The organism is Streptomyces sp. NBC_00873, from assembly GCF_045207415.1.
Classification (GTDB): domain Bacteria; phylum Actinomycetota; class Actinomycetes; order Streptomycetales; family Streptomycetaceae; genus Streptomyces.
Genome location: NZ_CP108803.1, coordinates 974,018 through 1,030,024, shown reverse-complemented (window position 1 = coordinate 1,030,024; position 56,007 = coordinate 974,018). Strand labels below are relative to the sequence as shown.

The window sequence follows — 56,007 nt, the reverse complement described above, 5'->3', positions numbered from 1 at the left end:
GCTCGACGAAGACGACCAAGCCCACCATGACGAATCCGACGGCAACGACGCTGCCGAAGTTGATCCAGCCACCGGCGATCTTGCCGTTCTGTTTGATGGACCACAGTGTGCCGGGCAAAGTGGCTGCGGTCGAGACGAATACCAGGATCGACATGCCGTTGCCTACACCCCGGTCCGTGATCAGCTCGCCGAGCCACATCACGCAGGCTGTCCCTGCGGTGATCGTGAGCACCATGGTGGCGGTGATGAAGATCGACTTGTCCGGCACGATGTCCGAGGCGACTGGACAGCCGCTGAACAGGGCGCCGCTCCGGGCGGTTGCGACCAGGCCTGTGCCCTGCAGTACGGCGAGCGCGACCGTGAGGTAGCGCGTGTACTGGGTGATCTTCGCCTGCCCCGCCGAGCCCTCTCTTTTGAGCGCCTCCAACTTCGGGATGACGACGGTCAGCAATTGAAGAATGATGCTGGCTGTGATGTACGGCAGGATGCCGAGTGCGAACACTGCGATATGTAGCAGTGCCCCGCCGCTGAACAGGTTCAACAGACCGAGTAGACGGCTGTTGCCGGCCTGTGCTGCACTGACGCAGGTCTGGACGTTCCCGTAGTTCACCCCGGGGATCGGGATGTGTGCCCCGAGGCGGAACAGGAGGATCATGCCGAGCGTGAAGAGCAACTTATTGCGCAGTTCGGGTGTCCGGAGAACGCGGACGATCGCGGTGGGCAAGGTGCCTCCTTCGCCTCTGCGCCGGCGAGTCAGAGATGACGGTGTTGAGGGATGGCCGCATCAGTAATTTCCGACCGGGGAACGCCTCGTCGGAGTAGCAGATGGCTGCGTCAGTGCGAAGCGTGTCACGATCACAAACTCGGCACCACTTGAGTCGAACTCGACTTGCGTAAGCCAGTGGCAGCCTCAAAGGCATGGGTTGGCAGCAGGAGGTTGCACATCACATCGCGCAACTCGAGGGTTCCGTCAGGGCAATGATGTGGGTTCCCCGCACCGCGCCGTGATCTGCGCGCCTGCGCCGGACCGGACGATGGGCGGCTGAGACCTCACACGCGTCGTACCAGGAGCGTCTGACGGGCTCCGGCCACGGCGCGATCACCACGTAGCTGATCCCGGCCGATGCGCTCCTTCGTGATGCGCGACGGCACGGTCCGTTGCCCTCAGCGATCGACTGATCCGTCTGCGCCCGGAACTCCTGCGAATGGCTCGCAGGTTTTGGTACGAACGGCTGACACGCTGCGGTTCAGCGGTGAGGCGAGGCAGTCACTCCGGGTGGCGCGATCAAAAACCGTCGACTTCGACTACCGCTTCGGCGAAGTCTTTCGGGGCTTCCTGCGGCACGTTGTGGCCGATGCCCTTCAGGGTCCGGTGGGCGTACAGGCCGGTGAAGTGCCTGCGATAACCAGTGCCATCCCCGGGAGGAGTGAAGGGATCCAATTCACCGTCAAGGGTGATCGTGGGCAGCGAGATGACGGGGCTCTGGGCAAGTTGTTCTTCGAGACGGTCGTATCGGGGGTCGCCCTTGGCCAGGCCAAGTCGCCAGCGATAGTTGTGGATCACGATGGGGACCCAATCCGGATTATCGAAGGCCGCCGCAGTGCGTTCGAACGTTGCGTCATCGAAACGCCATGTCGGGGAGACGTTCTTCCAGATCAGTTTCGCGAAATCATGCGTGTACTTCGCAAGGCCGAGCCGGCCCCTTTCTGTGGCGAAATAGTACTGATACCACCACGCCCACTCGGCCTCTGGCGGCAGCGGCTTCTTGTTGCTCTCGCGGTTGGTGATCAGATAGCCGCTCACCGAGACCAGCGCCTTGCAGCGTTCCGGCCAGAGCACCGCGATGATGTCAGCCGTCCGTGATCCCCAGTCGAAGCCGGCGATGATCGCCTTGCTGATCTTCAGTGCATCCATCAGCGCGATGAGGTCGAGAGCAAACACCGACTGCTGGGCATTCAGGAACGTCTTGCTCGAGAGGAAGCGCGTCGTGCCATGGCCGCGCAGATACGGGACGATCACCCGGTAGCCCCGCGCGGCCAGCAAAGGCGCCACGTCGACATAACTGTGAATGTCGTAGGGCCAGCCGTGCAGGAGGATGACCGCGGGACCCTTGGCGGGACCGGCCTCGGCGTACCCAATGTTCAGGACCCCGGCATTGATCTGCTTCAGTGAGCCGAAGGACGTATTCCCCGGCTTGTGCATGAGGTGCGCCATCGACTCTTGGGTGCTCACGGCACCCTGTTCAGGTGGTCCTGGCGTGGCGACGAGCTCAAAGGCGGCCGCACTGTCGACGGCGCCGCAGGTTTTGCCCGTGACCGGGTGCTCACCGCCGGCGAACTGACCGCCGGCCGCCGGGGCCTGACTCTTGCCGATGTCCGCCAGGTCCGGCTTGCTCAGTTCGATGTCGGCGGCAGCCGCCTTCGTCAATGGCCTGCCGGCCCGCCTCAAGGAGCTCAAGCCGCTCCTGCGACTGGGCTGTTTCCGGAAGTCACCGGTCTGTCCGTCGGCCGTCCGGGGGAGCTCCCCGGGACCGCCGACGGTCTGTGATCCGGTCGCCGAGAAGCCACCGTGCCGTCGGCCTCACAGTGACAGCACACGGGCACGGTCGACGCCGCCGCACGCGATCCAAACCCCTTACCTCGCGCCACACTGCCCAGTGGCGCGAGCAGGGATGTCACATATATTCCGTTTTGTGGACGGTTATGAAACTGGCGGTCCTTCAAGCGCTGGTTGGGAACCGCCGTCTACGGGCGTGCCCTGCTGGGTCGCCCGGCTCACGGAATCCGATCGCGGCAAGAGCGTACGGCTTGCCGCCTGGCTCCTGTCTGAGGGGAACGATGGCTGACGAGACGTTCGCGACCCTGGATGAAGGGTGGAGCGGCGAAGGGTGTCCGGCGAGTGCGTTTGCCCGGCGGTCGTTTCTTCACGGTGCTGCCGCGGGCCTGGCCGGAGCGGCGGGCGCGGTCGCCTTGGGCAGCGGTGCGGCGTACGCCGACACAGTGGCTGTTCCCAAGATGGGACCGACATCTCGTGTGATCCCCTTCCACGGCTATCACCAGGTGGGCATCGCCACTCTGCCCCAGCAGGACGCGATTTTCGCCTCGTTCGACGTGACCGCCTCGAGCCGAGCGAAACTCACCGACCTGTTCCGCACGCTGACCTCGCGAGCCCGTTTCCTCACGGCGGGCGGCAGACCACCGAAGGCGTCCCCGACCGCACCGCCGACGGACAACGGCATCCTGGGACCCACAGTCGTGGCGGATGGTCTCACCCTGACGGTCGGAGTGGGCGCATCCCTCTTCGACCACCGCTACGGACTCAAGCCGCGCAAGCCGGTCCAGCTCGTCACGATGACTCCCTTCCGCCATGACGACCTGGACCCCGCGCTGAGCCAGGGGGACCTGCTGATCCAGATCTGCGCTGATCACCGCGACACGACGGTGCACGCACTGCTCGACATCCTGACCCACACCAAGTCCGCGATGAAGCTGCGCTGGCGCATCGACGGCCAACGTAATCCGGAGCGTCCGGTCGGTGTGCGGCGCGACTGGTTCGGCTTCAAGGACGGCATCTCCAACCCATCCGTCACCGACGACGCCCAGATGAATCAGGTGGTCTGGGTCCAGCCGAAGAGCGCCGAACCGGCCTGGACCGCGGGTGGCACGTACCAGGTGGTGCGTATCGTGCATTTCTTTATCGAGGCATGGCAGAAGGTGCCCGTTGCCCAACAAGAGCGGATCTTCGGCCGCCGCAAGGCGAGCGGCGCCCCCATGTACGCCGTGGGCGAGAACGCTCCGGAACTTTTCGACCCCGTCTACACCAACGACCCGCAGGGCCTGATCACCCCGCTGAACTCTCACATCCGCCTCGCCAATCCCCAGACTCCGCAGACCGCGGCGACCAGCACCATCCTGCGTCGCAGTTACGACTACGACCGGAGCCCCAACCTGCCGGAACTCGACATGGGGCACGCGTTCGTCTGCTTCCAGCAAGAACTCAACACCTACATCGCCATGCAGACCCGGCTGGAAGGCGAAGCACTGGTGCCGTTCATCAGCCCACGGGGCGGGGGCTACTTCTTCGCACTTCCGGGCGTCCAGGACGAGAAGGACTACTACGCCCGCCGGCTCCTGACCTGATCCGATCCCGCTGCCGGGCAGCCGTCGGCGGGATGTCGCCCGGTCCCGGACCGAACCATCGCACTGCGCACAGGAGGCGAGATGTTCTCTGCCCTGCGGACCCGAGCCGGCAGCGGCCGCCGGCGACCCGGCACGACGGTCCGGTCGGCAATCGCCGCGGGCATGGGGATCCTGTTGATCTCCTGTACGCCCAGCCCCTCGGCCAAAAAGGAATCGGCTCCTGCGCCGACTGCGCCGGCTGCCCCTGTTGCCGGCGCCAGTGGCCGCGTGTATGTCACGAACCAGCAGGACAACACACTCTCGGTGATCGACGCCCGAACCTACAAGGTCGTCGCAACCGTGCCGGCCGGCGTGGCGCCGGAAGGCCTCGCGGTCACCAAGGACGGCAAGCACGTGTACATCGCCAACAGCGGCTCTGCCCGGGTCTCGGTCCTCGACACCCGGAACAACAAGATCGTCAGAACCGTGCCGGTCGGGAAGAGCCCCACCGGTGTCGGCCTCAGCCCTGATGGCAGGTCCCTCTATGTCACCAACGGCAGGTCCAACACCGTCTCGGTGATCGACACCCGAACCAGCCGGGTGGCCGCGACCATCCGGGTCGGAAAATCTCCGGTGAACGTGGCGTTCAGTCGTGACGGTGGCAGGGCCTACGTGGCGAACGCCGGGTCGGGCAACCTGTCGGTCATCGACACCCGCACGCGCCGGGTCGCCCGGCAACTCCCCGCGGGGCGCTCCCCGGTGGGCGTGGCCCTCACCCCGGACGGCGAGTCGGCCTACGTCGCCGACGAAGTGGGAAGGAAGGTCCTTGCCATCGCAATCCGTACCGGCAAGGCGACTGCCGTACAGGTAGGCGAGGGCCCCATGGACGTGGCTATTGGGCCCGACGGCCGCTTCGCCTACTCCGCCGATCTCGGCCCGGGCAACGTATCCGTGATCGACACCGGCAACCACCGCGTCTCGGCAACCATCGCCCTGGGCCCTCCCGGCACCGACCCGTTCAACCTGGAAGTCACCAGCGGCGCTGTCTACGTCACGAACCAGGGAGCGGGCACCCTCACGGTCATCGACCCGACATCCCAAAAGGTGGTCGCCACTGTCACCCTCGGCGCCAGCCCCTACGGCGTCGCAGTGAGCTGAGCCGGCGACGCACTGCATCGTCACCATCAAGGTAGGCGTCCTGGGCGTCTGGCGGAAGCTCCTCAGCCGCTCCCCCCAGTTCGACGGAGAGGGACAGCAGTGCTGCCCGAACGACGCCAGGGCTGAGGGCGCCGACGGCCAACCGTGATGCGACAGAGCGGTCCGCCGATCGGTGCCATCACGCGAACCCGGTGAGATCGAAGCAGAGCCCGCCCAGCGCGGGCCCGAGCGGATGCTGCACGGCAACGCGCTGCGGCTGTTCCCGCGCCTGGCGGCGGCCGTCCAGACCGGCCGGACCCGGCAGTGCCCCCACAGAGCGCCTTGTGGGCGAGCCCGGTGGCGCAGGCGGCGATGCCGAGGCGAGGGCGCTGAACGCGATCTGGAGGCCCTGACCCTCGTCGTCGATGAGCCGGCCGGAGCCGACTGAGATCCGGATCACGGAGACATGCCACCGGCCGGGGCCCTATAAGTGACCCTGACCTTGAGGAAGGTCGCTGTTCACGACGGAGGTCGCTGTGGAAGACACGCCCCTGCAAAACCTGGCCGATCCGGACGGTGTCTGCTACGGATGCGGCAGCGCGCATCCGAGCGGCCTGCGCATCAGCAGCCACTGGGACGCGGACGCGGTCCATCTGGTGTGCACGCACCTGCCGGATCCCGGATTCACCGGCTGGCCCGGACTCGTGTACGGCGGGCTGATCGCGATGCTCGTCGACTGCCACTCCAACTGGACGGCCATGGCGTACCACTACCGCGCCGATGGGCGTGAGCCGGGCAGCCTACCGCGCATCGACTGCGTCACGGGGGAGCTCGGCGTGAAGTACCTGAAGCCGACACCGATGGGCGCGCCGCTCACCCTCAGGGCACGCGTCGAAGGCGAGGTGGCCCGTAAGAGCCGGGTGATCTGCGAGGTGTACGCCGCGGACGTGCTGACCGCCGTCGGCGATTCGGTGTTCGTGCGAGTGGACACCGCGCGTCTGGCGGCCGCAGCGCACGGCACGGTGGCGACGTAGCGGCACACCTTCGCCACATGCGGCTGTGTTCGCGGAGTTCCTTGACGTAGAGGCCGGTTCGGCGTGCCGGGTCGACGGCGACGGCGGAGGTGTCGACGCCGCAGGCGGCGAGTTCGGCGGTGAGCCGGGTGCCGAAGCCGTCGGAGCCGACGCGGCTGACCCGGCGGACGCCGTCGACGGTGCGTTCGGCTCCGGCGTTGGGGACGAGCTGCTGCCAGCCGCCGTAGCGGGCGAGCCAGTCGGTCTGGCTGTCGCCGGTGACGGGTGCGCCTGCGAGGTCGCGGCGGCCCCAGGGGGTGCGCCAGAGGATGTCGATGGCGCTGCCGCGCTCGATGATCGAGGTGATGTCGGCGCCCTTGTCGGGGCGTACTTCGACGGAGAGCCGGTCGTTGTGAGCCACAGGGAGGAGGTCATGGGGGTCAGCCTCCGAATCGGTGGGCGGGCAGGCCGCGTACGCCCAGGCCGCGGACGGCCAGCACGGAGCCGGCCGGGCCGGCGAGGTCGGGTCCGAGTCCTTCGCGCGCGGTGGTGACGTAGAGAACGTCGAAGTCGGGGCCGCCGAACGCGCAGGAGGACGGCTGGGCGACGGGCATCGGGACCTCGGTGAGGACGTGGCCCTCGGGGGAGAGGCGCAGGATCCGCCCGCCGCCCCACATGGCGATCCACAGACGGGCGCCCTCGGTGTTGGAGCCGATGGCGTAGGTGTAGCGGCCGAACCGGGTCCGGGCGAGGACGAGCCCGGCGACGACGGCCACAATGGCGGCGATCCACACCGGCAGCGGCAGGCCGAGGATCTGGTTCATGCCGATTGCGGTGACCATCTGTGGGGGCAGGCCGGTGACGTCGGTGCCCTTGGTGATGACCTGGGCCATGCCGAGGGCCATGCCGAGGGTGCCGAGGGTGATGATGAACGAGGGGATCTTCAGCCGGGTCACCAGGACCCCGTTGAGCAGGCCCCAGGCGGCGCCGACCGCGATGCTGACGGCGATGCCGAGCGCGATCGCGGCGGCCGCGTTCGGGTAGCCGTTCTCGGCCGGGCCGCTGACCGCCGGAGAACATCCGCACGGGCGCCTGGTAGTCGGGGACGCGGTCGGCCAGGGTGCGCAGGTACTCCTCCGCCTCGGTGCGCATCCGTTTGTTGTCGAGGACGCCGAGCCTGCCCAGCAGGCCGGCCTTAGGGTGCTCGCGGCCCAGGAACAGGTTGGCAGGGGCGGACAGGTCATCGGCGAGCGCGAGATCCTGGTAGACGGTCTCGATACCGGTGGCCCGTGCGTCCGAGGGGTTGGTGAAGTGGACCCGATCGCCGCGCACACGCAGTTCGCCGGTGTCCGGCGCGAGGGCGCCTGACAGGATCTTGATCAGCGTGGACTTGCCCGCGCCGTTGTCGCCCATCAAGGCCACGACCTCGCCGGGAGCGACGTCGAGCGAGACGTCCGCCAGGGCCGTGACGTGGCCGAAGCGCTTCGAGATCCCGGTGGCTGACAGGACGGAGGGGTTCCGCGTACGGGGCGCGGGGTGAGGGTGTCGTGTTCGACAGATGCATCACCGTGAGTCCTCCTCTCTCGGTTGGCGACTCAGATGCTCTCTGTGGGAGATGCCAGGTCGGCGGTGGTGGCGTGGCTGCTGTCCGGCTGCGGCTCGGATGCTTGCATACAAGTACGGCAGTGTGCAACGATCTTGTCGTGAAAACAGATCGGGATGTTTCCGACCGTCCCCAGGTGCTCGCGTCGGTCGGCCGAGTCCGTAAGCGGCAGCGCGCCTCCGACCGCGTGTACGAGGAGCTCGCCTCTGCCATTCGCGACCTGCGCCTTCCGCCGGGTGCGTCCCTGTCCGAGACCGAGCTCGCCGAGCAGCTGCATGTCAGTCGCACGCCGCTGCGCGAGGCGATCGCCCGCCTGGTCGAGACCGGACTGGTGTCGGTCGTCCCGCAGGTGGGCACCCAGGTGGAGCTGATCCGGCTCTACGACGTCGAACAGGCCCGCTTCGTGCGGGAGAGCCTGGAGACGGCGGCGTTCACGGTGGCCTGCGCGAATCCGGCGCGCGACGTCGCGCCGCTGCGCCACCTGCTCGCCGAGCAGGAGCGCTGCCACCAGCGGGGCGACATCGACGGGTTTTTCGCCGCAGACGAGGCCCTGCACGAGCAGATCTTCGCCCTCAGCGGCTACCTGGGCGCCTGGCAGGTGATGCAGCCGATGAAGATGCATCTCGACCGGCTGCGAAGGCTCAGCCTGCCGGAGCCCGAGACCGTCCGGGCGCTGATCGACGAGCACACGGCGATCGTCGACGCGCTCGAGGCCGGCGACGCCGCCGACGGGCACAAGTGCCTGGTCCTGCATGCCCGCCGGGCCCTGGGGACCCTCCCGGCGCTCCAGGCCCAGTACCCCGAGTACTTCACCGAATGAACCACCCAAGGAGAGCGCCGATATGACTGGCCTGACGGACTATCTCCACGCCCGAGGTCTGCTCACCCCGCCGAAGGTCACCGCTCTCACTGGAGGGGTCTCCGGCGAGACCCTCCTCGTCGAGACTCTGCCGGAGCGGCTCGTGGTGAAGCGGGCGCTCGGCCGGCTCCTCGTCGCGGGCGCCTGGGACGCCAAGCCCGAACGCGCCATGACCGAGGCGGCGGCGATCGAGCTGCTCCACGGCCTGACTCCCGATCGGACCCCCGAGCTGCGCGGCGCTGACCCGGAGCGGAACACGATCGTGATGACTGCCGCCCCCGCCGACTGGCTGCCCTGGAAGACCGTGCTGATGGGCAAGGCCCCCGATCCGACGGCGGGGACGGCGCCGACGGCGGCGGCTCTCGGCACTGTCCTCGGCATCTGGCACGACCGGACCTGGCACGACCCTGCCGTCGCCTCCCGGTTCGACGACTACGAGGCCCTCGACCAGCTCCGCATCACCCCGTTCCACACCGCGGTAGCCGCCGCGCACCCCGCGGTCGCGACTGTTGTCGAGGAGCTGGCGGACGAGCTGCGCAGTCGGCGCGACTGCCTCGTCCACGGAGACTTCTCCCCGAAGAACGTCCTGGTCGGCCCGGACGGGCTGATGGTGCTCGACTTCGAGGTCGCCCACATGGGTGCCGCCGTGTTCGACGTGGCGTTCCTGCAGTGCCACCTCGTGCTCAAGGCGCTGCACGTCGCGGACCGGGCTGCGGAGTTCGCCGAGGCGGCGGCCGGGTTCCTGGACGCCTACCGAGCCGTGGGCGCGGCCACCGGCCGCGGACCGGTGGAGCGGCTCGGCTGGCACACGGCCTGCCTCCTGCTCGCACGCGTCGACGGAGTGTCGCCGGCCGGCTATCTCCACCCCCCGACCGCCGGCCTCGTCCGCCGTATCGCCCTGGACTTCCTGGCGGCCGACGACCCGTCAGTCGAACAACTCTGGCACACGACCATGGAGGCCGCTGCATGATCATCACCGACGTCAACGCGTGGGAGGCCCTCGACTCCCGGGGAAGGCCCACCGTGGCGGCCCGGGTCGTCCTCGCCGACGGAAGCCAGGGACTCGCCCTGGTGCCGTCCGGCGCCTCGGCTGGATCGCACGAAGCCGTCGAACTGCGCGACGGAGGTACGCGGTACGGCGGGCGCGGGGTGAAGAAGGCGGTAGCCAACATCGCGACCGTGCTCGCTCCGAAGGTGATCGGCTCGACGGCTGCGGACGTGGACGGCATCCTCGCCGCCGCTGATTCGTCCCGCTCCTTCAGCACCGTGGGAGCCAACGCCGTCCTGGCGGTCTCGCTGGCCGCCCAGCGTGCCGACGCCGCGGCGCACGGGACCTCCCTGGCCCGCCATCTGGCCGGCGACAGGGGCCCGTTGCTGCTGCCGATGCCGATGATCAACATCCTCTCGGGCGGAGCGCACGCAGGAGCCGTCCTCGATGTCCAGGACTTCCTCGCGGTGCCCCTCGGCGCCACGAGTTTCGCCGAGGCGATCGAATGGGCGGCCGCCGTCCGCGACGCCGCAACCCGCATCGGGCTCGCCCGTGGCCACGCCCAGTCGGTCCTGGTGGCCGACGAGGGCGGGCTGGGACTGCCCCTCGAAGCCAACCGGGCGGCTCTCGGACTGCTCACCGACGCGATCGAAGCCGCCGGACTGACCCCCGGTACGCAGGTCGCGATCGCTGTGGACATCGCCGCCACGCAGTTCTTCCGCGACGGCCGCTACCGCCTGGCCTGCGAGGAACGGGAACTGACTGCCGAAGGGCTCGTCGCTGAGATCGCCGACTGGTGCTCCCGGTACCCGATCGTCTCCATCGAGGACATCCTCGCCGAGGACGACTGGGAGGGCTGGCAGCAGGCCACGGCCGAACTCGGCGACCGTGTCGAGCTGATCGGTGACGATCTGTTCGTCACTTCCGGCGAGCGGCTGAGGCGTGGCATCGAATCCTCGGTCGCCAACTCGGTGCTGGTGAAGGTGAACCAGAACGGATTGGTCAGCGGAGCGCGCGAGGTCGTCGACCTCGCCCGGGCTGCCGGCTACCGCACCGTGGTCTCGGCACGATCCGGCGAGACCGAGGACAGTTGGCTCTCCGACCTCGCCGTCGGCTGGCGGGCGGGACAGATCAAGGTCGGATCCACCCACCGGTCCGAGCGGACCGCCAAGTGGAACCGGCTGCTGGAACTCGAGGCGACCGAGGACACCGTGTTCGCCGGACCGTGGTCGGACGGCCGACCGGCAAAGGAGACAACGAAGTGAGCAGATTCCAAGGGCGGACCGTGGTCGTGACCGGTGCCGGTTCGGGCATCGGATACGAGATGGCACAGCAGTTCCTCGCCGAGGGCGCCGACGTATACGCCGCCGACCTGAACCCCGACAGTGTGCCGTCGGGCACGACGCCGGTGCGGGTCGATGTCACGGACGCGGAGTCGGTGGCGGCGGCCATCGCGCTCGCCGTCGACCGGACCGGTCGGCTCGACGTGCTGTGCAACAACGCCGGTGCGTCGTCCACGGCAGACCCGGTGTCCTGCACCGTCGAGGACTGGGACCGCACTTTCGCCGTCAACGCGCGCGGTGTCTTCCTCGGGACCAAGTTCGCGCTCCCCACCATGCTCGAGCACCGCCACGGAGTGATCGTCAACACGGCCTCCGCCGCCGGATTGGTCGGGCTCAAGGACAGGGCCGCGTACTGCGCGAGCAAGGGCGCCGTCATCGCCTTCACCAAGCAGGTCGCAGTCCAGTACGCCGGCACCGGGATTCGGTGCAACGCCATCTGCCCCGGCACCGTCGACTCCCCGTGGGTCGGCCGCCTGCTGGCCGCGGCGCCCGACCCCGAACAGGCTCGCGCCGCCCTGGTGGCCCGCCAGCCGATGGGACGCTTGGGGCAGCCGAGCGAGATCGCGGCGGCGGCTGTCTACCTCGCTTCCGACGATGCCGCTTTCATCACCGGAACCGAACTCGTGCTTGACGGCGGACTCGTCGCCGGCTGAGACGCCCCTTAACAGAGGAACCACCCATGAGACTCATGCGTATCGGCGCACCCGGCGCCGAGATCCCCGTGGTGCTTGCCCCGGACGGCCGGTATCTCGACCTGCGCGGCATCACCCCCGACATCGACGGCGGCTTCCTCGGCGGCGGCGGCCTGGAGAGGGCGCGTGCCGCGCTGGCCGCTGGGAGCCTCCCGGTGATCGACCTGGCCGGACAGCGTGTCGGTGCACCCGTGGCCCGGCCTGGGGTCGTGCTCTGCATCGGCATGAACTACGCCGCCCACGCCGCCGAAGCCGGAGCGGCGCCACCGGAGTACCCGGTGATGTTCTACAAGGCGCCCAACACCGTCGTGGGGCCGAACGACGAGGTGCTGCTTCCCCCCGGCTCGGTCAAGACCGACTGGGAGGTCGAGCTGGCCGTCGTGATCGGCCGCCGTGCCCGCTACCTCGATTCGCCCGAACAGGCTCTCGACCACGTCGCCGGATATGCGATCTCCAACGACCTGTCCGAGCGGGCCCTGCAGTTGGAGACCAGCGGTGGCCAGTGGTCCAAGGGTAAGAGCTGCGAAACGTTCAATCCGCTGGGCCCCTGGCTGGTGACGGCCGACGGACTGCCGGACCCGCAGGCGCTGCGTCTGCGCGCGTGGGTGAACGGTGAGGCCAGGCAGGACTCCTCCACCGCGGACATGATCTTCGACGTGGCCACGCTGATCCACCTCCTCAGCCAGGTCACCGTCCTGGAGCCCGGTGACGTCATCAACACCGGCACCCCCCAGGGTGTGGGCTTCTCCGGACACTTTCCGTACCTTGGCGACGGCGACACTGTCGAACTCGAGATCGACGGTCTCGGTCGGCAGAGCCAGAAGGTGGTCGGCGCATGACCATCCGGCTCTCCCTCGGCCACATAGACGTCTACGACGACCGCACGGCCACCTTCGCCCACCAACTCGGCCTGGGCAGCGTCCAGTTCCACACCCCGAACCTCCTCCCGGGCGAGAACGGCCACTGGAGCCTGGAGGAACTGCGCGCCCTGCGCGAGCGGTGCGACGCGGACGGGCTGGCCATCGACGGCCTCGAGAACGTCCCGCTCGCGCACTTCTGGAAGATCCAGCGCGGCCTGCCCGGCCGGGACGAGCAGATCGAGAACTATTGCAAGACCATCAGGAACATGGCGGCCGTCGGCATCGACCTGCTCGGCTACAACTGGCTGCCCACCTTCGTCTGGCGCACTGACATGGCCGTCGCCGGCCGCGGCGGCGCCATGGTGACCGCCTTCGACCTTGCCGACATCGGCGCCGGCAACGCGCTGGCCTCCTACCGGCTCTCGCCCACCGCACCGCTGGAGGAGCCGATCTCCGCCGAGCAGATGTGGGCCAGCCACCAATACTTCCTCGACGCTGTCCTGCCGGTCGCCGAAGAGGCCGGTGTGCGCCTCGCCCTGCACCCGGACGACCCGCCCGTCGACGAGCCGCTCGGCGGCGCCGCCCGCATCTTCAACTCCTCTGCCTCCCTGGTTGCCGCCCGGGAGCAGGCGAAGGCCAGCCCGTCCTGGGGCCTGGACTTCTGCCTCGGCACGGTGTCCGAGATGGGCGGCGAGGACGCGGTCAACGAGGTCATCGACACCCTCGGCCCGGTCGGCGCGATCTTCTACGTCCACTTCCGTGACGTCCAGGGCACCGTTCCCGCCTTCCAGGAGTGTTTCCTCGGCGAGGGCAACTACGATCCCGCCCGGGTCATCCGCCGCCTGCACGACGTCGGCTTCGACGGCTTCCTGATCGACGACCACGTCCCCGCCATGGTCGGCGACCCCGACACCTGGATGGACATCTCCTCCGACGCCTACTGCAGCCGCGGCCGCGCCCACGCCATCGGATACCTCCAGGGAGTGCTCAACGCCCTTGCTCTCGACTGACCGCACCGGCGTCGGATGAAAACCGAACGACATTCTCCGGGGCTGCCGGACATGCTCCCATGAATGGGTGGCCGCGGAAATATCCGTAGCCGCGCGCAGCGGGCCCGATACGGGCTCGCTGCGCGCAGGCTCGGCCGAGTGCGCTCTGAACACGCAGGTCAGCAGTCTCATGGCGGGTCTGTACTCGTCGAGAAGAATGACCAAGCGCGTGACCTCAGGGCCGCACTCATTGGCGTTTCCGCATTCGCGTGCAAACGCCTCGGGCGGCGCCGAAAGTCGTTGTCACCCACTCCAGCTGTAGATTGGCACTGGTCTTCAGGGCCCGTGAGTCCGTCGTGGCGGCAGAGCTGCACCGGGACGACATCCCGGTCCTTCTCACGACAGGGAAACGGAGGGCGCCGACGGGGCTCTGCGTCGGGTTGCTGGAGAGTCAGAAAAGTAGCTGCCCCATGGCGGCGCGTGGCCCGACTCCCGGTCGACCGCCTTCGCTCCTGACTGCTGTCCAGGCCGCCCGAGTGATGGTGATCACGGACGCCCTTCGCAGGGTGCTGCGTAGGCTTGTGCCGTTGTCGCGGTGGGGTCCGGGAGAGCGGGCGAAGCCCTCCTGCAGTCGCCTGGCGATGCGTCAGAAAAGTCAGCAAGTGGTCAGCATGAGTCCTGAAAAACCTGGGGGAAGCTGCCTGGACGTGCGACTCGTTGTAGGGTGTCGAAACAGCCCTTGACCTGCAAAAACGCAGGCAGGGAGCCTACTTGTGGGAGTGCCCCGATGTTGCGTACCATGTTCAAGTCGAAGATCCACCGTGCCACCGTGACCCAGGCCGACCTGCAGTACGTCGGTTCCGTCACCGTGGATGCCGCACTCATGGAAGCCGCGGATCTTCTGCCCGGCGAGCTCGTGCACATCGTCGACATCGACAACGGTGCCCGACTGGAGACGTACGTCATCGAGGGCGAACGCGGCTCCGGCGTCATCGGTATCAATGGCGCCGCCGCCCACCTCGTCCACCCCGGCGACCTCGTGATCCTGATCAGCTACGCGCAGGTCGACGACGCCGAGGCCCGCACGCTGACCCCGAGCATCGTCCACGTCGACGCGGACAACCGGATCGTCGCGCTCGGCGCCGATGCCTCCGCGCCCGTGCCGGGCACCGCCACCGAGCGGAGCCCGTACGCCGTGCCCGCCACCAACTGACCGTTCCACCGACAGGGAGTCCCCGTCATGGCTGAGAACACCGCGCTCGAATTCTTCGACGACCGGGAGAACGGCAATCTGATCGGCCTGGTCGACAACGTGGCCGCCGGAGTCATCGCGTACTTCGTAATGGACGGCGCCCCTGCGGCACTCGTCGCTGTGCACACCGTCGTCGAACCGGAGCACAAGGGTAAGGGCTACGCCGGAGCCCTGGTCCAGGAGTTCTACGCCATGGCGGACCGCGAGGGCGTTCCTGTCGTCCCGCTCTGCCCGTACGCGGCGAAGTGGGCCCAGAACCATCCCGACCAGGCCGCCGTGGCCCCGGCCGAGCTGGTGGAGCGGGCGAAGGAACAGCTGAAGACCCACCCGGAGCTGTCCTGATGCCCGGGACACTCGCGCTTCTGCACACCTCCCCGGTCCACGTCCCGGTCTTCGAGGCGCTGCGCGACACTGACCACCCCGGTCTCGCCCTGCGCCACCTGGTGTACGAGGATCTGCTCGCCCGAGCCCGGGATGCGGGGCCCGAAGCGGTGCAGGGGGAGATCCAGGCCCTGCTCGCGGGCGCCGTCGCCGAAGGCGCGAGCGCCGTGCTCTGCACCTGTTCGACGATCGGTGGGGTCGCCGAGTCCGCCGCGGCGACGCTCGGCGTCCCTGTCCTGCGGGTCGACCGGCCGATGGCGGCGGACGCCGTCGGCCGCGGCCGCGTCGTGGTCCTCGCCGCGCTTGCGGACACCCTGGCACCGACCCTGGCGCTGCTGGCCGAAGAGGCGGGTGATCGGGCCACGGACATCCGTACGGTGCTGGTCGAGGGGGCATGGGCGCGGTTCGAAGCCGGCGACCGTGACGGCTATCTGGAGCTGGTGGCCGCTGCCGCCGACCGGGTGACGGACGCCGACGTGATCGTGTTGGCCCAGGCGTCCATGGCCGATGCCGTCACCCGGACGGTCACGCGGATTCCGGTCCTCTCCAGTCCCCGGCCCGGGCTTGCTGCCGCGGCCGCGGCAGCGCACTGAGCCGCCGTACGGGTTCCCGTCCGGTGGCACGGAACCCGTACGTATGCTCTCGGCAGGCGCGGGCAGCTGCTCCGGGAGACGGTGGACAGGAGATCTGCCCGCACTTATGGAGCCCGAGATGACCAACCCGTATCCCGACCCCGTGCAGCCCGCGCCGACGCCCGGACCTCCGCCCGGACCGCCCTCGCCGCTGCCGGGGCCGACACCTGCCCCGCCCGTACCCGGTCCGGTGCCGCCCGGTCCTTCGCCGGACCCGATTCCCCAGCCGCCGTCGCCCAACCCCGAACCGGTGCCGGAGCCGGAGCCCACACCCCACCCCGCCGGATGACGAGTCGGGGCCGGACGGCTACTCCGTGTGCTGGGGGCCGATTCCGAGGAGGGAGTCGGCGTGTCCCGCCCCGCTCTCCTCGGCGATCGACTCCAGCGACTGGGCGTCACGCACCGGCGCGAATCGAACGGCCTCCTCGCCCGAGCTGTCGCTCCCGGCGCCGACCGTGCTGAAACCGTATACGGCGGGCCTCGGCAGACTGTTGTACGACCAGGGGGTCGAGAAGTAGTACGCGCCGGTGTCGTACAGCACCACGAAGTCGCCCTCCCGCAGCTCCGGTAGTTCCCGGGCGTGCGCCACGACGTCCCCGGCGAAACAGCACGGTCCCGCGATGTCCTGGACCAGCGGCGGACCGTCCTTGGGACGCCCCTCGGCGTCGAACGCCCCGACCCGCAGCGGCCACGACTCGGGCATGAAGACGGTACGGGTGGCGACCTGCGCGCCCGCGTGGGTGAGCGCGATACGGCGGGAGCCCGCGTCCTTCGTGTATTCCACCAGCGCCCCGATGAAGCCGTTCTTCGCGAGCAGCGACCGGCCGAACTCCGTGACCAGCCCGTACCGGCCGTCGAAGAGTCCCGGCACCGCCCCGCGCAGCGCCGCCACATAGGCGGAAAAGGTGGGCCGTACGGAGTCGTCCTCGAAGTTGACGGGCAGTCCGCCACCGAGGTCGATGCTGGTGATCTGCCGGGCACCGAGGGTCTCGTTGATCTCCTCGGCGAGTCGGTACGTCTCCGCGACCCCGGTCGCGATCAGCTCCAACGAACAGCCCTGGGAGCCGACATGGGCATGCAGCCGGGTCAGCCAGGAGTGTTCGGCGAACGCCCGGACCACACTCTCGCGCGCGCCGGGATCGTGCAGCGCCACGCCGAACTTGGAGGTCGGCGTCGCGGTGCTCATCGCGCTGATGGAGCCTCCGCCCACCTGGGGGTTGATGCGCAGCCCGATGACGGAGACCGAGCTCCGGGGCCGCAGCGAGGCGATGCGCCGCACCTCGTCGAGGCCGTCGGCATTGAGTGCCACACCGAGCGCGAGCGCCTGACGGATCTCGTCGCGCGTCTTGGCGGGGGAGTCGAGGACGATCAACGAGGGTGCGAATCCGGCGTCGAGGGCGAGCCTCAGCTCACCGGGGCTGGCGACCTCGCATCCCATGCCGCAGTCGGCGAGCAGCCTCAGCACGGGGACGAGGGACGCGGCCTTGGCGGCGAAGGTGTGCAGCACGGTGGCGGGCGTGTCGGTGAACGCGCCATGGAGGGCGGCGACCGAGTCGCGGACCCCGTCGGTGTCGATGAACCCGGCGACGGGCCGGCCCTCGCCGAGCAGCCCGGTGCCGACGGCGTGGCGGACCGCGGCGGCGACACGCGCGGAGGACGAAGGGCCCGGAGCGGGTGTGGTGAGAGGCATACGGTGAGAGTCGGTGATGGGGGCCCCGCAGGTCTCTGTCGAGCAGAACAGGATCGGCGCCGGACCTTGGCCGCAGGGCCAACGACCGTACGAATCAGGGACAAATCTAGCCGCTCAGCCGGACGGCGAGGGTGATGAGCAGCCGGGTGTCGGGGTCGTCGAGATCGACGCCGTACCGCTCCCGGGCGCGGCGCAGCCGGTACCGCAGCGTGTTGGGGTGCAGGACGAGCTGCCGGGCGGCCCGGCCGACGTCGGCCGACGCGTCGAAGTAGGCGGCGAGTGAGCGGATCAGCTCGCCCCCGGTCGCCAGGTCGGACCGTACGAGGTCGTGCACCGGTCCGCTGCCCGCTTCCCAGACCGGCCGTACGGCGTCCAGGACCCGCAGGACGTCCAGGGAGGGACCGACCTCGGCCGCCCCGGCGTGCCGCAGGGGCTCGGGCTCCCCGCCGTGCGCGGCGCGGTTGCGCAGCACCCTTACGACCAGCGTCGCCTCCTCGCAGGAGTCGGCGGCCCGCAGGGCGGTGGGCACGACGGGACCCGCACCGACCCGGACCGGCGCGGAGCCGTGCATCGACACGGCGAGTGCGTCCAACTCACGTGCAAGGCCGAGCACTTCCCTGTCCCGGCCGCGCTCGACAGGCAGCAGCACCAGCAGTCGGTCTCCGTCGCGCAGCACGCGAGCCGAGGGGTGGTACGAGGATGCCTGCAGGGCGAGTACATCCAGGACGCGGTCGGCCGACGCTCCTGCCGCGCCGTCGCGTTCGGCCACCAGGACCGCGCACGGCGCGTCCGGTGGCAGCCCCAACGACCAGGCGTGGGTGCGCCGGTCCCCACGCCCGTACAGCAGACCGCGCAGCGCATGGTTCCTCCGGCGCACGGCCCCGCTCTCGCGCAGCCGGTGCTGCACCAGGTGGGGGGCGGCGAGCTCCGCTCCGCGCCGCAGCGCATCCGCTGCCTGCGCGGAGAGCACGCGCCCGTCCGTGGCCGCCCAGATGGAGCCGAGGACTTCGGAGCCGCTGCGGACCGCGATGATCAGGCGCTCGGGGCTGTCGCCTACGGCGGCCCGGTGGATGACGTCCCGGGAGGTCCACAGGGCACGGAGGATTCCGCTGCGCCGGAGCTCGGCGACGCGCCACTCGGGAACCCTGCCGCCGAGAATCGTGGACCGGCGGACCCCGTCGGCCTCGGGGCGGGTGGCGGAGTGGGCCAGCACCCGGAAGCGGGTGTCCTCGATGGTGATGGAGCCCCCGGTGTTCTCGGCGATGGCCGAGGCGAGGGCTGCGAGCCCGCCGACTGAGGTGTCCGCCGTGATGGCCGTCTCCCCGGTACGGCCCGTCGCGGCGTAGGAGAGCACGGAACGCAGCAGGGACGCGGTGTCGGTCCAGTCGGCCCAGGCCGCACGGGCGAGCAGGGCGATGCCCGACTCCTCGGCGGCGGCCAGTACTTCGGGCGCAGCGGGCACCCCCTCCGTATCGCGGAGCACTACGGCACAGGCGCCGCGCCGGGCGGCCTCACGGACCGGGCCCGCCGCATCGGCGGAGGAGGCCGGCGGGCCGACGGCCAGCACGATGCGCTGGTCGAGCGGCTGCACCGGTCCTTCGTCACCGACGGCCACACCGCGGACGCCGACGTCGTGGTCGGCGGGCGCGAGCAACAGACGGAGTGTGCCGCCGTCGTCGAAGGCCAGGATCTCGCGGAGCGTGACCCCGGATTGCGGCTCCCGCTCCGGCTCGGGCACGTCGCGCCTCGTCATGGGAACCGAGCATACGAGCGACCGGCCGATGGCAGGAGTGCGCCCGGTGTCCGGTCGGCGAGGGGCGCCCGATCCAGGCTCCACGAGGGGCGGTTACCCGGATTCGATCATTGGTCACTCGGCTTCCGGGTCTGGGAAGCACCGGTGGCCAAGGACACGGGTCCGGCCCGGCGGCCGGTCTCGCGCGGACGGATCTGTGCCGGTACGTCGACGGTGTCGAGAAGGTCTCCGCCCGCGGCCGCACCGCCGTCACCCCGGCCTCGCTCGGCGTGCGCGCGGACGGCCGCGGCCACCGGGTGACCGCCGAGGCCGCGGACCGTACGGACGCCATCCGCGACCCCGCGGTCCGCGCCCTGGCCACCGAGACGCTCACCTGGACCGTCGAGGCGGCCGGGCACCGGTAGGCAGCAGCCGTGGCCCCGGCCGTCAGGCGATGATCGGGACCACGGCTTCCGGCGTCAGCATCCGGAACGTGAACGACTGGTGGAAGTAGAGCCGGATGTGCGTCGCGTCGTGGTCCCGATAGCCGATGGACAGATCCTGGCCCAGGCGCAGTTCGAAGTCGCCACCGCGGGTGGACAGCAGCACACCGCCCGCGACGGCGGGCGCCCAGAGGATCTGGTCGTCCAGCAGCCGAGCGAGATGCGTGGCCACCGGATAGCCGTGGTCGGACGTCTCGGTCGCCTCGGTGAACGCGTCGGCGCCGAGCAGCAGCCGGTACGGCCCGTCCACACCGGCCAGCCGCAGCTGGGTCAGCGCCTGGCTCACCGTGGCCGGGTAGTCGCGCGCATCGGCGGGCAGCGGCAGCGGAGCGTGCGAGGAACCGTCGCGCAGGCCGGTGATCCCGGCCGCCGCGTACCCGTCGATGACGGCCATGTCCTCGGCGAACGCACAGGTCCGGGCGGCATCCTTGACGGGCTGCCAGTCACTGTCGTCGGAGCCGCGCTCGACATCGTCCACGGTGGCCCGGGTCACCGTGAACGGCACCCGCCACTCGATCACCGGCACCGAGGTACGGGCCCGGGCGATGACATCCGGCGTCGGCGGGTCGATGTCCCGCAGATGCCCGTCACCGACTGCCGAGAACGACGGTCCCTCCGGATCCGTCACATCGATGACGCGACGGCCCGCCAGATGACGGCTGAAGGTGCGCCGGGCCTCCTCCTCGATCTGGTCCCAGGCGGCTTCCGTGACGGGGGCGAGTTCGCGGTGGAGGTTGTTCATCACTGGGCGCTTTCTTGCAGGCTGCCGATATGCAGCGAACCGTCCCGAGCATCCGCCGGAACCGCGATCTGAGCGACCGGCGCGGACGCCGGCTGCGGCAGGGATTCGGTCCCGGACAGGACGGGGGACGGCGGCGGGGCGTCGAAGAAGTCGGCGCTGGGGGCGTAGAAGAGGGTGCCGGTGACGGCGGTCGAGAAGTCGAGAATGCGGTCGTACGTGCCCGGTGGATTTCCGAGGAACATATTGCGGAGCATCTGTTCGGTCACGTCCGGATCGGCGGCATAACCGATGAAGTACGTGCCGAACTCGCCCTGTTCGAAACTGCCGAACGGCATGTTGGCACGCAGGATCTCGCGCGCGGTGCCGTCAGGCGCGGTGAGGGTGTTCAACGCGACATGGGAGTCAGGGGGTTTGACGTCGTCGGGCAGCTCGACGTCGTCCTGCTTGGTGCGGCCGATGACACGCTCCTGTTCCTCCGTGCTCAGCGTGTTCCAGGACGCCAGGTCGTGGAGATACTTCTGCACAATGACGTAGCTGCCGCCTGCGAAGGCGGGGTCGGCCCCTGAGCCCACCAGCGCCGCCGTCTGCGCATCGGCGCCGATCGGGTTCTCCGTCCCGTCCACGAAACCGAGCAGGTCCCGGTGGTCGAAGTAACGGAACCCCTGCGTCTCGTCGACGACCGTCACCGCCCCGCCGAGCCGGCCGAGCAGTCGGGCGGCCCACTCGTAACACACGTCCATCCGCTCGCCCCGGACGTGGAACAGCAGATCGCCCGGGGTGGCGGGGGCGTGGTGGCGCGCGCCGTGCAGCTCCCGGAACGGATGGAGCGAGGACGGCCGGGGCCCCGCGAACAGCCGGTCCCAGGCGTCCGAGCCGAACCCGGTCACACAGGCCAGTCCGGCATTCGGCACCCGGAAGTCGATGGAACGGGCGAACGCCGCAAGGTCCGGCAGCACCTCGCGTACGGCGCTCTCACCACCGGATTCGATCGTGGCGACCAGGATCAGGGCGGCGGTGGTCAGCGGAGCGACGACGGGCTGGGCGGCGGCCGGGTCCGGGACGGCGTCGGGCATGCGGCGGCTCCGAGTGGGTGGTGGCGACAGCTCGGCTGGGGCATCCCGGTGGTGCGGGACGCCGACGGTACTCGCTGCTACTTACGCATACGTACGGCCCCGCCGCACCCCGCGGTGACCCGACCGGGCGACCGCCGCCCCCGTCAGCCGGTGGAGACCTCCGACCGGTCGCCGCCCCAGAGCGTGTGGAACGAGCCGTCACGGCCGGTACGCCGATAGGTGTGCGCTCCGAAGAAGTCCCGCTGCCCCTGTGTGAGCGCCGCGGGCAGCCGGTCGGCGCGCACCCCGTCGTAGTACGAGAGCGCGGCGGCGAACCCGGGGGTCGGCACCCCTTGGCGCGCCGCCTCGGCGACCACCGTCCGCCAGTCGTCCTGCGCCGCACCGATCTCGGCGGCGAACTGCTGGTCGGAGAGGAGGCTCACCAGCCCGGGGCGCGCGTCGTACGCCGCGCGGATCCGGTCCAGGAATGCGGCCCGGATGATGCATCCGGCCCGCCAGATCGCCGCCACCCCACCGAGATCGATGTTCCAGTCGTACGCCTCGCTGCCCGCCCGGATCTGGTGGAACCCCTGCGTGTAGGAGACGATCTTGGAGGCGTACAGCGCCTGTTCGACCTGGTCGGCGAAGGCTGCCGCCCCTGCCCCGGTGAGGGGGACGGCCGACGGCCCCGGCAACTCCCGTGCGGCCTCGCGGAGATCCGCGTGGCCCGACAGGGAACGGGCGAACACCGCCTCCGCGATACCGGAGACCGGCACCCCCAGATCCAGCGCGATCTGCACCGTCCAGCGGCCCGTCCCCTTCTGCTCGGCGCGGTCCTGCACGATGTCGACGAAGGGCTTCCCCGTCGCTTCGTCCGTATGGGCGAGGACCTCGGCGGTGATCTCGATCAGATACGAGTCGAGGCGGCCGGTGTTCCAACTGCGGAAGGTCTCGGCGATCTGCGCGGGGGAGTAGCCGGCCACCCGGCGCAGCAGGTCGTACGCCTCCGCGATCAGCTGCATGTCCGCGTACTCGATGCCGTTGTGGACCATCTTCACGAAATGCCCGGCGCCGTCGGGGCCGATGTGTGTGGTGCACGGGGTGCCGTCCTTCGCCTTTGCGGCGATCTTTTCCAGCAGCGGCCCCAGGGATTCGTACGACTGGGTGGAGCCGCCGGGCATGATGCTCGGCCCGTTCAGCGCACCCTCCTCGCCGCCCGAGATACCGACACCGACGAAGTGGATCCCGCGCTCCCGTAGCTCCTTCTCGCGGCGGCGGGTGTCCTCGAAGTGGGCGTTGCCGCCGTCGATGATGACGTCGCCCTCCTCGAGCAGCGGGGCGAACTCCTGGATCACGGCGTCGGTCGGATCGCCCGCCTTCACCATGATGACCAGCCGACGCGGCCGCTCCAGCGCCGCCACGAACTCCTCGGGTGTGCGTGCGGCGACGAAGGTGCCCTCGTCGCCGAACTCCTTGACCAGGGCATCGGTCTTTGCGGACGTACGGTTGTGCACCGCGACCGTAAAGCCGTTGCGGGCGAAGTTCCGGGCGAGATTGCCGCCCATCACCGCGAGTCCAGTGACGCCGATCTGCGCAGTGCCGCTCATCTGTGTGCTCCTGCAATCTGTCGAGGATGCCGGGATGACCAGTATGGATACGGGACGCGGGCATGGCCTGTTCACCGCGCCGCGCTCCGTTCACGCCGCCGCAGCAGAACGCCCGTAGGGTCGGGGGAGGCGCCGGCCGGACCGGGCCGGTGGAACAGGGCTCTTCTGCGGGGGACAGGCCTCGCCCGTCCCCCGCCGCTGGACGCGGTGGCCCAGCACCGCTCTGGTTCTGTCGCGGCGGAACCCGGGCGCGGTCTTTCTGGGATCCAGCGTCTTCTGCAGGCATCGACCCCCGCCGATGAACTGCGATCCGAGGTACACCCGTTCCGTGCGTGACAGGTGGGTTCTCGGCTGAACCCTTGTCATCATCCTTTGTCTGCCCATAAGTTGACCGATTGCGACGTGTCCTACAGCCAGTGGGGGAGCCAAGTCATGGCCGCGAACGGACGGCACCGCAAATACCAGCCCAGCCGCATCAACCGTGCCTCGCTGACGGTCACGGCAGGCGGGGCGGGCATCGCGCTCCCGCTCATCAGCGCAGCTTCGGCGGGCGCCGCGTCAACGGATGTCTGGGAGAAGGTCGCCGCCTGCGAGTCCACCAACAACTGGCACATCAACTCGGGCAACGGATACTTCGGCGGGCTGCAGTTCACCCGGTCGACCTGGGCGGCCTACGGCGGCACCGCCTACGCGCCGCGCGCCGATCTGGCCACCAGGGAACAGCAGATAGCCATTGCGGAGAAGGTACTGGAGGCGCAGGGCCCCGGTGCCTGGCCGACCTGCTCCACCCGGGCGGGCCTGACACGGGGCGGCGACGCCCCCGACGTGAAGCCGCAGGCGGAGCGGACCGGCGGTCCCGTCGACACCTCGTCGAAGGGGACTCCCACCCCGAACAAGGCGAAACCGAAGGCCGAGAAGGTACCCGCGCCCGCCACGCCGACCACGGTGCCCGGCAAGCGCGAGTCGTACACCGTTGCGGGTGGCGACTCGCTCTCCGCGATCGCGTCGACCGAGCATGTGAGAGGCGGCTGGCAGCATCTCTACGCGGCCAATCGCAAGGTGGTCGGCGACGACCCGGACCTGATCTTCCCCGGCCAGCGGCTCACCCTGGACGCGACCCGGACCCCGAAGCCCGCTTCGAGGACCGGCCTCAAGCCGGGCGCGTCCACCGGACCAGAGCAGAAGACGAAGCCGCGTCGGCAGGCGGAACCGCAGCACGAACAGGCGGAACCGCGGCACCAGGCGGCGAAACCGCACCGCACGACAGAGCCGAAGACGCACCAGGCCGCAGAGCCCCAGCCCAGGAAGACCGAGCGGGCCGAGAAGCACTCCGGGCTCACCGCGCCGGTGGCGGCGACCCGCATCGGCACTTCGTACCACCAGGCAGGTTCGTGGGCCAGTGGCTATCACACGGGCATCGACTTCCCCGTCCCCACTGGCACCTCGGTCAAGGCGGTGGCCTCCGGAACGGTCGTGTCGGCGGGCTGGGCGGGACCGTACGGCTACCAGATCGTCATCCGGCACAGCGACGGCAAGTACAGCCAGTACGCGCACCTGTCCGCGCTCCATGTGCGCGAGGGCAAGCACATCAGCGGCGGTCAGCGCATCGCCCGCTCGGGCTCCACGGGCAACGTCACCGGACCGCATCTGCATTTCGAGATTCGTACCGGCCCCGGCTACGGCTCCGACATCGACCCCGTGACCTACCTCAGGGCGGGCGGCGTCAGCGTCTGAACGCTGCCGGGCGGCTGCGCGGGGTCATCGGGCTCGGCGGCCGACAGGGCACGTCGCCTTGAACCGGTGCGCGGCCGCGGCGCAGGGCCGACCCCCACCCGCCCCGCCCGACGACTGCCCAGCGTCACCGGAACCGTCACCGGCGGCGGGAGCAACGATGGAATCGAGTCGGCAGCGGCCGAGTTGGACACCGCGGGCGTGACCCGGGCATGCTCCGCCTGCGGCTTATGCCCGGCCGGTGTCCCCGCGAACTCCACCGCACCGGCGGACTCGGCGGCACTCTCCGCGCCCGCCGCGGCAACCCCGGCATCCACCTCCGACACATCCGCGCCGATACCCTGGACCCGCTGCCTCTCGAGCTGCTCCGCGCTCATCCGCTCCGTCGTCAGCATGATCAGCCCGCCCGCGGCCACCACGCCGCACGCCAGCGCCAGCACCGTGCCCGCCGTGCCGTGCCGGAACTCCTCGCCGAACAGCGTGATGCCGACCGCCGCCGCGATCACCGGGTTCACGACGGTCACCGTCGCGAGCGGAGCGGTGAGGCCGGCGCCTCGGTACGCGGCCTGGGACAGCAACAGTCCGGCCCCTGCCAGCGCCGCGATCACCAGGAGCGAGGGCAGTCCCGCGCCCACGGCACCCGACGTCCACTCCATCGCCACCGTCTTCGTGAACACGGAGGCGATACCGAACGCGACACCCGCCGCCCCGGCCAGCACCACGCTCCGTACCACCGGCTTCTGCACGCCCTTCGAGACCACGAGGAGCAGCGCCACCGCACCGAACGTCACGGTCGCGAGCATGAACTGCTCCGGCCCGTCCAGTGTGTGCGATTCGCCGCTGCCGGTGAGCGCGAGCAGACCCGCCAGACCGACCGTCGCCATGATCGCGCCGCGCCAGGCAGTCGACCCGGCCCGGCGGCGTACGAAGAGGGCAGACATCGGCAGGGCGAAGACGATCGTCAGCGCACCGAGCGGCTGCACCAGGCTGAGCGGGCCGTACGCCAGTGCCAGCACGTGCAGCACCGCACCCACACCGTTCAACGCCACCGCCACCCACCACACGCGGTTGCGCAGCGGGGTGAGCGAGCGGCCGTCTCCGGCCGTGGCGACGCGCTCCTGGACGATTGCCCCGGCCGCGTACGCGACCGCGGAGACCAGTGACAGCAGCACCGACAGTGCGAGGAAACTCATGTGCACCACGATGGCCCTTCAAAGCCGCCGAGTCGTCGTCCTTGAGACTGCGATCCGACGTACTGCTTTGGTAGTACGGCAGTGGTCCGCGTGTCCTCCTCCCGACGGTAGTCCTCCTCCCGACGGGCCTCAGGACGATCATCCCGCAGCGATACGGTGAACGGCGAGCCGCGGTACCCGGGATGCCCGCGATGTCACCAGGAGTGATCGATGGAACCCGCGCAGGAACAGCGCACGGAGCAGTCGCACGCGGCCTCAATGGGCGGCTTCTTCGCCCTGCGCGGCACACCGGTGCCCGGTGGCGCTCACCGCCCGCTGGCGCGGCTGTACGCGGGGGAGACGGCATCGCTCACAGCCCGTATCGACGCGGTCGCCGCCGCGCTCCGTACCCCGGAGCGCAGAGTGGCCGCGTCCGTCGCTCACCTGGGCCTGGCCGCCCGTCTCTGGTCGACCGCCCTGGGGCCGGCGGCCATCGGGGGCCGCTTCCCCGATCTGTCCCCCGGCACGCTCCATTGGGACCCGCGGCGCCCCGCCCCCGACGACCTGTGGCACGAGCCGGTCGCCACGCTGCCCGGCACCGCGGACCGGATCCGCGAGGTCGTCCAGTTCGGCCATCTCGTACCCCTGGCGGAGGCGATCCGACAGGACGGACACCTCGCTCCGCGGCTGCTCTGGGGCAACGCGGGATCGGCCCTGGCCGGAGCGCTCCGCGAACTGATCGCCTGGGCACGGACGCAGCACCGCCCGGACGTCGCACAACGGGCCCGCGCCCTGGTCGCCGAACTCTTCGACCACCCGGATCTGCGCACCGCCGGCTCCCCGCACACCGCCGCCTTCCGTAGACGCAGCTGCTGTCTCTACTACCGGTGCCCGGGCGGGGGCCTCTGCGGGGACTGCGTCCTCGACCAGAAACCGGGACCCTCTGCGCCGACGCCGACGAGCTGACCGTTGCCGTGACCAACGGCATGGGCGAGGGCATCCAGGCATCCCTGCTCACCTCGACCTGGCCACCGGCCGGGTCAGGGGCTCTCCCCGCAACAGGACCTGAAGGCTGTCCACCGGGCCGTGGCCGGGCTGCGACCGGGTCAGCTGCTGAGCTCGAACTCGGCCCGGATCCGCTTGCCCACCGGCACCCGCTCGGCGGTCAGACGGTCGCACAGGGCGACGACGATCTCCATGCCGTGACCGCCGAGGCGGCTCGGGTCGGGGGAGAAGAGGACGGGAAGCGCCGTGCTGCTGTCGTAGACCGTGACGCTGATCCGCTGCGCGGTGCCCTCAAGCTCCAGCAGGTAGGGGCCGTGGGTGTACCGGTCGGCGTTGGTGACCAACTCACTCACGGCCAGCATCAGGTCGTTACGCGTGTGCTCGCCCAGCACCGCCAGCCATTCCGTGGTGAGCCTGATCAGAAAGCGGTCGGCCAGTGCGCGTGCCTGTGCGATGCATCCCGGCTCACCACCGAACACTTCGGCGATGTGCAGTGCCTCGGTGGGCCAGTGACCCGGATGCGGGTCGTCCGGCCGGGAGAGGGCGTGTTGGTTCATCAGCTCCAGCCAGGGCGCAGCAGGGGAGGTCGGTGACCTTTTCTTCGCGATTCATCTACCCGTGTCATGAGATCCCACTCCTGGGAATGACGAGGGTGGTCAGGAGCGGCCCGGCAGTCGTACGACCGTCACGAAGAACTCGTCGATCTGGCGCACGGCCGCGATGAACTGATTCATCGACCGGCTTGCTGACATAGGCATTGGCACGCAGTTTGCAGCTGCGCTGGATGCCCTCCTCGGCGGAGGACGTGGTGAGCACGACCACCGGAATGAGCGCCGGCTCCGGGGCGTTCTTGATCTTCTCGAGAACCCGGCGGCCGTCCTACCGGGGCAGGCTCAGGCTGAGCAGGGCCTGCATCCGCTTGGCCCCGTCGACCGCGAAGTCGATGTCCTGCTTGCCCCGCGTCCAGCTCCTCGCCGTACCGTTTCTCCAGGAGCCGGCAGAACGACGCCACCTTGCGCAGCGGCTCCTGGAGGTCGTGCGAGACGACGTAGGCGAACTGCTCAAGTTGGCCGGAACCGCTTCCGGCTCCAGGTGCGAGCGGGCGGCGTCGACGGCGGCCACGGCATCACGCAGGCGACGCACGGCCGGTTCGAGCGGAGAGCGACCCATGGCGGAATGCTCTTCTCGCGATCCGTACCGCGGTCAGGCCTCCACGGACATTCCCGCGCGCAGCTGTTGGACGATCCGCGCCAGCAACCGCGAGACATGCATCTGCGAGACGCCGAGCTCGGCGCCGATCTGGGACTGCGTCATCTCCTGCCCGAACCGCATCTGCACGATCCGCCGCTCGCGGTCGTCCAGCTTCTCCAGCAGCGGCGCCAGCGCGTGGAGATTCTCGACCGTCTCCAAGCCGGGGTCGGCCTCACCGAGGAGTTCGGCGTACGACCGCTGCTCCTTGCTCGACTCCGTGTCGGCGGAGGGGGTGTCCAGGGAACCGGCCGAGTAGCCGTTTGCGGCGATGAGGCCTTCGATGACCTCTTCCTCGGGAACGTCGAGACGGGCGGCCAGCTCCTTGACGGTGGGGTCGCGGTCCAGCTCGGCCGAGAGTTGCTCCTTCGCCTTCGCGAGATCGACACGCAGCTCCTGGAGCCGACGCGGTACATGCACCGACCAGGTGGTGTCCCGGAAGAAGCGTTTGATCTCGCCGACGATGTACGGCACGGCGAATGTGGCGAACTCGACGTCACGGGAGAGGTCGAACCGGTCGATCGCCTTGATCAGACCGACCGTGCCGACCTGAACGATGTCCTCGGTGTCGTCACCGGCCCGGTTGCGGAACCGGGCCGCGGCGAAGCGCACCAGCGAGAGATTCATCTCGATGAGGGTGTTGCGCGCGTACTGGTATGAGTGCGTGCCCTCTTCGAGCACCTGGAGCTTGTCGAGGAACAGCTTGGACAGCTGGCGCGCATCCTTCGGAGCGACCTTTCCGGTGTCCTCGATCCAGGGCAGCTCAGCATCTGCGGCACCGGTGAGCGCACCGGTCGCCTGGCGCAGTGTTCCTGCTCCGCTGATCTGCTCCGACGCGGTCACCATGTCGTCGCCCTCCCTGTTTTCTGGATGTATCGAGCGGCGTCTGCCCCGCTTCCCCCGAGTAATGCGCGAAGATCCGGATTTCCTTTCGCCGGCCCGGACACGGCACCCACTGTTGCCCCCTATGTGTGCGCGTATGTGTGCGCGGTCCTGTCCTGGGTCCTGTCCCCGAACTGCCGACGTCGCACGGGTCCATGGCGTCCCCTCCAGCGGCCCGCCGTGCCGCCCTGCGCACCCGGATGGAGCAGCGCGGCGGACATGGCAGACTTGAGCGGGGCGTTCGGCCCGAAGAGCGGCGGCTTCGCGCAAGCCCGCAGCCGGGCCTCAGCCCCCGTGGATACCAGTCCTCGTGAGCCCGCTACGGCAATGCGGCGGGGGCCGCCGAGAGATCCCGGCGGCATGACTGACAGAGGAACGGCAATGACGGTGACAGAGGACAGCGCGGAGTTCGCTCCCGGTATCGAGGAGTTCGGTCCCGGTATCGACCCGGAGCGGCTGGCCGTCTGCCTGAGCGTGCTCGACGAACTCGACACCATCGAGGTCGACCACCCGGACGCCATCGCCGTGCGCCGCGCCACCGCCGGTATCTACCGGACCGTGAAGCAGCGCCGTCGTCAGGAGCGCCGGGCCGCCAAGACCGCGCACGACAAGGCTGTCACCGAGGCCACCGCCACCGGCTCGGCCGACCGCATCGACGACGAGACTCAGGGTGTCCTGCCGTCCTCCTCGGCCAGTGCCGAGATCGCCGGGATACTCCAGCGGCCCCGCTCCTGCTACATCTGCAAGACCCGGTACGTCGAGGTGGACGCCTTCTACCACCAGCTCTGCCAGCAGTGCGCCACGGAGAACCGGGACCGCCGCGACGCGCGGACCGACCTGACGGGACGCCGGGCGCTGCTCACCGGCGGCCGGGCCAAGATTGGCATGTACATCGCGCTGCGGCTGCTGCGTGACGGCGCGCACACCACCATCACCACCCGCTTCCCCAACGACGCGATCCGCCGCTTCAAGGCGATGCCGGACAGTGACGAGTGGATCCACCGGCTGAAGATCGTCGGCATCGACCTGCGCGACCCCGCCCAGGTCGTCGCGCTCGCCGACTCGGTCGCCGCCGAGGGGCCGCTGGACATCCTGATCAACAACGCCGCGCAGACGGTTCGCCGCTCCCCGCAGGCGTACAGCGAACTGCTCGGCGCCGAGTCCGCACCGCTGCCCGCGGGTGAACTCCCCGCGGCCGAGGTCATCGGCACCTTCGGCAGCGGCTCGGTCGACCGCGTCGCCGCCCTGCCCGCCGCCCGCAAGGAGGGGCTGAGCGCGCAGGACGTCACTGAACTGGCCCTGGTCACCGGATCCGCCTCGCTGGAACGGATCGCTGCGGGCACCGCGATCGACGCGGGCGGTCTCGTACCGGACCTGCATCACACGAACAGCTGGATCCAGACGGTCGAAGACGTCGAGCCGATCGAGCTGCTCGAGGTCCAGCTCTGCAACTCCACCGCGCCGTTCATCCTGATCAGCCGGCTCCGTCCCGCGATGGCCGCGACGGCAGCCAAGCGCGCCTATGTGGTCAATGTCTCCGCGATGGAGGGCGTGTTCAGTCGCGGCTACAAGGGCGCGGGCCACCCGCACACCAACATGGCCAAGGCGGCGCTGAACATGCTCACCCGCACCAGCGCCCAGGAGATGTTCGAGAAGGACGGCATCTTGATGACCGCCGTCGACACGGGCTGGATCACCGACGAGCGCCCGCACCCCGACAAGATCCGGCTGGCCGAGGAGGGCTTCCACGCCCCGCTCGACCTGGTCGACGGCGCTGCGCGGGTCTACGACCCGATCGTGCGCGGCGAAGCGGGCGAGGACCTGTTCGGCTGCTTCCTGAAGGACTACGCGCCGGCCGGTTGGTAGACCGGTCCGTTGTCCGAAAGTGACTGAGCGCACACGTTCCATCGAGCGGGAATGCGCTCATTTGGTTAGGCTGAGGTGAACGGACGCCACCCGGGGATCCACAAAACTCCCCGGGCCGTCCTGGAACAGGCTTGTAACCAGGCCGCCGTTCCGCCCCACGCCCGGCGCCACCGCGACCGAACTGTTCCTGCCCCCACCCCATATGGGTGGTCGATGTCCGGAAATGAGGCCGGAGTGTCGGCGACGCCCGGGGTTACGCGACACAAAGGAGTGCGCGGTGACACCAGAACTGACGAAGCAAGAGAAGCGACCGGCAGAGCGACAGGGAGAGCGGGCCCGTCGGCCCGAGAAACTCCAGAACCTCGAAGTCTGGGCCAGGTCCGCGCCGATCCGGCTGGCCGGCTACGAGGACGACCTCGCCGAGCCGCACATCCTGCCCGGCATCGACTGATCGACGGGCCCGGCTGCGCGCCCGCCCGACGTCCGCGACGCTCGTCAGCCAGGGAGCCCCGGCCTTCCGGCACAACGGAGGTCCGGGGCTCCGGCGTGTCCCGGCCCGGTCACCGCACCGGGCGGCGTCCAGGTAGCCCTAGGGCCCGGGTCCTCAAGGGGGCGTGGTCGGGCTGATGCGGGCGGGGGCGAGGCACACCGGTCTGATGAATTCCCGCACATAGGTGCGGCGCCACCAGTTCCCGGTGGCACGCAGCTCGCGCCAGGTCGTGTACCGGTAGCGGTACACCCTGGCGCGGATGTACGTGGGCGGGGTGCCGGGGAACGGGTTGTGGCGCAGCAGCCGCAGTGTGTCCCGGTCGTTCTCCAGCAGCCGTTCCAGGAACGGTCCGAACCAGGGATGGGCGTACGCGGGCGAGAGCGCCGCGAACCACATCAGCCAGTCCAGGCGCAGGTGATAGGGAGCGAACTGGCGCGGCAGCCTCCGCGGATCACCCGGCTTGCCGCGGAAGCCGTACTCCTGCCAGACGGTGTCGGGGTGGAGGACCGTCTCGTCGGTGCCCTCGACCGCGATCTCGAGCCGGACCCGGCTGATGCTGCCGAACGCGCCGTACGTGTTGACGAGATGCAACGGATCGAAGGAGCGGTTCATCACCTGGCGGCGGGAGATCAGATTGCGCGCCGGACGGTAGCTGAGGGCGACCACCAGCGCGGTGACGGCGATGACCACCACGTCGTACCAGAGCGGCGGCGCCGACTGCGCGGGCTGCGCAGCGAACAGCGACCAGTCGACGGCGGACAGGGCGAGAGCGATGGTCACCCAGTTCAGCCAGGCGAAGTTCCCGGAGAGCACCAGCCACAACTGGGTGACGATCATCAGTCCCGCGGCCGCACTCGCCACCGGCTGCGGGGTGAAGAGCAATACCGGGACGAGGAGTTGGGTGACGTGGTTGGCCGCCACCTCCACCCGGTGGACGGGCCGGGGCAGCCGGTGGAAGAACCAGCTCAGCGGTCCCGGCATCGGCTGGGTCTCATGGTGGAAATACAGACAGGTCAGCTTGCGCCAGCACTCGTCGCCCCGGATCTTGATCAGCCCGGCGCCGAACTCGACCCGGAACAGCACCCAGCGCAGCAGCCACAGCACCAGCACCGGCGGAGCCGTGTCCGCGTTGCCGAGAAAGACGGCGAGGAAGCCGGTCTCCAGGAGCAGCGACTCCCACCCGAAGGCGTACCAAACCTGGCCGACCTGGACGATCGACAGATACAACGCCCAGGGCAGCAGCCACAGCAGCATCGCCGCCCAGAGCGGAACGTACGAATCCACCCCGGCGATCAGCGCGACCGCTAGCGCGCAGCCGGTCCAGGCGACGGCCGCGAAGAACCGGTCGGAGTAGTGGAGCCGGAAGAGACCGGGAGCGAGCCGCCAGTCCGTTCGCCGCAGGAACTCGGGCACGGGCAGCATGCCACGTTCGCCGATCAGCGCCCGGAACTGGAGGGCGGCGGCGAGAAACCCGACCAGATAGAGGCAGGCCAGAGCCCGCTGGAAGATCAGCCGGCTGAGCCAGTAGCCATCTGCGGTGAACCATTCCATCACTTCCAGTATCGACGCTGCCGAGCGACTGAGAGGGGCGCCCATTTTGTGAGCCCCTCTCAGTGCTTCAGCCCTCCGACACGATCCGTCCCAGCGTGGTGCCGAGCCGGTGCGCGTACCACCGCTGGAGCACCGGCACGAGGGGTCCCGCCATCCTGCTGTACCAGCGGGCCGGACGGGAGAACGCCAGCACCGTGAACCACACCGTCCCGTCGTCTGCCAGATCGACCACGAAGCACTCCTCGCCGCGCTCGGGGTGCCGGTGCCGGGTCCCGTACGCGAAGCCGATGCGCGCCTTCTCGTACGCGGTCCAGACGACTTCGCACGGCGCGGTGAACCGGAACGGACCGAGCCCGATCGACACCCGCACGGAGGTTCCGGGCTCGGCGCGAGCCGTCGACGCCCGCACCCGGGCGCCGGAGGTGCGGTGCATGCGCCAGCCGGTGACGGCTGCGCCCGCCGTCTCGAAGTCGGCCCGGCCGCGGCCCACCGCGACCCGGTGGTGGAGATGGTGATAGCCGTCGGGGAGCGGGCCGAGCCGGGTGGCCCCGACCTCCGGGTACGTGAGGGTGCTCATGACGTCCTGCCTCCGTGGTCGGTGAGAAATGGGTCGGTGAGAAACGGGACGGTGCCCGAGCCCGAAGCCGAAGAGAGTGTGCCCGGAGCGCTCGGCGACCAGGGCGAGGGCGGCGACCGACGGCGTGACCAGGGCGGTGAGCAGCGCGATCTCGGCGGGTGCGGCACGGTGAGTTGTGGCGGACTTGACCTTACGGAGCAGGCGGGGCGGCGCGTGCAGGGCGAGGAGTGCGACCCCGAGCGCGTAGCAGGCGGCGAGAGCTGTCGCGGGGCCACCGCGTGGCAGCCAGAGGGAGACGGCGCCGGGTGCGGCGAAGAGCGGCCACAGGCGGCGGGTCCGGTCGAGCTGGGGCGCGCCGGTCAGGCGCAGACCGACGGGTACGACGACCAGCATGCCCAGCATCACGATCGTGTCGACCAGTACGGACATGCCGCAACCCCGCCTTGAACGCGTTCAAGTAGCTTTCCGTGCCGACTCTAGGAGCTTTCTTGAACGCGTTCAAGGTGGCTGCGGCGAGGGAGGGGGTGATCGTGGCGCCGTACGCCTGTTTCGACCAGGGTCAGCGGGGGTGAGCAAGGATTCCTGGGTCAGCGCGGGAGGGCCACCCGGAACGCCGTGTGTCCCGGCCGGCTCACGACATCGGCCGTGCCGCCGTGGGCGGTCACCACCGCGCGGACGATGGCCAGGCCGAGCCCGGTGCTGCCGGTGGACCGTGAGCGGCTGGGGTCGGTGCGGACGAAGCGCCCGAAGATCTCCGGCTGCAGTGCGTCGGGGATGCCCGGCCCGTTGTCCGTGACGGTGAGACGGACCTCGGCGGCCTCTGCACGGAGCCGCACCGTCACCTCCGTACCGTCCGGGGTGTGTACCCGGGCGTTGGCGAGGAGATTGCCGATCACCTGCTGGAGCCGGTGCGCGTCGCCGGTGACGGTCACGGGCTCTTCGGGGAGGTCGAGGAGCCAGCGGTGACCGAGGCTCGCGGCCCGCGCGTCGTCGGTCGCGTCGAGCACGAGCAGCGTCAGATCGACCGCTTCGTGGTCGAGCGGGCGCCCCGCGTCGAGGCGGGCGAGCAGCAGCAGATCGTCGACCAGGTGGCTCATCCGCCCGGACTCCGACTGGATGCGTTCCAGGGCGTGCCGGACCCCGGCGGGCACGGGGCCGTGGTGGCGCAGGGCGAGTTCGGCGTGGCCACGGATGTTGGCGACGGGGGTGCGCAGCTCGTGGCTGGCGTCGGCGGCGAAGTGCCGCAGCCGCTCCTCGCTCGCCTGCCGTCGGGCGAGCGCGTCCCCGATGTGTCCGAGCATCCGGTTCAGCGCGGTGCCGACCTGCCCGACCTCGGTGCGAGGATCGGTGACGGGCAGCGGGTCGGGCATGGCGACCTCGCCGCTGGCCAGCGGCAGCCGGGCCACGCCGACCGCCTGCTGCGTGACGCGTCGCAGGGGGCGCAGGGAGACCCGTACCCAGAGGGCTCCGGCGACCCCGGTGGCGAGGAGGGCCACGCCGAACACGACCCCCTCGACCGCTTCGAGTCGGTGCAGGGTCTCTTCCACAGGGTGCAGCGGCAGCCCGGTGATCAGCACATCCCCGTCGTCGCCGGTGACGGCCGCGACCCGGTAGGCACCGAGCGCAGAGAGCCGCACGCTGCGGCCCTCCCCGTCGACGGGCACGACCGCCAGCGTGCGCTGGTCGGCGGCGGTCAGCGGAACCTTGCGGACGTTCTGCTCATCGACCGCGGCGGCCTGGGTCGCCCGGCCGTTCGCCAGCCTCGCGCCGAAGGTGGAGTCGGCCTGGCCTCGCGAGTCGGGGCGGTTGTCGGCGTCCGGCGCGGCTTCGTGCTCCAGGCTCGCGGGGAACCTGCCGGCGGACGCGGTCAGCTGCTGGTCCAGACGGCCCACGAGGAAGCCCTCAAGGGCGAAAACGGTCGTGAGTCCGACCGCGAGACATGCGGCGGCGAGCAGCAGAACGAGCCCGGCGGTGAGCTGCCCGCGCAGCGTGTGCGGCGGCGGTCGCCTCATGACGGATCCGGTTTCAGGACGTACCCCACTCCGCGCACCGTATGGATCATGGGAGCGCGGCCCGCGTCGATCTTCTTGCGGAGATAGCTGATGTACAGCTCGACGACGTGGGCGCGGCCGCCGAAATCATACGCCCAGACCCGGTCGAGTATCTGTTCCTTGGACAGCACGCGGCGCGGATTGCGCATCAGGAACCGCAGCAGCTCGAACTCGGTGCGGGACAGCTCGATGACGGCGCCGCCACGTCGGACCTCCCTGGCCTCCTCGTCCATGGTGAGCTCGCCGACCGTCAGCAGCTGCCGGCCCGGCGCACCGGCCATCCCTGCCCGCCGCAGCAGCCCGCGCAGCCGGGCGAGGACTTCCTCCAGGCTGAACGGCTTGGTCACGTAGTCGTCGCCGCCCGCCGTGATTCCGGCGATACGGTCCTCCACCGCATCGCGGGCGGTCAGGAACAGCACGCACACCTCACGGGCCTCGCGGCGCAGCTCCCGCAGCACGCGCAGCCCGTCCAGGTCGGGCAGCATCCAGTCCAGCACGACGGCGTCCGGCCGGAACTCGCGCGCCGTGGCCAGGGCGGAGGCGCCGTCCGCGGCGGTACGGACCTGCCAGCCCTCGCCGGACAGTGCTCCGGCCAGCACTTCGGTCAGATCGGGTTCGTCGTCGACGACCAGCACCCGCACCGGGCCCCCGTCGGGGCGATGCAGACGCGACTGTGTGCGGTGGTTGTCCATGATCTGTCCAGCATCCCTCGGCACGGACGACGGCGGGGCGCCGGGGACCTCTGAGTTCCCTCTGAGTTGCCTCTGAGTTCCTGCCGGAATCCCGGCGGACCGGGGCGTGGGCCGCCCATTCAGAAGGTACGCAGAAGATGCGTTGCGAGGCTTGCCGCCGGTGACCGCCCCCGCGGTCCGTTACGAGGGGAGCCCCCCATGACCACCACAGCCCCCGCCGCGCCGTACGCGAGCAAGGGCACACGCCACCGCCGCCCGCCGCGCAGCGTCGCCCCCCACTTCGTGTCCGCCGTCATCTGCGCGGGGGCCGCGGCCGTCCTCGCCCTGTGGTGGAGCGACACGTCAGCCGTCGTCGGCATGGCGGGCTGGCTGACCAACGCCGGGCGCATCACCGGGCTGCTGGCCGGATACGCATGCGCGGTCCTGATGGTTCTGATGGCCCGCGTCCCCCTGCTGGACCACAGCATCGGCACCGACCGGCTGGCGCGCCTGCACGCCGTCGGCGGCCGGTGGACCGTCTCCCTGGTCCTGGCCCACACCCTTCTCGTCATCTGGGGGTACTCCCTCAGCGCCCACACGGACGTGGTGAGCCAGACCACCGTCCTGGTCCTGCACTACCCGGACCTCCTCAAGGGCACCGCCGGCTTCCTGCTCCTCCTCCTCACCGGTGTCGTCTCCGCCCGCGCCGCCCGCCGCAGGATGAGCTACGAGACCTGGCACTACCTCCACTTCGCCACCTATCTGGCGATCTTCCTCGCCTTCGGACACCAGCTCTCCGACGGCGCCGACTTCGTCGGCAACCGACCCGCGCAGCTGGCGTGGTACGCCCTCTACCTGGGCGCCGCCGCCCTGATCGTCTGGTACCGGTTCGCGGTCCCGGTACTCCGCGGACTGAGGCACCGGCTGACGGTGACCGCCGTCCACGCCGAAGCGCCCGGCGTCGTCTCCGTGTACCTCACCGGCGAGCACCTGGACGAGCTGGGAGCCGAGCCTGGGCAGTTCTTCCGCTGGCGCTTCCTCACCCCGGGCCTGTGGTGGACGGCCAACCCGTACTCGCTCTCCGCGCCCGCCCACCCCCGTCATCTGCGGATCACCGTCAAGGCCGACGGCGCCCACAGCGCCGCGCTGGCCCGTCTCGCACCCGGCACCCGGGTCTGGGCCGAGGGACCGTACGGGGGCTTCACCGCGCGCCGTCGTACCGCCCACCAGGTGCTTCTGCTGGCGGGCGGAGTCGGCATCACTCCGCTGCGGACCCTGTTCGAGACGCTGCCCGGACCGGTGACCCTCGTCTACCGCGCCCGACGGGCCGAGGACCTGGCGCTGCGCGCCGAACTCGACGCCATCGCCGCCCGCCGCCGCGCGACGGTCCACTACGTCGTCGACGGGCATGCCCCGCTGACCGCACCGGCCCTCAGCCATCTGGTCCCCGGCCTGGCCGCGCACGACGTCTACCTCTGCGGTCCGCCCGGCATGACCGAGGCGGCGATCCGAGCCCTGCGCGACGCCGGAGTGCCGCGCCGCCGTATCCACCACGAGTCGTTCGCGTTCTGATGAGTGCCCCGAGGAGAAACACCGTGCGCCGAAGCGTGCTCGTCGCCACCGGCACCAGTGCCCTGGTCGTGGCCCTGCTGTCCCTGAAACCGCACCAGCCTCCCGGTCTCCCCGACGCGGGCAGGCGTCCGACGACCACGGTCTCCCCGGGCACGTCGACCGGTGCCCCGCCCGGCGCCGCCAAGGCGACCGGCACGTTCAACGGCGATCCGATCGACACGCGGTACGGACCGGTGCAGGTAGCCGTCACCCTCGTCAAGGGGAAGCTCACCGCCGTGCGGACGCTCCGGGCGCCCGATGAGAACGGCCGCGACCGGGAGATCGCCACGTCCGCGCTGCCCCGGCTCACCCAGGAGGCGCTGGGTGCCCAGAGCGCGCACATCGACTCCGTCTCCGGAGCCAGCTACACCAGTCAGGGCTATATGGAGTCCCTGCAGAGCGCATTGGACCGGGCCGGTGGCTGATCGCGCGCACCGGCTGCGCCATGTCGAGCACGTGATGGGCACAGTGTTCTCCTTCGACATCAGGGACCGGCCCACCCCTGCGATCCGCCGTGCCCTCGACGATGCGGTGCGCGGGCTCCACCACGTCGACGCGGTGTTCTCCACCTACCGTCCGGACAGTGCCATCAGCCGGCTGGGCCGCGGCGAATCCGGGCTCGGCACCTGTTCGGCTGAGGTCCGTGAGGTCCTCGACCTGTGCGGCGATGTCACCCGGGTCAGCCGAGGCTGGTTCAGTGCCACACCGGGCGGTGTCCTCGACCCCTCCGGGCTGGTCAAGGGGTGGGCGGTCGAGGCCGCCTCGCAGCTGCTGTACGAGAGCGGCGCGCACAACACCTGCGTGAATGGCGGCGGCGACCTTCAGCTGCGTGGCGAGGCGTCCCTCGGCGTCCCCTGGCGGATCGGTATCGCCCACCCCCTGCGCCGCGGGGAGCTGGCCACCGTCGTGTCCGGACGTGATCTGGCGGTCGCCACCTCCGGAACGGCCGAACGCGGTGCGCACATCCTCGACCCGCACACCGGCTCCCCGGCCCTGGGCCTCGCGTCGATCACCGTGGTGGGGCAGGCGCTGACCCTGACGGACGCCTTCGCCACGGCTGCGTTCGCCATGGGCGGTGGAGCACGGGGCTGGCTGGAGTCGCTGGACGGGTACGAGGCGCTCGCCTTCACACCCGACGGCCAGGAGTGGCGCACCAGTGGGTTCGGCTGGTAGTTCGCCGACTTCCAGCCATTGGCGCCAAGGCGTCGGGCCTCCCCCTGGGTCGATGTCGAGGTCCGGTCGAGCGCGCTGCCGCGCCCTCGTGACGCGGGGGAGTCCGGCGTGTCCGGGCGTGGGCTGATGCTGGTGGACCGGCTGGCGGACGCCTGTGGCGTGGAATCCCGCGGCAGCGGCAAGTGCGTGTGGTGCGAGTTCATCATCCCGAGGCGCGACTGGCATGTGGCCATGGTTGACGCCGATGGACGTGATGCGGACTGCCAGAAGATAACAGAACGTAACATGTCAGTACTTGACCGTAACCGAACGCGAGCGATTGACTGCGACTGCGGCAGTCGTTGACTCCGGCAATCTTTGCCTTCGATGACATGAGGACCCGTTGGGCACTGAACTACTGGCACCTCTCGATCTGGCTTTCTGGCACCTCGAAACCGATGCGCACCCCATGCACCTCGGTGCGCTCGCCGTCTTCTCGCCGGCGCCCGCTCCGGCGCCGGGCGTCACCGCGGACGCCGTGGTGGAGCTGCTCGGTGCCCGCGCCGCGGCGATCCCCCGGCTGCGGATGCGCGTACGGGACGTCCTGCTGCCGGTCGGCGGCGCCGCCTGGTCCGTCGACAAGGACTTCGACGTCTATCGGCACGTCCAGCGCGTGCTGCTGCCCCGGGACGACGAGTCGCCGGACGGCGGCTTCATGGCCGGGGCCACCCGGCTCGCCGGCGAGCTGATGGAGCGGCCGCTGGAGCGGGGGCTGCCGCCCTGGGAGATGTACGTCATCTCCGGCGGCGACGAGGGGCCCTTCGCCGTGCTCGTCAAGCTGCACCACGCGCTCGCCGACGGCATGCGCGCCGTCGCCATCGGCGCCGGGATCTTCGACGAGATCGCCTCCCTCGGAGCCCGCGCCCGCGGCGGTGTGAGCGCCCGCCGGGCGCGCCCGGTCCCGCCCCGCTCGTGGATGCCGGGGCCGCGCCAGGTGGCCGGATTCGCGCTGGGCCGGATCGAGAACCTCTCGCGGGCGTTCGGGGTCGGTGCCTCCGTCGTGTGGGCCAGCCGCCTCGATCTGCGCGGCGCCCCCGCGCTCACCGCGATCTCCAGCGGTACCCGTCGGCTGGCCACCGCGGAGTTGGACGGCGAGTCCGTCCGCCGGATCCGCCGGGTCGCGGGCGGGACCACCAACGACGTCCTGCTCGGCGTCGTCGCCGGAGCGCTCCGCCGCTGGATGGTGGAGCGCGGCGAGCAGCTGCCCGTCGCCGACCCGCGCGCCCTCGTCCCGGTCTCCCGGCGCAGGCCCGGCACCGGCGCGGCCTCCGGGAACCGGCTCTCCGCCTATCTGCTCGGGCTCCCCGTCTCCGAGTCCGACCCCTGGGAGCGGCTGCGCACCGTCCGCACCGCCATGGACCGCAACAAGGCCGCCGGACCACTGCGGGGTGCGGGCGCCGTCGCGGTGCTCGCCGATCAACTGCCCTCACTGGCCCACCGCTTCGGCGCCCCGCTCGCCGGCAGCGCCGCCAGGATGCTCTTCGACGTGCTGGTCACGAGCGTGCCCCTGCCGCGCTCGGCGCTCTCGCTGGGCGGCTGCCCGCTGCGGGCCGTCTACCCGATGGCGCCGCTGGCGCGCGGGCAGTCACTGGCCATCGCCCTGTCCACGTACGGCGGCCGGGTGCAGATCGGCCTGGTGGCCGACGGCAAGGCGGTCCCCGACCTGGAGCGGCTGGCCCGTTGCGCCGAGGACGAGCTGCGCGAGCTGCTCGACCTCCTACCGGTCGGTCAACCCTCCCAACGGTCCTGATAGATCGGACAGATTTCGGCGTAGGTGCGGTAGTTCGTGGGGCCGAGGGTGTTGACGCGTCCAAGTGATCCGATGAATATTCGTTGTGCAGGAATTAACGATCAACGGTGAGGGCGGCAGCGGCATGCGGCGTAACAGGCTGGGAAGCAGTGCGGTCGAGGTGACCGAGCTGTCCTTCGGGGCGGCCTCCATCGGCAATCTCTTCCGTGAGGTCGACCCCGCCCAGGCCGCCGCCGCCGTGGACGCCGCCTGGGACGAGGGCGTCCGCTACTTCGACACGGCACCGCACTACGGGCTCGGCCTCTCCGAACGCAGGCTGGGCGCGGCCCTGCGTCACCGGCCGCGCGAATCGTACGTGGTCTCCACCAAGGTCGGCCGGCTGCTCGACCCCCTCCCGGCCGACCCGATCGCCTCGTACGACGGCCTCACCGAAGGCTTCGCCGTGCCCGCCACCCACCGCCGCCGCTGGGACTTCAGCGCCGACGGCGTACGCCGCAGCATCGAGGACAGCCTCGAACGGCTCGGTCTCGACCGCATCGACATCGCCTATCTGCACGACCCGGACGACCACGCGGAAGCCGCCTTCCGCGAGGCCTACCCGGCCCTGGAGAAGCTGCGCTCGGAAGGCGTCGTCGGGGCCATCGGCGCGGGCATGAACCAGACCGCGATGCTCACCCGCTTCCTCCGCGACACCGACGTGGACACCGTCCTCTGCGCGGGGCGCTACACCCTGCTCGACCAGTCCGCGCTCGTGGAGCTGCTGCCCGAGGCGACCGCACGCGGCCGCAGCGTCGTCGTCGGCGGAGTCTTCAACTCCGGGCTGCTCGCCGACCCGCGCCCCGGTGCGACCTACGACTACGCGGCCGCCCCGCTGACCCTTCTCGACCGGGCCCTGCGCATCAAGGCCGTCGCCGAGGGCCACGGCGTACCGCTGCGCGCCGCCGCCCTGCACTACCCGCTCGCCCACCCCGCCGTCGCCACGGTGCTCGTCGGCACCCGCTCGCCCGACGAGATACGCGACGCCGCCGACCTGCTCTCCCGCGAGATCCCCGACGCCCTCTGGGACGAACTGCGCGCCGAGGGCCTGCTCACCGAGGACGGACACCGGCCATGAGAATCGCCCTGCACACCAAGGTCCGCGCCGACCGGATCGAGGAGTACGAGGCGGCGCACCGCGAAGTTCCCACGGAGCTCACCGCGGCGATCCGCGCTGCGGGCGCCACCTCCTGGACGATCTGGCGCAGCGGCACCGAGCTGTTCCACGTCATCGAGTGCGAGGACTACGCCCGGCTCCTCGCCGAGCTCGAGCAGCTGCCCGTCAACGTCGCCTGGCAGGCCCGGATGGACGAACTCCTCGACGTGGCGCACGACTACTCGTCGGACGGCGCCGAAGCCGGTCTCCCCGTCGCCTGGGAGCTGTGACATGACCGGCCGGCAACGGATCGTCGACGCCCCCCACCACGTGTGGGACCTGTCGGTACGCGACCAGGAGTGGATCAACGGCGAGGAACTGGCCCCGCTCCGGCGCACCTTCATCCTGACCGGCCTGGAGCCCGAGGCCCGCGCCTTTGGACCCGACCCGCTCGACGCCCCTTCGACCGGGACGCGTCCGCCGCACTGCTTGCCGGGGAGCGGCGCCGGATCAAGGGCGCCCTCCGCGACCAGTCCCTGATCGCGGGCATCGGCAACGCCTACAGCGACGAGATCCTGCACACCGCGAAGATGTCTTCGTTCACACTCGCGGCGAGACCCACCGAGGACGACATCACCCTGGGGCCAACACCTCCGGACACGCTCTACACTCCGGCCTCATGCTGCGCGTACTCGCCGTCGACGACGAAGCACCCGCCCTGGAGGAGCTGCTCTACCTCCTGCGCGCCGACCCCCGCATCCGCAGCGCCGAAGGCGCCACCGGGGCCACCGAGGCGCTGCGCCGGATCGGCAGCGCCGTCGACGCAGGTCCGGACGACCCGTCCGCCATCGACGTCGTCTTCCTCGACATTCACATGGCGGGCCTCACCGGACTCGATGTCGCCCAGCTGCTGGCCGGGTTCGCAGCGCCCCCGCTCATCGTCTTCGTCACCGCCCACGAAGGGTTCGCCGTCCACGCCTTCGACCTCAAGGCCGTCGACTACGTCCTCAAGCCCGTCCGCCGCGAACGCCTCGCCGAAGCCGTCCGCCGCGTCGCCGAACAGGTCGGCGACCGCTCCGCTTCCCTCCAGGACACCGCAGCCGACCAGATAGCCGTCGAACTGGGCGGAGTGATCCGGTTCATCCCGATCGACGACATCGCGTACGCGGAGGCGCAGGGCGACTACGCCCGGCTGCACACCGCGGGCGGCAGCCATCTCGTCCGGATCCCCCTCACCACCCTGGAGGAACGCTGGCGCTCGCGCGGCTTCGTCCGCATTCACCGCCGCCATCTCGTCGCCCTCGGACGGATCGACGAACTGCGGCTCGACGCGGGCAGCATGAGCGTCCGGATCGGCACCGCGTCGCTTGCCGTGAGCCGCCGCCACACCCGCGCCCTGCGTGATCTGCTCATGCGGCAGACGGGCCGCTGACCAGGGACTACCCAGGTCCGAAACCTTCCCAGAGCGGTCCCAGGCTGCGTACACTCCGAGCCCATGTCCGCAGAGTCGACGCCCCGGCGTGAAGTGGTGACGGGGGAGCCCCGGCGGGTGCGCCCGCTGCCCCGCTACCGCACCCAGTCGGAGATCGACGAGCAGACCGCGCTCGGCGGCGCCTACGTCCGCTCGCTGATGCGCAGCCAGCTGCGCGCCGGACTCACCGCGTTCACCGTCCTCGCCGTCGTCGTCGGCACGCTGCCGCTGGTCTTCGCCGCCCTGCACAGCGCCGCCGTCGTCTGGGCAGTCCTCGGCTTCGCCGCCTACCCGCCGCTGACCCTGATCGCCTGGTGGTACGTGCGGCGGGCCGAGCGCAACGAGCGCGACTTCGCCCGGCTCGTGGAAGGCCGCCCCGCACAGTGAGCCGCACGTACGCGGTCGTGGCCGTCGCCGCCGTCGTTCTCGCCACCGTCCTCGTCGGCGGTTTCGGGCTGCGCATCTCCCGTACCACCTCGGACTTCTACGTCGCCTCCCGCACCGTGCGCCCCCGGCTCAACGCCGCCGCGATAAGCGGCGAGTACCTCTCCGCCGCCTCCTTCCTCGGCATCGCCGGCCTGGTGCTCGTGCACGGCCCCGACATGCTCTGGTACCCGGTCGGCTACACCGCCGGCTATCTGGTGCTGCTGGTCTTCGTCGCCGCGCCACTGCGCCGCTCGGGGGCGTACACCCTGCCCGACTTCGCGGAGGAGCGGCTCGAATCGCGGCAGGTGCGCAGGCTGGTGAGCATGCTCGTCGTCGGGGCGGGCTGGCTCTACCTCGTACCGCAGCTCCAGGGTGCCGGGCTCACCCTGAAGATCCTGACCGGAGCGCCCGGCCGGCTCGGCGATGTGCTCGTCGCATGTGTCGTCGTGGTCGCCGTCGCGGCGGGCGGCATGCGGTCCATCACCTTCGTCCAGGTCTTCCAGTACTGGCTGAAACTGACGGCGCTTCTGGTCCCTGCGATCTTCCTGGTGCTGGCCTGGCAGGGCGACGGGCGGCCACGGGTCACCTTCGACGAGCAGCTGTCCGTCTTCCGGGCCGACCATCCGCTGTACGCGACCTACGGGCTCATCATCGCGACGTTCCTCGGAACGATGGGGCTGCCGCACGTCGTCGTCCGCTTCTACACCAGCCCGAACGGCCGCGACGCCCGCCGCACCACCGTCGCCGTCCTTGCCCTGGTCGGCGTGTTCTACCTGCTGCCGCCCGTGTACGGGGCACTGGGCAGGCTGTACGCCCCCGAGCTGATCCACGGCGGGGACGCGGACGCCGCCGTGCTGCTGCTGCCCGAACGCGTCGTCGGCGGGCTCGGCGGGGACCTGCTCGGCGCACTCATCGCCGCCGGCGCCTTCGCCGCGTTCCTGTCGACCGCATCCGGACTCACGATGGCGGTCGCCGGCGTCATCACCCAGGACGTCCTGCCCTCGCGCGGCGTACGGCAGTTCCGGCTGGCCACCGTTCTCGCCATGTGTGTACCACTGGCCGGCTCACTCATGGTCAGCCGGGTGCCGGTGGCGGACTCCGTGGGGATGGCGTTCGCCGTATCGGCGTCGTCCTTCTGCCCGCTGCTGGTCCTCGGCATCTGGTGGCGGCGGCTCACCCCGCCGGGCGCGATCGCCGGACTGGTGCTCGGCGGCGGCTCCGCCTTCCTGTCCGTCGCGATCACCGTCAGCGGTGCGGTGCGCCCGCCCGGCTGGCCGCACACCCTGCTCGCTTGGCCCGCCGTCTGGTCGGTGCCGGTCGGCTTCCTCGCGATGGTCCTGGTGTCGCTCGCCACGCCCGGCCGCATACCGGTCGGCACGAATGCCGCGATGACCCGTTTCCATCTGCCGGAGGCCCTCATACCAGGGAGGCACCGATGACAGGGCCCGCGTACGCCGTCCTCGTCCTGCTCGTGCTCCTCCTGCTCGGCGCCGGGTTCCTGCTCGGCCGCCGCACCGCCCGTACCGTACGCCCCAGCGACGTCGGCACCCCCGTCGAGCACGCCACCTTCGAGACGCTGCACACCGCCTCGCTCGCCGCGCCCCCGCTGCGCGCCGGACTCACCGAGGAGAGCGCCCGCAAGTCAGCCCGCAGACTGCGTTCCCTGCTCGGCACCGACGCGCTCTGTCTCACCGACCGGGACCGGGTCCTCGTCTGGGACGGCGAGGGCGACCACCACGGCCGACACGTCATGGACCAGGTGCAGGGGCTTCTCGCCAGCGGCCGCGACACCGCCTTCCACAGCGACTGCGACGACCTCGACTGCCCGCTGCGCTGGGCCGTCGCTGTGCCGTTGACCGTCGACCACCGAGTCCTCGGCACCCTGATCGCCTACGCCCCGCGCGAGTCGGCGGTCCTGGCCAGGGCAGCCGGAGAGGTGGCCCGCTGGGTCTGCGTACAACTCGAGCTCGCCGAACTCGACCGGTCCCGCACGCAGCTCATCGAGGCCGAGATCAGGGCCCTGCGTGCCCAGATATCCCCGCACTTCATCTTCAACTCCCTCGCCGCCATCGCCTCGTTCGTCCGCACCGACCCCGAGCAGGCCCGCGAACTGCTGCTGGAGTTCGCCGACTTCACCCGCTACTCGTTCCGCAGCCACGGCGACTTCACCACCCTCGCCGACGAGCTGCACTCCATCGACCAGTATCTGGCCCTCGTCCGGGCCCGCTTCGGTGAACGGCTCGCGGTCACCCTCCAGGTCGCCCCCGAAGTCCTCCCCGTCGCCCTGCCGTTCCTGTGCCTCCAGCCTCTGGTCGAGAACGCCGTCAAGCACGGACTCGAAGGCGCCGTCACCCGCAGCCGCATCACCATCAGCGCACTGGACGCGGGCTCGGAGGCAGAGGTCGTCATCGAGGACGACGGCACCGGAATGGACCCGGAACGGCTGCGGCACATCCTGCGCGGCGAAGGAGGACACTCCACCGGCATCGGACTGCTCAACGTCGACGAGCGGCTCCGCCAGGTGTACGGCGACGACTACGGGCTCGTGATCGAGACTGGCATCGGCGCCGGGATGAAGATCACGGTGCGGCTGCCGAAGTACCGCGCCGGGGTGCACGGTTCGTGAGGGTACCCGCCGTGCTCAGTACAGATGGATCGCCAGATGCCCCAGTGGCAGCCCCAGCTGCCAGGCGGGCGTCCACACCTGGGCCGACGCCTGCGCCCACTCCTCGTCGCCCTCGGTGCCGAGCGGCTCCCACGGCGGCGGCCCGATGGCGTCGAGATCGGTGGCGAGCAGCTCCGTCTCGTCCAGCCACCGCCAGGCACGCCGGGCCAGCGCCAGATCGGGATCCGGAACACCCCGGCCGCCGTCCGGCGAGGGGACCGCGGACGCCGCCGCGTCGAGCCGCTCGCAGACCCAGCGGCGCCACGCACTCCCGTACGCCGTGAGCAGCCGCAGCTCGTCCATCCGGGTCGCGGGCAGCGCATCGGCCACCGCCCCGTCGGAGAGGAAGATGGTCAGCGCGAGCGCCTCGCGCCCCGCGCGGTACTCCAGCGTCGACGGCTCCATCAGATCGCCGGTCCGCAGCAGTTCATCGGCGATGTACTCGGCGTACATCCAGGCCATCGGGACCAGCAGCCCGCCCCCACTGGTTCCATCCGTACGTTCCGGACGCATCCCGTCTCGCCTCTTCCTCATCTCGGCACCGGGCCACACGCAGCATTGAACCGGGGGAGCGCGCCCCGCGTGGCCAGAAGGACAGGATCCGTCCGACCCGATCCGTCACAGACATGAGGTTGCGATGACCGCCGATCCCGGGGAGGGACCGCACATGCGGCAATTGCTCGGCGCGTATGTGCTCGATGCGCTCACCGACCCGGAGGCCCGGCTGGTCTCGCAGCATCTGCAGGACTGCGACGGATGCGCCGCCGACTATGTGGAGGTCGCGGAGACGGTGTCCCTGCTCGGCCTGCTGAGCGAGGAGGACCTGCTGGAGTAGCCGGGCAGGTTGCGGGAGAGCAGGCGCAGCGCGTAGTAGGAACGGGACTTGACCGTGCCCGCCGGTATGCCCAGCACCTGCGCCGTCTCGCCCACGCTCAGCCCGCGGAAGTAGATCTGGACCAGCACCGCACGGTGCTCCGGGCTGAGCGTCCGCACCGCCTCGCGGACATCGAGGGCGGCGACGGTCGCCTCCGCCGTGTCCGCCCGGCCCGGGGCGCTCTCCAGTACGAGGTCGCTGACCTCCGTCGGCCGGGCCTGACGGGACCTGCGCGCATCGATCGCCAGCCGCCGGGCGACCGTGAAGAGCCAGGGTCGCATCGATTCGTACGGACTGTCGAACGCTTCGGGGTGCTGCCAGGCGCGTACGAGCGTCTCCTGGAGCAGATCCTCGGCGCGCTGCCGGTCGCCGAAGGTCAGACCGAGCAGGAAGTGGAGGAGCGCGGGACCGTGTTCGCGCTGCAACTCCGCGAGGGCCCGCTCATCGGTCGTCGTGGTCATTGTGAACGCCCCTTTCCCGCGGAGGCCCCTGCCGCCTCGCCGCTGTCTGCGCCGTATACGAACGCATCGGGGCCGCGACGAACAGCAGATGCACCGAGGCGTGCGACGAGCGGTCGCACGGAGCGGCGAATGGTGCGGTGAACGGTCGGCCGGGCGGTGAACGGACAGGGGGGCGGGCGTCGTGCGGGGCGCGCGACCCCGCACTCGGCCGGGCGTGCGGCGTGGCCGGGTGCGGGGTCGGTGGCGGTCAGCGGGGAGCGGGCGCCGGCTGTACGGACAGCAGCCACCCCCGGCCCGGCGCCACCGGGACCGGCTCGCCCGCCGCGAACGAGCGTTCCGGCTGGAAACCCTCGATCGCGGGTGCGTACGCCGCGACCGGGTCGCCGGAGCCGGTCAGCACGCACTCCACCGGCGTCGATGCCCACGAAGCGACCGCGGTCGCCGTCCCGCCCGGTCCCTGCCAGGTGGAGGCGAGGACATCGGCCCGGCCGGTCGCCACGGGCGATTCGTCCGCCCACCATCCCGTGAACCCGGCCTCGGGCAGCCGCAGCGCGTCGAAGGCCCGCCACAGCGGCCGGACATCGGTCATCGGGGCGCGCGCCGTCATTCCGAAGACCAGGCCCCGCCACGGGTTGCCGCCACCCTCCAGCATCTCGCCCATCAGCCCGAACGGAATCCCGGAGAGCTCCACCAGCCAGTACGCGGGGTCGGTCGCCTCGTAGTCGAACAGCTCGCCCAGCCAGAGCCGGTCGGTGTATGGCATCAGCTCCGCGTACAGATTGGCGCTGGACGCGAAGCCGTCCGGCTCCCGGTACTGGTTGCAGGAGTGCAGATCGATCAGCGGCGCGGTGTCGCCGGACCGGGCCAGTGTCTTGCGGACCCGCTTCATGGTGGTCCGGTCGTACGCCACGTCGTCGAGGTAGAGTCCGTCGACCCCGATCCGGCGGCGGAGCCGGTCGATGCCGCACACATAGGAGTTGTGCCAGCGCGAGTCGCCCGAGGTCACGACAGCCGCATCGGCGACGTCGGGCGCCACCCAGCCGGGGACGTAGTCCGTGCCCAGATGCTCGCGCAGCCAAGCGTGTCCGCCGCCTGGCCCCGGCGCCAGGACCTCGCTGCCCAGGGAGGCGAGGGCGGGCAGCTCACGGTTGTGCCGGGTCAGTTCACGCACGGTGTCGTACACCTTGACGCGGATGCCGAGCCGGTGTGCCTCGGTGGTGTAGTCCCGCAGCACATCGGCGGCCAGCAGCGGGTCGTTGATGTATGGGTTGGGCGGCGTGGCGTGATGGATGTTGACGACGTTCGCACCGTACGCGGCGACCTCGGCGGGGGCGGCGTACGCATGGAAGTAGCGCTCGGCGAGCTGGAGTCCGGGCCTGATCGGCTTGAACGGGGTGAGCAGCAGCCGCAGCTCGAAGCAGCGGCTCTCCCCGGCGGCCATCCGGAACGGACCGCTGTACGCGCTCACCGTCCGCACCCCGTCCTCGGTGCGCAGCCGGACCCCGCCGCTGCCGTCGCCGGCCCAGGAGCGAGGCGTGACCAGCGGCTTCTCGCGGTAGTAGTTGGTGTTCAGCGGCCGTGCGTAGTGCTCGTCGCGCAGCGAGAGCTGGACACCCGCCGCCGGGGAGCCGAGCCAGAGCGCGTCCTGGTTGTGGACGGGGGTGTCCCACTGCCAGTCGTACGTCTCCGGGCAGACCTGCCCCGGCAGCCCGAGACCCATCGTGTACCGGGCGATCTCCGCCCGGACCGGCACGTCCAGGCGCACGTCGAGGGCGAGCTCGTCGACCGCCTCGAGAGTCGTCCGTACGACGAGGAAGCCGTCGGCCTCCAACGCTCCCTCGGCGCGCAGCCGGAGACCCGGGCCGGTGGCCTCGGAGGACCAGCGGACGCGTGCCGGTCCGATCCGGTCGAGCCTCAGCGGACCGTGGTCGAGCGGGTGGCCGACCGTGAACGCGATCGGTCCGGACAGCAGATCGCGTTCCGGACCGTCCGTGCCCGTCACCCCGGAGGTGAACGACGAGGTGAGCCGCTGCGGCAGCCCGGCGGGGCCGATCTCCACCGCCCGGCCGAGGATCTCCAGGCGGTGTCCGGCCACTTTCACCGGGGTGAACGGCGGGACGATCTCGTCGTCCTGGCCGAGCGTCGAGTCCAGCCAGCGCAGCCGGGCCAGCCGGGCGGGGTCCCCGGCGCCGTGGTCGGCAACGGTCTGCGGACCGACAGTGATCCGCAGCGGCAGCACCCGCTCTCCGGTGCCGTGGGCGCGTACGGCGATCTCACCCTCGTACGTGCCGGGTTCGGCGGCCTCCGGGATGTCCAGGCCGAACCAGAGCGCGTGGACATGCCCCCTGCCGACATCGATCCGGTTCTCGAACGGCTCCCCACGTGCGTCGGTACCGCCCGCACTGAGCGACCGGACCGGGAACGGCAGTTGCCGGACCTCGGTACGGAGCTCCGTCAGCGCCTGCACCGCATACACCCCGGCCTGCAGCACGTAGAACTCGCCGCGCGACGCCGCACCCGTGAACGGGGCGGACGGCACGGCGCGGGCCCAGCGGGCGGGCAGCCGGTCGTACCGGCCCAGCGGATGGTCGCGGTCCTCGCCGAACAGCAGGAACGGCTCGTCCGGATGCGCCGCGGTCAGCGCCGCACACTCGTCGGCCGTGGCCGTGAACCCCAGCGGGGCGAAGGAGTCGACGGCGCTCACGGCCTCGTAGCGGAACGCCTCCGCGCGCGGCAGCGACACCCAGACCCCGTCCGGCCGGTGCAGCCCGCAACGGTGCACCCAGTCGGGGTCCGCGGTCGGCGTCGGATGCCGGTAGGCAGCCTGTGGATAGTGGGGACGGCCCGTGTGCGCGTACGGCAGATAGTGCACGGCGTAGTCGCCTGGACCCTCCACCGGCTCGAACGCGATCCGGCCGCGCTCGGCCGTGACCTCGATCCGGACCGTGTTCCGTACCCGGCGGCCGGACGGGGCGAGGACCAGGACGTCCACCGCCCCGGGGTCCGGATCTCTGCGCCGCCACGGCAACTCCGCCCCGAAAACGGGGCCGCCCGAGGGGGCGCGCACCAGGATCCGGTGATTGCCGTACATGTCGCTGTCCCACGAACCGAGCCCGCACTGCAGCTCGGGATGGCCCTGCTCACCCATGTCCGCACTCCCTCAAGGGCGCTATTTATTAGGTAAGTTGCTGAATTGCCATGGGACACCATGGAGAGCCGACGATCACGCTGTCAAGGGAGACGCCATGGACCGGGGTGGGGACGCCTCGCTGCTGCGCCGACTGAACACGGCCGCTGCCCTGCGGGTGATGCGCGAACGCGACGAGGTCACCGTGCCGGAACTCGCCGGGCTGATCGGGGTGTCCCGGCCGACCGCCCAGGACCTCACGGCGCAGCTGCTGCGCGAGGGCCGACTGGTGGAGCTGCGGGCCAACAGCGGTTCCGTGGGCCGCCCGGCCCGCCGCTTCCGGTTCCGGGCCGAGGCGGGACATGTCATCGGCGTGGACATCGGGGCGCACAAGGTGCTGGTGCACGCCGTGGACCTGCTCGGCCGCACCGTCGCCGCGGAACGGGTCGCCGTCACCCCCGCCATGACCGCCCAGGAACGGCTGGACACCGTCCGCGGGGCGATCGAGGCGTGCCTGGCCCGGCCGGAGAGCGCCGGGGTGCGCCCACTGGCCACCGGCATCGGCACCAGCGGCATGGTGGACCTCGCGGGCCGGGTGGTGCGGAGCACCGCGCTGCCCGGCTGGACCGGACTCGACCTCGGGAGCGAGCTCGCGGACAGCACCCCGGGCCCGGTACTGGTGGGCAACGACATCCAGCTGGCGACCTTCGCCGAATGCGCCGGGGGAGTGGCCGTCGGGGTCCGGGACGCCATCTACCTCTACGTGGGCAACCGCCCCGGCATCGGCCTGTGGCTGCACGGCCGGCTGCACCGGGGCCACGGCGGCGCCGCGGGCGAACTGCTGCCCCCGGACGGCTGGTCGGCTGCCTACCGCCGGCTGCTGGACTGGTCCGCCGGACACCAGGGCGCCGAGCTGCCCACCCGGGACAGCGCCGCCCGCGCCGTGGTCGAGGCGGCGGCGGCCGGGGACGGCGGCGCACGGTACGCGCTGCGCGCCTTCGCCGAGTCGCTCGCCGCATGCCTGGCGCCCCATGTCGCCGCCCTCGATCCCGAGCTGGTCGTGCTCGGCGGCGGTATCTCCCGGGCCGGAGCGCTGCTCAGCGAGCCGTTCGCCGCGTCACTCGCCGTCCTCTGCCCGAACACGCCGAACGTCCAGAACTCCTCACTCGGCGAGGAATCAACTGCGATCGGGGCAGCCCGGCTGGTACTGGAACATATCGAGAACACGGTGCAGAAAAGTCCAACTCCAAAGGACTGAATGGCTGTTGACGTATCGGTTCAACGCTTCGATGATGTGGCCACTCTTTTCGGAAAGTTGGTTTCTAAATTCGTCGTTCCGTCAGGCCAGGGAGTACGTGTGACATCCCCTGCAACAACGCGCAGCCCCCGGGCAGCGTCCCCTCCAGCGTCCAGGGCGAAGACCGGCCGGCCCCCGCTGCGGCGCGTACCGCTGCGGGTCCGGCTGCGGAACAACTGGGTGATGCTCGCCCTGATGGCCCCGGGCCTGCTCTTCTTCGCCGTCTTCTTCTACGTGCCGATGCTGGGCAACGTCGTTGCCTTCCAGGACTACCAGCCGTTCATCGGCTTCAGGAGCAGCCCGTGGGTGGGCCTGGCCAACTTCCAGGAGCTCTTCTCCGACCCGGCGTTCTGGGAGTCCGTACGCAACACGCTGGCCTTCGCCGCGCTGCAGCTGATCTTCTTCTTTCCCGCCCCGCTGGCCCTCGCGCTGCTCATCAACAGCCTGGTCAGCAGCCGCGTGAAGAAGTTCGTGCAGAGCGTCGTCTACCTCCCGCACTTCATCTCCTGGGTGCTGGTCGTCGCCCTTTTCCAGCAGGTGCTCGGCGGCGCGGGACTCATCAGCAACTTCCTGCGTGACCACGGGCTCTCGGCCCTCGACGTGATGACCGATCCCGGCACCTTCCCGATGCTGATCACCGCACAGGTGATCTGGAAGGACATCGGCTGGGGCATGATCATCTACCTGGCGGCGCTCGCCAACGTCGACCAGAGCCTGTACGAATCGGCTGCCGTGGACGGCGCCGGACCCTGGCGGCGCATGTGGCACGTCACCCTGCCCGCCGTCCGCGGCGTCACGATCATGCTGCTGGTGCTGCGCCTCGGCGACGTACTGTCCGTCGGCTTCGAGCAGTTCCTCCTCCAGCGCGACGCGGTCGGCGCCCGAGCCGCCGAGGTCCTCGACACCTACGTGTACTACCACGGCGTGGTCTACGGCGACTGGGGCATCGGCGCCGCCGCCGGCCTGGTCAAGGGCGTGGTCGGCGCACTGATGATCTGGGGCGCCAACCGGCTCGCCCATGCATTCGGAGAGCAAGGGGTGTACAGCAAATGACCATCGGACTGCCCCTGCTGAAGCCCCGGCCCGCCGACCGCAGGGCCGCCTGGGAGGAGCCGCCGACCCGGCTCGGGTCGGCGGCCAAAGCCGTCGTTCTCACCGTCATCGTGGCCGTGATGACCCTGCCGTTCCTGGTCGTCCTCTCCACCAGCCTCGCCTCCCGCGAGGAGGTCACGGCCGCCGGGGGATACGTACTCTTCCCGACCGAGCCCACCCTGCAGGCGTACCGCACCATCCTCTCGGGCGGGCTCGTCACCCGCGCCGTCACGGTCAGCGTCCTGATCACCGGCGTCGGCACGGCGCTCTCCCTGCTGACGACCATCGCCCTGGCCTATGCGCTGAGCAAGCGCGGCGTCCCCGGCAGCAGGCCCGTTCTGCTGCTCGTCCTGTTCACCCTGCTCTTCGCCCCCGGCATGATCCCGATGTACGTCCTGGTCAAGGAGCTCGGGCTGCTCGACTCGTACTGGGCGCTGATCCTGCCGGGCTTGGTCAACGCCTTCAACCTGGTGGTGATGAGGGCGTTCTTCATGAACATCCCCGAGGAGCTGTACCAGGCCGCCCGGATCGACGGAGCGGGCGACTGGCGGATCCTCACCAGGATCGTGCTGCCGCTCTCCAAGGGCGTCATCGCCGTCGTCGGGCTCTTCTACGCGGTGACGTACTGGAACGCCTTCTTCAACGCGATGCTCTACCTCAACGACTCCGGCAAATGGCCCATCCAGCTGCTGCTGCGCACCTATGTGGTGCAGAACAAGCAGATGGCGGCCGACCAGCTCGGCGTGGCCCACCTGCCGCCCCAGCAGTCGATCTCCATGGCGGTCGTCATGCTCGCGCTCATCCCGATCCTGATGCTCTACCCGTTCCTCCAGAAGTACTTCACCAAGGGCGTGCTCACCGGCGCCATCAAGGGCTGACCCTTCCCGTCCCTCGTCCCCAGTGCGGAGAATCCTCATGATCACCGGCATGTCCCGACGCACCTTCCTGGGCCTGAGCACCGCCGTCGCGGCGGGCGCGGCCTCAACCTTCGTCACCGGCTGCGGCTCGTCCACCGCAGGCAAGGGCGAGGCCGCATCGGCCAAGGTGAAGCTGCCGTCGTACACCCCCTTCACCAGGGTCAAGCCCGACCTGGCGCCCAGCACCGATGGCCTGTCCGCGGGCTTCCTCTCCTACCCCAAGGAGCTCGTCCAGAGCATCGCGAAGACCCCCGGCGACGGCTCGAAGGTCACGCTGCTCACCGAGATCTGGACCCAGCCGCCGCTGCCCAAGGGCAGCAACGACCACTGGCAGAAGGTCAACAAGGAACTCGGGATCGACCTCACTGCCATACTCGGCACCGACCCGGGCTACGAGGAGAAGTTCCCCGCCATCGTCGCGGGCGGCGATCTGCCCGACCTGATGTGGATACCGCCGAACCAGGGCCTTCAGCACATCGCCCAATTGCTGGAGGGCAAATGCGCGGACATCACGGAGTACGTCTCCGGGGACGCGGTCAAGGACTATCCGAACCTCGCCGCGATGACGCCCGCACACTGGAAGACCGCGGTCGTCAACGGAAAGATCTGGGGCGCGCCGAGCCCGTACCCGGCCCTGGGTCAGGTGTACGGCGGCAACCCGAGGATCTGGGACAAGGCGGACGGATTCTCCGCGAGCAGCACCGATGAGTTCCTCGCCAAGTGCAAGGAGGTCACCGGCGGAAAGGTGTGGGCGCTCGAGCCGATCTACCAGAATGCCGTCAGCGTGCTGAGCCAGTGTTACGGAGCCCCCAACAAGTGGGCCCGGGAGAAGGACGGTTCGGTCACCTTCTGGATGGAGTCGGACGAGTACGCGGAGGCCCTGAACTTCGCCCAGAAGCTGAAGAAGGCCGGCGTCTTCTATCCCGGCGACCCGAAGATGGCCGACGCCTATCTGAAGATGGCCCAGGGATCCATCGGCGCGGTCGTCTACGCCAACCCGTCGGGCGCCCGCAAGGACACGCGCACCAACGACCCCTCCCTGGCCGCCGAGATCCTCATCCCCTTCGACGCGGACGGCCACAAGGCCAACGCCCACTACCACGCGTTCGGCACCATCGGGTACACCGCGATCAAGAAGGGCAGCGAGAAGCGTGTGCGCATGCTGCTCGACGTGCTCAACTACCTCGCGGCCCCGTTCGGCTCGAAGGAGCGCGAGTTCCTTGAATTCGGAGAGGAAGGCTCCGACTTCACCTACGACAAGCAGGGCTTCCCGCAGCGCACCAAGAAGGGCAAGCAGCAGGTCGAGGGGTTGTTCAGCGGCCTGACCACGGCGACGACATCGCCCTTCGTGCTCGCGCCCTCGCTCTTTCCCGGCACGCATGGCGCCGACGACGTCCGCGACATCTACGGGGTCGAGCAGAAGCTGCTCCAGACCGCCATTCCGAACGCGGCCGTCGGCCATTATTCCGACGCCTACACCCAGTACTACGGCCGTATGTCGACCGAGGCCAACGACCTCATCAACGACATCGTG

The 56,007-nt window shown here is 70.3% G+C and carries 51 protein-coding genes and 6 pseudogenes (2 of these 57 only partly in view); 34 read left to right on the top strand and 23 right to left on the bottom strand.

What is annotated here, in order from left to right:
- Both secY and OH809_RS04880 read right to left on the bottom strand, forming a co-directional pair.
- Positions 1 to 724, bottom strand: partial view of a preprotein translocase subunit SecY gene (secY, locus tag OH809_RS04885; RefSeq protein ID WP_406423654.1) — the 5' portion only. It extends 587 nt beyond the left edge of the window; 724 of the gene's 1,311 nt are visible here — the first part of the coding sequence; its start codon is at positions 722 to 724; its stop codon lies off the left edge, out of view.
- A gap of 561 nt (positions 725 to 1,285) precedes the next feature.
- Positions 1,286 to 2,233 carry an alpha/beta fold hydrolase gene (locus OH809_RS04880; protein WP_406425373.1) on the bottom strand — a complete coding sequence of 316 codons (948 nt, stop codon included), beginning with the start codon at positions 2,231 to 2,233 and terminating at the stop codon, positions 1,286 to 1,288.
- Positions 2,234 to 3,015: 782 nt separating this feature from the next.
- Between OH809_RS04880 and OH809_RS04875 the strand changes: the two genes are divergently transcribed.
- Entirely contained in the window at positions 3,016 to 4,140 is a 1,125-nt protein-coding gene (locus OH809_RS04875) for a Dyp-type peroxidase (RefSeq protein WP_406423656.1), read from the top strand.
- Between the two features lie 81 nt (positions 4,141 to 4,221).
- Positions 4,222 to 5,277 (top strand): cytochrome D1 domain-containing protein, encoded by a 1,056-nt coding sequence (locus OH809_RS04870; RefSeq protein ID WP_406514855.1) that lies wholly within the window; start codon positions 4,222 to 4,224, stop codon positions 5,275 to 5,277.
- Between the two features lie 178 nt (positions 5,278 to 5,455).
- On the opposite strand, the gene OH809_RS04865 is transcribed toward OH809_RS04870, so the two are convergent.
- Positions 5,456 to 5,716: a hypothetical protein gene (locus tag OH809_RS04865; RefSeq protein ID WP_406423658.1), complete on the bottom strand. Its 261-nt coding sequence runs from the start codon at positions 5,714 to 5,716 to the stop codon at positions 5,456 to 5,458.
- Between the two features lie 76 nt (positions 5,717 to 5,792).
- Here OH809_RS04865 and OH809_RS04860 point away from each other — a divergent pair, with 76 nt between their 5' ends.
- Complete coding sequence (locus OH809_RS04860) at positions 5,793 to 6,290, top strand: PaaI family thioesterase (protein WP_406423660.1); 498 nt, start codon at positions 5,793 to 5,795, stop codon at positions 6,288 to 6,290.
- Positions 6,291 to 6,709: 419 nt separating this feature from the next.
- Here the strand turns inward: OH809_RS04860 and OH809_RS04855 are convergent, their stop codons facing one another.
- Both OH809_RS04855 and OH809_RS04850 read right to left on the bottom strand, forming a co-directional pair.
- Positions 6,710 to 7,291 carry an ABC transporter permease gene (locus OH809_RS04855; protein ID WP_406516231.1) on the bottom strand — a complete coding sequence of 194 codons (582 nt, stop codon included), beginning with the start codon at positions 7,289 to 7,291 and terminating at the stop codon, positions 6,710 to 6,712.
- Positions 7,292 to 7,388: 97 nt separating this feature from the next.
- Positions 7,389 to 7,682, bottom strand: a pseudogene (locus OH809_RS04850) (ATP-binding cassette domain-containing protein); the annotation flags it as partial.
- A 290-nt stretch (positions 7,683 to 7,972) separates the two neighbouring features.
- Between OH809_RS04850 and OH809_RS04845 the strand changes: the two are divergent.
- From OH809_RS04845 to OH809_RS04805, 9 genes are all read left to right on the top strand, one after another.
- On the top strand, positions 7,973 to 8,692 hold the full coding sequence (locus OH809_RS04845; RefSeq protein WP_406423662.1) for a GntR family transcriptional regulator: 720 nt from the start codon (positions 7,973 to 7,975) through the stop codon (positions 8,690 to 8,692).
- A 22-nt stretch (positions 8,693 to 8,714) separates the two neighbouring features.
- Entirely contained in the window at positions 8,715 to 9,701 is a 987-nt protein-coding gene (locus tag OH809_RS04840; RefSeq protein ID WP_406423664.1) for a phosphotransferase family protein, read from the top strand.
- Positions 9,698 to 10,984, top strand: a complete 1,287-nt coding sequence (eno, locus tag OH809_RS04835; RefSeq protein WP_406423667.1) for a phosphopyruvate hydratase — start codon at positions 9,698 to 9,700, stop codon at positions 10,982 to 10,984. Before OH809_RS04840 ends, eno begins: the two co-directional genes overlap by 4 nt.
- Positions 10,981 to 11,715, top strand: coding sequence for an SDR family NAD(P)-dependent oxidoreductase (locus OH809_RS04830; RefSeq protein ID WP_406423669.1), 735 nt, complete (start codon positions 10,981 to 10,983; stop codon positions 11,713 to 11,715). The genes eno and OH809_RS04830 overlap by 4 nt, the downstream gene beginning before the upstream one ends.
- Before the next feature lie 26 nt (positions 11,716 to 11,741).
- Positions 11,742 to 12,593 (top strand): fumarylacetoacetate hydrolase family protein, encoded by an 852-nt coding sequence (locus tag OH809_RS04825; RefSeq protein WP_406423670.1) that lies wholly within the window; start codon positions 11,742 to 11,744, stop codon positions 12,591 to 12,593.
- Positions 12,590 to 13,624 (top strand): mannonate dehydratase, encoded by a 1,035-nt coding sequence (locus OH809_RS04820; RefSeq protein ID WP_406423672.1) that lies wholly within the window; start codon positions 12,590 to 12,592, stop codon positions 13,622 to 13,624. Before OH809_RS04825 ends, OH809_RS04820 begins: the two co-directional genes overlap by 4 nt.
- 766 nt (positions 13,625 to 14,390) lie before the next feature.
- Complete coding sequence (gene panD / locus OH809_RS04815; RefSeq protein WP_406423674.1) at positions 14,391 to 14,816, top strand: aspartate 1-decarboxylase; 426 nt, start codon at positions 14,391 to 14,393, stop codon at positions 14,814 to 14,816.
- A 27-nt stretch (positions 14,817 to 14,843) separates the two neighbouring features.
- Positions 14,844 to 15,197 carry a GNAT family N-acetyltransferase gene (locus OH809_RS04810; protein ID WP_406423676.1) on the top strand — a complete coding sequence of 118 codons (354 nt, stop codon included), beginning with the start codon at positions 14,844 to 14,846 and terminating at the stop codon, positions 15,195 to 15,197.
- The gene (locus OH809_RS04805; protein WP_406423678.1) at positions 15,197 to 15,829 is read left to right on the top strand and encodes an arylsulfatase; all 633 of its coding nucleotides are present in this window, start codon (positions 15,197 to 15,199) and stop codon (positions 15,827 to 15,829) included. The genes OH809_RS04810 and OH809_RS04805 overlap by 1 nt, the downstream gene beginning before the upstream one ends.
- A 346-nt stretch (positions 15,830 to 16,175) precedes the next feature.
- Here the strand turns inward: OH809_RS04805 and OH809_RS04800 are convergent, their stop codons facing one another.
- Both OH809_RS04800 and OH809_RS04795 read right to left on the bottom strand, forming a co-directional pair.
- On the bottom strand, positions 16,176 to 17,558 hold the full coding sequence (locus OH809_RS04800) for a diaminopimelate decarboxylase (RefSeq protein WP_406423680.1): 1,383 nt from the start codon (positions 17,556 to 17,558) through the stop codon (positions 16,176 to 16,178).
- Between the two features lie 106 nt (positions 17,559 to 17,664).
- Positions 17,665 to 19,311 (bottom strand): PucR family transcriptional regulator, encoded by a 1,647-nt coding sequence (locus OH809_RS04795; protein WP_406423682.1) that lies wholly within the window; start codon positions 19,309 to 19,311, stop codon positions 17,665 to 17,667.
- A gap of 110 nt (positions 19,312 to 19,421) precedes the next feature.
- Between OH809_RS04795 and OH809_RS04790 the strand changes: the two genes are divergently transcribed.
- Positions 19,422 to 19,715: a hypothetical protein gene (locus tag OH809_RS04790; RefSeq protein ID WP_406423684.1), complete on the top strand. Its 294-nt coding sequence runs from the start codon at positions 19,422 to 19,424 to the stop codon at positions 19,713 to 19,715.
- Between the two features lie 22 nt (positions 19,716 to 19,737).
- On the opposite strand, the gene OH809_RS04785 is transcribed toward OH809_RS04790, so the two are convergent.
- The 3 genes from OH809_RS04785 to gndA form a co-directional block, all read right to left on the bottom strand.
- The gene (locus tag OH809_RS04785; protein ID WP_406423686.1) at positions 19,738 to 20,535 is read right to left on the bottom strand and encodes a family 1 encapsulin nanocompartment shell protein; all 798 of its coding nucleotides are present in this window, start codon (positions 20,533 to 20,535) and stop codon (positions 19,738 to 19,740) included.
- The gene (locus OH809_RS04780) at positions 20,535 to 21,608 is read right to left on the bottom strand and encodes a Dyp-type peroxidase (protein WP_406423688.1); all 1,074 of its coding nucleotides are present in this window, start codon (positions 21,606 to 21,608) and stop codon (positions 20,535 to 20,537) included. The genes OH809_RS04785 and OH809_RS04780 overlap by 1 nt, the downstream gene beginning before the upstream one ends.
- Positions 21,609 to 21,751: 143 nt before the next feature.
- On the bottom strand, positions 21,752 to 23,194 hold the full coding sequence (gene gndA, locus OH809_RS04775) for an NADP-dependent phosphogluconate dehydrogenase (protein ID WP_406423690.1): 1,443 nt from the start codon (positions 23,192 to 23,194) through the stop codon (positions 21,752 to 21,754).
- Positions 23,195 to 23,626: 432 nt separating this feature from the next.
- Between gndA and OH809_RS04770 the strand changes: the two genes are divergently transcribed.
- Positions 23,627 to 24,928, top strand: coding sequence for a transglycosylase family protein (locus OH809_RS04770; protein WP_406423692.1), 1,302 nt, complete (start codon positions 23,627 to 23,629; stop codon positions 24,926 to 24,928).
- Here the strand turns inward: OH809_RS04770 and OH809_RS04765 are convergent.
- On the bottom strand, positions 24,898 to 26,118 hold the full coding sequence (locus tag OH809_RS04765; RefSeq protein WP_406423694.1) for a DMT family transporter: 1,221 nt from the start codon (positions 26,116 to 26,118) through the stop codon (positions 24,898 to 24,900). The two genes, OH809_RS04770 and OH809_RS04765, sit on opposite strands and share 31 nt — an antisense overlap.
- A 210-nt stretch (positions 26,119 to 26,328) precedes the next feature.
- Here OH809_RS04765 and OH809_RS04760 point away from each other — a divergent pair, with 210 nt between their 5' ends.
- Positions 26,329 to 27,063, top strand: a complete 735-nt coding sequence (locus tag OH809_RS04760; protein WP_406423696.1) for a (2Fe-2S)-binding protein — start codon at positions 26,329 to 26,331, stop codon at positions 27,061 to 27,063.
- Positions 27,064 to 27,203: 140 nt separating this feature from the next.
- On the opposite strand, the gene OH809_RS04755 is transcribed toward OH809_RS04760, so the two are convergent.
- The 4 genes and pseudogenes from OH809_RS04755 to OH809_RS04740 all read right to left on the bottom strand — a co-directional run bounded on the left by OH809_RS04755 (position 27,204) and on the right by OH809_RS04740 (position 29,196).
- A complete protein-coding gene (locus tag OH809_RS04755) occupies positions 27,204 to 27,659 on the bottom strand; it encodes an ATP-binding protein (RefSeq protein WP_384944655.1) in 456 nt (151 codons plus the stop codon).
- 99 nt (positions 27,660 to 27,758) lie between these two features.
- Positions 27,759 to 28,008: pseudogene (locus tag OH809_RS04750) on the bottom strand (response regulator); the annotation flags it as partial.
- Positions 28,000 to 28,177, bottom strand: a pseudogene (locus OH809_RS04745) (histidine kinase dimerization/phospho-acceptor domain-containing protein); the annotation flags it as partial. The pseudogenes OH809_RS04750 and OH809_RS04745, both read right to left, overlap by 9 nt.
- Before the next feature lie 128 nt (positions 28,178 to 28,305).
- Entirely contained in the window at positions 28,306 to 29,196 is an 891-nt protein-coding gene (locus OH809_RS04740) for an RNA polymerase sigma factor SigF (protein WP_406423698.1), read from the bottom strand.
- Positions 29,197 to 29,613: 417 nt separating this feature from the next.
- Here OH809_RS04740 and OH809_RS04735 point away from each other — a divergent pair, with 417 nt between their 5' ends.
- Positions 29,614 to 31,098, top strand: a complete 1,485-nt coding sequence (locus tag OH809_RS04735) for an SDR family NAD(P)-dependent oxidoreductase (RefSeq protein WP_406423700.1) — start codon at positions 29,614 to 29,616, stop codon at positions 31,096 to 31,098.
- A gap of 277 nt (positions 31,099 to 31,375) precedes the next feature.
- On the top strand, positions 31,376 to 31,549 hold the full coding sequence (locus OH809_RS04730; RefSeq protein WP_266978285.1) for a hypothetical protein: 174 nt from the start codon (positions 31,376 to 31,378) through the stop codon (positions 31,547 to 31,549).
- A 153-nt stretch (positions 31,550 to 31,702) separates the two neighbouring features.
- Here OH809_RS04730 and OH809_RS04725 read toward each other — a convergent pair whose 3' ends face one another.
- The 5 genes and pseudogenes from OH809_RS04725 to OH809_RS04705 all read right to left on the bottom strand — a co-directional run bounded on the left by OH809_RS04725 (position 31,703) and on the right by OH809_RS04705 (position 36,459).
- Positions 31,703 to 33,139, bottom strand: a complete 1,437-nt coding sequence (locus OH809_RS04725) for a lipase maturation factor family protein (protein WP_406423703.1) — start codon at positions 33,137 to 33,139, stop codon at positions 31,703 to 31,705.
- Between the two features lie 67 nt (positions 33,140 to 33,206).
- The gene (locus OH809_RS04720; RefSeq protein ID WP_406425378.1) at positions 33,207 to 33,716 is read right to left on the bottom strand and encodes a DUF1990 family protein; all 510 of its coding nucleotides are present in this window, start codon (positions 33,714 to 33,716) and stop codon (positions 33,207 to 33,209) included.
- Between the two features lie 69 nt (positions 33,717 to 33,785).
- A pseudogene (locus OH809_RS04715) lies at positions 33,786 to 34,118 on the bottom strand (YndJ family transporter); the annotation flags it as partial.
- Positions 34,119 to 34,303: 185 nt separating this feature from the next.
- Positions 34,304 to 35,728 carry a sensor histidine kinase gene (locus OH809_RS04710; RefSeq protein WP_406423705.1) on the bottom strand — a complete coding sequence of 475 codons (1,425 nt, stop codon included), beginning with the start codon at positions 35,726 to 35,728 and terminating at the stop codon, positions 34,304 to 34,306.
- Complete coding sequence (locus OH809_RS04705; RefSeq protein ID WP_406423708.1) at positions 35,725 to 36,459, bottom strand: response regulator transcription factor; 735 nt, start codon at positions 36,457 to 36,459, stop codon at positions 35,725 to 35,727. Before OH809_RS04705 ends, OH809_RS04710 begins: the two co-directional genes overlap by 4 nt.
- A gap of 198 nt (positions 36,460 to 36,657) precedes the next feature.
- Between OH809_RS04705 and OH809_RS04700 the strand changes: the two genes are divergently transcribed.
- From OH809_RS04700 to OH809_RS04645, 12 genes and pseudogenes are all read left to right on the top strand, one after another.
- A complete protein-coding gene (locus OH809_RS04700; RefSeq protein WP_406423710.1) occupies positions 36,658 to 38,010 on the top strand; it encodes a ferric reductase-like transmembrane domain-containing protein in 1,353 nt (450 codons plus the stop codon).
- A 23-nt stretch (positions 38,011 to 38,033) separates the two neighbouring features.
- The gene (locus tag OH809_RS04695; protein WP_406423712.1) at positions 38,034 to 38,474 is read left to right on the top strand and encodes an FMN-binding protein; all 441 of its coding nucleotides are present in this window, start codon (positions 38,034 to 38,036) and stop codon (positions 38,472 to 38,474) included.
- 34 nt (positions 38,475 to 38,508) lie between these two features.
- On the top strand, positions 38,509 to 39,222 hold the full coding sequence (locus OH809_RS04690; protein WP_406425380.1) for an FAD:protein FMN transferase: 714 nt from the start codon (positions 38,509 to 38,511) through the stop codon (positions 39,220 to 39,222).
- 48 nt (positions 39,223 to 39,270) lie between these two features.
- Positions 39,271 to 39,438 (top strand): annotated as a pseudogene (locus OH809_RS04685) (ATP-binding protein); the annotation flags it as partial.
- 166 nt (positions 39,439 to 39,604) lie between these two features.
- Complete coding sequence (locus OH809_RS04680; protein ID WP_406423714.1) at positions 39,605 to 41,011, top strand: wax ester/triacylglycerol synthase family O-acyltransferase; 1,407 nt, start codon at positions 39,605 to 39,607, stop codon at positions 41,009 to 41,011.
- A 124-nt stretch (positions 41,012 to 41,135) separates the two neighbouring features.
- On the top strand, positions 41,136 to 42,125 hold the full coding sequence (locus OH809_RS04675) for an aldo/keto reductase (RefSeq protein WP_406516230.1): 990 nt from the start codon (positions 41,136 to 41,138) through the stop codon (positions 42,123 to 42,125).
- Positions 42,122 to 42,433 carry an L-rhamnose mutarotase gene (locus OH809_RS04670; RefSeq protein ID WP_266978273.1) on the top strand — a complete coding sequence of 104 codons (312 nt, stop codon included), beginning with the start codon at positions 42,122 to 42,124 and terminating at the stop codon, positions 42,431 to 42,433. Before OH809_RS04675 ends, OH809_RS04670 begins: the two co-directional genes overlap by 4 nt.
- A 1-nt stretch (position 42,434) precedes the next feature.
- Positions 42,435 to 42,781, top strand: a pseudogene (locus OH809_RS04665) (hypothetical protein); the annotation flags it as partial.
- 41 nt (positions 42,782 to 42,822) lie between these two features.
- Entirely contained in the window at positions 42,823 to 43,575 is a 753-nt protein-coding gene (locus tag OH809_RS04660; RefSeq protein WP_345518603.1) for a LytTR family DNA-binding domain-containing protein, read from the top strand.
- A 63-nt stretch (positions 43,576 to 43,638) separates the two neighbouring features.
- Entirely contained in the window at positions 43,639 to 44,001 is a 363-nt protein-coding gene (locus OH809_RS04655) for a hypothetical protein (RefSeq protein WP_327242797.1), read from the top strand.
- Positions 43,998 to 45,479: a cation acetate symporter gene (locus OH809_RS04650; protein ID WP_406423717.1), complete on the top strand. Its 1,482-nt coding sequence runs from the start codon at positions 43,998 to 44,000 to the stop codon at positions 45,477 to 45,479. The genes OH809_RS04655 and OH809_RS04650 overlap by 4 nt, the downstream gene beginning before the upstream one ends.
- The gene (locus OH809_RS04645) at positions 45,476 to 46,666 is read left to right on the top strand and encodes a sensor histidine kinase (protein WP_406423719.1); all 1,191 of its coding nucleotides are present in this window, start codon (positions 45,476 to 45,478) and stop codon (positions 46,664 to 46,666) included. Before OH809_RS04650 ends, OH809_RS04645 begins: the two co-directional genes overlap by 4 nt.
- Before the next feature lie 15 nt (positions 46,667 to 46,681).
- Here OH809_RS04645 and OH809_RS04640 read toward each other — a convergent pair whose 3' ends face one another.
- Positions 46,682 to 47,218 (bottom strand): hypothetical protein, encoded by a 537-nt coding sequence (locus OH809_RS04640; RefSeq protein WP_406514854.1) that lies wholly within the window; start codon positions 47,216 to 47,218, stop codon positions 46,682 to 46,684.
- Positions 47,219 to 47,342: 124 nt separating this feature from the next.
- Here OH809_RS04640 and OH809_RS04635 point away from each other — a divergent pair, with 124 nt between their 5' ends.
- Positions 47,343 to 47,540 carry a zf-HC2 domain-containing protein gene (locus OH809_RS04635; RefSeq protein ID WP_406514853.1) on the top strand — a complete coding sequence of 66 codons (198 nt, stop codon included), beginning with the start codon at positions 47,343 to 47,345 and terminating at the stop codon, positions 47,538 to 47,540.
- On the opposite strand, the gene OH809_RS04630 is transcribed toward OH809_RS04635, so the two are convergent.
- Positions 47,474 to 48,040: a sigma-70 family RNA polymerase sigma factor gene (locus OH809_RS04630; RefSeq protein ID WP_406514852.1), complete on the bottom strand. Its 567-nt coding sequence runs from the start codon at positions 48,038 to 48,040 to the stop codon at positions 47,474 to 47,476. The two genes, OH809_RS04635 and OH809_RS04630, sit on opposite strands and share 67 nt — an antisense overlap.
- A 247-nt stretch (positions 48,041 to 48,287) precedes the next feature.
- The gene (locus OH809_RS04625) at positions 48,288 to 51,188 is read right to left on the bottom strand and encodes a glycoside hydrolase domain-containing protein (RefSeq protein WP_406514851.1); all 2,901 of its coding nucleotides are present in this window, start codon (positions 51,186 to 51,188) and stop codon (positions 48,288 to 48,290) included.
- 97 nt (positions 51,189 to 51,285) lie between these two features.
- Here OH809_RS04625 and OH809_RS04620 point away from each other — a divergent pair, with 97 nt between their 5' ends.
- From OH809_RS04620 to OH809_RS04605, 4 genes are all read left to right on the top strand, one after another.
- Positions 51,286 to 52,425, top strand: coding sequence for an ROK family protein (locus OH809_RS04620; RefSeq protein ID WP_406514850.1), 1,140 nt, complete (start codon positions 51,286 to 51,288; stop codon positions 52,423 to 52,425).
- Positions 52,426 to 52,524: 99 nt separating this feature from the next.
- Positions 52,525 to 53,517, top strand: coding sequence for an ABC transporter permease (locus tag OH809_RS04615; RefSeq protein ID WP_406423728.1), 993 nt, complete (start codon positions 52,525 to 52,527; stop codon positions 53,515 to 53,517).
- Positions 53,514 to 54,434, top strand: a complete 921-nt coding sequence (locus OH809_RS04610; RefSeq protein ID WP_406423730.1) for a carbohydrate ABC transporter permease — start codon at positions 53,514 to 53,516, stop codon at positions 54,432 to 54,434. The genes OH809_RS04615 and OH809_RS04610 overlap by 4 nt, the downstream gene beginning before the upstream one ends.
- Before the next feature lie 49 nt (positions 54,435 to 54,483).
- Positions 54,484 to 56,007: the 5' portion of an extracellular solute-binding protein gene (locus OH809_RS04605; RefSeq protein WP_406514849.1), read on the top strand. The gene runs 111 nt beyond the window's last position; the window shows 1,524 of its 1,635 coding nt (coding positions 1-1,524); its start codon is at positions 54,484 to 54,486; the stop codon falls past the right edge of the window.

What these genes read in the sequence shown, in the direction of transcription:
- OH809_RS04875 (WP_406423656.1), top strand. Translation starts at nt 3,016, where the DNA reads ATGGGACCGACATCTCGTGTGATCCCCTTCCACGGCTATCACCAGGTG.
- OH809_RS04870 (WP_406514855.1), top strand. Translation starts at nt 4,222, where the DNA reads ATGTTCTCTGCCCTGCGGACCCGAGCCGGCAGCGGCCGCCGGCGACCC.
- OH809_RS04840 (WP_406423664.1), top strand. Translation starts at nt 8,715, where the DNA reads ATGACTGGCCTGACGGACTATCTCCACGCCCGAGGTCTGCTCACCCCG.
- eno (WP_406423667.1), top strand. Translation starts at nt 9,698, where the DNA reads ATGATCATCACCGACGTCAACGCGTGGGAGGCCCTCGACTCCCGGGGA.
- OH809_RS04825 (WP_406423670.1), top strand. Translation starts at nt 11,742, where the DNA reads ATGAGACTCATGCGTATCGGCGCACCCGGCGCCGAGATCCCCGTGGTG.
- OH809_RS04820 (WP_406423672.1), top strand. Translation starts at nt 12,590, where the DNA reads ATGACCATCCGGCTCTCCCTCGGCCACATAGACGTCTACGACGACCGC.
- panD (WP_406423674.1), top strand. Translation starts at nt 14,391, where the DNA reads ATGTTGCGTACCATGTTCAAGTCGAAGATCCACCGTGCCACCGTGACC.
- OH809_RS04810 (WP_406423676.1), top strand. Translation starts at nt 14,844, where the DNA reads ATGGCTGAGAACACCGCGCTCGAATTCTTCGACGACCGGGAGAACGGC.
- OH809_RS04805 (WP_406423678.1), top strand. Translation starts at nt 15,197, where the DNA reads ATGCCCGGGACACTCGCGCTTCTGCACACCTCCCCGGTCCACGTCCCG.
- OH809_RS04800 (WP_406423680.1), bottom strand. Translation starts at nt 17,558, where the DNA reads ATGCCTCTCACCACACCCGCTCCGGGCCCTTCGTCCTCCGCGCGTGTC.
- OH809_RS04795 (WP_406423682.1), bottom strand. Translation starts at nt 19,311, where the DNA reads ATGACGAGGCGCGACGTGCCCGAGCCGGAGCGGGAGCCGCAATCCGGG.
- OH809_RS04785 (WP_406423686.1), bottom strand. Translation starts at nt 20,535, where the DNA reads ATGAACAACCTCCACCGCGAACTCGCCCCCGTCACGGAAGCCGCCTGG.
- OH809_RS04780 (WP_406423688.1), bottom strand. Translation starts at nt 21,608, where the DNA reads ATGCCCGACGCCGTCCCGGACCCGGCCGCCGCCCAGCCCGTCGTCGCT.
- gndA (WP_406423690.1), bottom strand. Translation starts at nt 23,194, where the DNA reads ATGAGCGGCACTGCGCAGATCGGCGTCACTGGACTCGCGGTGATGGGC.
- OH809_RS04770 (WP_406423692.1), top strand. Translation starts at nt 23,627, where the DNA reads ATGGCCGCGAACGGACGGCACCGCAAATACCAGCCCAGCCGCATCAAC.
- OH809_RS04765 (WP_406423694.1), bottom strand. Translation starts at nt 26,118, where the DNA reads ATGAGTTTCCTCGCACTGTCGGTGCTGCTGTCACTGGTCTCCGCGGTC.
- OH809_RS04760 (WP_406423696.1), top strand. Translation starts at nt 26,329, where the DNA reads ATGGAACCCGCGCAGGAACAGCGCACGGAGCAGTCGCACGCGGCCTCA.
- OH809_RS04755 (WP_384944655.1), bottom strand. Translation starts at nt 27,659, where the DNA reads ATGAACCAACACGCCCTCTCCCGGCCGGACGACCCGCATCCGGGTCAC.
- OH809_RS04740 (WP_406423698.1), bottom strand. Translation starts at nt 29,196, where the DNA reads ATGGTGACCGCGTCGGAGCAGATCAGCGGAGCAGGAACACTGCGCCAG.
- OH809_RS04735 (WP_406423700.1), top strand. Translation starts at nt 29,614, where the DNA reads ATGACGGTGACAGAGGACAGCGCGGAGTTCGCTCCCGGTATCGAGGAG.
- OH809_RS04725 (WP_406423703.1), bottom strand. Translation starts at nt 33,139, where the DNA reads ATGGAATGGTTCACCGCAGATGGCTACTGGCTCAGCCGGCTGATCTTC.
- OH809_RS04720 (WP_406425378.1), bottom strand. Translation starts at nt 33,716, where the DNA reads ATGAGCACCCTCACGTACCCGGAGGTCGGGGCCACCCGGCTCGGCCCG.
- OH809_RS04710 (WP_406423705.1), bottom strand. Translation starts at nt 35,728, where the DNA reads ATGAGGCGACCGCCGCCGCACACGCTGCGCGGGCAGCTCACCGCCGGG.
- OH809_RS04705 (WP_406423708.1), bottom strand. Translation starts at nt 36,459, where the DNA reads ATGGACAACCACCGCACACAGTCGCGTCTGCATCGCCCCGACGGGGGC.
- OH809_RS04700 (WP_406423710.1), top strand. Translation starts at nt 36,658, where the DNA reads ATGACCACCACAGCCCCCGCCGCGCCGTACGCGAGCAAGGGCACACGC.
- OH809_RS04690 (WP_406425380.1), top strand. Translation starts at nt 38,509, where the DNA reads ATGGGCACAGTGTTCTCCTTCGACATCAGGGACCGGCCCACCCCTGCG.
- OH809_RS04675 (WP_406516230.1), top strand. Translation starts at nt 41,136, where the DNA reads ATGCGGCGTAACAGGCTGGGAAGCAGTGCGGTCGAGGTGACCGAGCTG.
- OH809_RS04670 (WP_266978273.1), top strand. Translation starts at nt 42,122, where the DNA reads ATGAGAATCGCCCTGCACACCAAGGTCCGCGCCGACCGGATCGAGGAG.
- OH809_RS04660 (WP_345518603.1), top strand. Translation starts at nt 42,823, where the DNA reads ATGCTGCGCGTACTCGCCGTCGACGACGAAGCACCCGCCCTGGAGGAG.
- OH809_RS04655 (WP_327242797.1), top strand. Translation starts at nt 43,639, where the DNA reads ATGTCCGCAGAGTCGACGCCCCGGCGTGAAGTGGTGACGGGGGAGCCC.
- OH809_RS04645 (WP_406423719.1), top strand. Translation starts at nt 45,476, where the DNA reads ATGACAGGGCCCGCGTACGCCGTCCTCGTCCTGCTCGTGCTCCTCCTG.
- OH809_RS04640 (WP_406514854.1), bottom strand. Translation starts at nt 47,218, where the DNA reads ATGCGTCCGGAACGTACGGATGGAACCAGTGGGGGCGGGCTGCTGGTC.
- OH809_RS04635 (WP_406514853.1), top strand. Translation starts at nt 47,343, where the DNA reads ATGACCGCCGATCCCGGGGAGGGACCGCACATGCGGCAATTGCTCGGC.
- OH809_RS04630 (WP_406514852.1), bottom strand. Translation starts at nt 48,040, where the DNA reads ATGACCACGACGACCGATGAGCGGGCCCTCGCGGAGTTGCAGCGCGAA.
- OH809_RS04625 (WP_406514851.1), bottom strand. Translation starts at nt 51,188, where the DNA reads ATGGGTGAGCAGGGCCATCCCGAGCTGCAGTGCGGGCTCGGTTCGTGG.
- OH809_RS04620 (WP_406514850.1), top strand. Translation starts at nt 51,286, where the DNA reads ATGGACCGGGGTGGGGACGCCTCGCTGCTGCGCCGACTGAACACGGCC.
- OH809_RS04610 (WP_406423730.1), top strand. Translation starts at nt 53,514, where the DNA reads ATGACCATCGGACTGCCCCTGCTGAAGCCCCGGCCCGCCGACCGCAGG.